Source organism: Caulobacter sp. 602-2 (assembly GCF_011043625.1).
GTDB lineage: Bacteria > Pseudomonadota > Alphaproteobacteria > Caulobacterales > Caulobacteraceae > Caulobacter.
On the sequence record NZ_JAAKGT010000010.1, the window covers coordinates 110781 to 165349 of the forward strand.

The 54569-nt window shown below is 70.4% G+C and carries 57 protein-coding genes, 1 tRNA gene and 1 pseudogene (2 of these 59 cut by a window edge); 28 read left to right on the plus strand and 31 right to left on the minus strand.

Annotation, left to right across the window (positions count from 1 at the left end; all coding sequences use genetic code 11):
* Positions 1 to 462, minus strand: partial view of a glycosyltransferase family 2 protein gene (locus tag G5B46_RS18465; protein WP_165261223.1) — the 5' portion only. It extends 279 nt beyond the left edge of the window; the window shows 462 of its 741 coding nt (coding positions 1–462); its start codon is at positions 460 to 462; its stop codon lies beyond the left edge, outside the window.
* A gap of 55 nt (positions 463 to 517) precedes the next feature.
* Here G5B46_RS18465 and G5B46_RS18470 point away from each other — a divergent pair, with 55 nt between their 5' ends.
* Positions 518 to 2290, plus strand: a complete 1773-nt coding sequence (locus G5B46_RS18470; protein WP_240903566.1) for a glycosyltransferase family 39 protein — start codon at positions 518 to 520, stop codon at positions 2288 to 2290.
* Entirely contained in the window at positions 2287 to 3192 is a 906-nt protein-coding gene (locus G5B46_RS18475) for a hydroxymethylglutaryl-CoA lyase (RefSeq protein ID WP_165261225.1), read from the plus strand. The genes G5B46_RS18470 and G5B46_RS18475 overlap by 4 nt, the downstream gene beginning before the upstream one ends.
* A gap of 175 nt (positions 3193 to 3367) precedes the next feature.
* On the opposite strand, the gene G5B46_RS18480 is transcribed toward G5B46_RS18475, so the two are convergent.
* Entirely contained in the window at positions 3368 to 4072 is a 705-nt protein-coding gene (locus G5B46_RS18480) for an NTP transferase domain-containing protein (protein WP_165261227.1), read from the minus strand.
* A 68-nt stretch (positions 4073 to 4140) separates the two neighbouring features.
* Positions 4141 to 5016, minus strand: a complete 876-nt coding sequence (locus G5B46_RS18485; RefSeq protein WP_165261229.1) for a bifunctional regulator KidO — start codon at positions 5014 to 5016, stop codon at positions 4141 to 4143.
* Positions 5017 to 5116: 100 nt separating this feature from the next.
* On the opposite strand from G5B46_RS18485, the gene G5B46_RS18490 reads away from it, so the two are divergent.
* Positions 5117 to 6112: an XdhC family protein gene (locus G5B46_RS18490; protein ID WP_165261231.1), complete on the plus strand. Its 996-nt coding sequence runs from the start codon at positions 5117 to 5119 to the stop codon at positions 6110 to 6112.
* 25 nt (positions 6113 to 6137) lie between these two features.
* Here the strand turns inward: G5B46_RS18490 and moaC are convergent, their stop codons facing one another.
* From moaC to moaA, 5 genes are all read right to left on the minus strand, one after another.
* The gene (gene moaC, locus G5B46_RS18495) at positions 6138 to 6605 is read right to left on the minus strand and encodes a cyclic pyranopterin monophosphate synthase MoaC (RefSeq protein WP_165261233.1); all 468 of its coding nucleotides are present in this window, start codon (positions 6603 to 6605) and stop codon (positions 6138 to 6140) included.
* Positions 6606 to 6618: 13 nt separating this feature from the next.
* Positions 6619 to 7170, minus strand: a complete 552-nt coding sequence (moaB, locus tag G5B46_RS18500) for a molybdenum cofactor biosynthesis protein B (protein ID WP_165261235.1) — start codon at positions 7168 to 7170, stop codon at positions 6619 to 6621.
* 74 nt (positions 7171 to 7244) lie between these two features.
* Entirely contained in the window at positions 7245 to 7685 is a 441-nt protein-coding gene (locus G5B46_RS18505) for a molybdenum cofactor biosynthesis protein MoaE (protein ID WP_165261237.1), read from the minus strand.
* Complete coding sequence (locus tag G5B46_RS18510; RefSeq protein WP_165261239.1) at positions 7682 to 7921, minus strand: MoaD/ThiS family protein; 240 nt, start codon at positions 7919 to 7921, stop codon at positions 7682 to 7684. The genes G5B46_RS18505 and G5B46_RS18510 overlap by 4 nt, the downstream gene beginning before the upstream one ends.
* 2 nt (positions 7922 to 7923) lie before the next feature.
* Complete coding sequence (gene moaA, locus G5B46_RS18515; RefSeq protein WP_165261241.1) at positions 7924 to 8982, minus strand: GTP 3',8-cyclase MoaA; 1059 nt, start codon at positions 8980 to 8982, stop codon at positions 7924 to 7926.
* On the opposite strand from moaA, the gene G5B46_RS18520 reads away from it, so the two are divergent.
* Entirely contained in the window at positions 8981 to 9553 is a 573-nt protein-coding gene (locus G5B46_RS18520) for a nucleotidyltransferase family protein (RefSeq protein WP_165261243.1), read from the plus strand. The genes moaA and G5B46_RS18520 overlap by 2 nt on opposite strands.
* Here G5B46_RS18520 and G5B46_RS18525 read toward each other — a convergent pair.
* The 7 genes from G5B46_RS18525 to G5B46_RS18550 all read right to left on the minus strand — a co-directional run bounded on the left by G5B46_RS18525 (position 9550) and on the right by G5B46_RS18550 (position 14294).
* Positions 9550 to 9954, minus strand: a complete 405-nt coding sequence (locus G5B46_RS18525; RefSeq protein ID WP_165261245.1) for a hypothetical protein — start codon at positions 9952 to 9954, stop codon at positions 9550 to 9552. The genes G5B46_RS18520 and G5B46_RS18525 overlap by 4 nt on opposite strands.
* 107 nt (positions 9955 to 10061) lie before the next feature.
* Positions 10062 to 10277 carry a hypothetical protein gene (locus tag G5B46_RS18530; protein ID WP_101711290.1) on the minus strand — a complete coding sequence of 72 codons (216 nt, stop codon included), beginning with the start codon at positions 10275 to 10277 and terminating at the stop codon, positions 10062 to 10064.
* A gap of 32 nt (positions 10278 to 10309) precedes the next feature.
* On the minus strand, positions 10310 to 10663 hold the full coding sequence (locus G5B46_RS18535; RefSeq protein WP_165261247.1) for a hypothetical protein: 354 nt from the start codon (positions 10661 to 10663) through the stop codon (positions 10310 to 10312).
* A gap of 75 nt (positions 10664 to 10738) precedes the next feature.
* Positions 10739 to 10867 carry a hypothetical protein gene (locus G5B46_RS24755; protein ID WP_276308897.1) on the minus strand — a complete coding sequence of 43 codons (129 nt, stop codon included), beginning with the start codon at positions 10865 to 10867 and terminating at the stop codon, positions 10739 to 10741.
* 14 nt (positions 10868 to 10881) lie between these two features.
* The gene (locus G5B46_RS18540) at positions 10882 to 11166 is read right to left on the minus strand and encodes a hypothetical protein (RefSeq protein ID WP_240903567.1); all 285 of its coding nucleotides are present in this window, start codon (positions 11164 to 11166) and stop codon (positions 10882 to 10884) included.
* Between the two features lie 393 nt (positions 11167 to 11559).
* A complete protein-coding gene (locus tag G5B46_RS18545; RefSeq protein ID WP_165261249.1) occupies positions 11560 to 13728 on the minus strand; it encodes a xanthine dehydrogenase family protein molybdopterin-binding subunit in 2169 nt (722 codons plus the stop codon).
* A complete protein-coding gene (locus tag G5B46_RS18550) occupies positions 13725 to 14294 on the minus strand; it encodes a (2Fe-2S)-binding protein (protein WP_165261251.1) in 570 nt (189 codons plus the stop codon). The genes G5B46_RS18545 and G5B46_RS18550 overlap by 4 nt, the downstream gene beginning before the upstream one ends.
* 198 nt (positions 14295 to 14492) lie before the next feature.
* Between G5B46_RS18550 and G5B46_RS18555 the strand changes: the two genes are divergently transcribed.
* On the plus strand, positions 14493 to 15389 hold the full coding sequence (locus tag G5B46_RS18555) for an NAD(P)-dependent oxidoreductase (RefSeq protein ID WP_165261253.1): 897 nt from the start codon (positions 14493 to 14495) through the stop codon (positions 15387 to 15389).
* 11 nt (positions 15390 to 15400) lie between these two features.
* Here G5B46_RS18555 and phoB read toward each other — a convergent pair whose 3' ends face one another.
* From phoB to G5B46_RS18585, 6 genes are all read right to left on the minus strand, one after another.
* Positions 15401 to 16093, minus strand: coding sequence for a phosphate regulon transcriptional regulator PhoB (gene phoB / locus G5B46_RS18560; protein ID WP_058349669.1), 693 nt, complete (start codon positions 16091 to 16093; stop codon positions 15401 to 15403).
* 21 nt (positions 16094 to 16114) lie between these two features.
* Positions 16115 to 16807, minus strand: a complete 693-nt coding sequence (gene phoU / locus G5B46_RS18565) for a phosphate signaling complex protein PhoU (protein ID WP_165261255.1) — start codon at positions 16805 to 16807, stop codon at positions 16115 to 16117.
* A gap of 19 nt (positions 16808 to 16826) precedes the next feature.
* On the minus strand, positions 16827 to 17717 hold the full coding sequence (gene pstB, locus G5B46_RS18570) for a phosphate ABC transporter ATP-binding protein PstB (protein WP_165261257.1): 891 nt from the start codon (positions 17715 to 17717) through the stop codon (positions 16827 to 16829).
* A gap of 7 nt (positions 17718 to 17724) precedes the next feature.
* Entirely contained in the window at positions 17725 to 19038 is a 1314-nt protein-coding gene (pstA, locus tag G5B46_RS18575; protein ID WP_165261259.1) for a phosphate ABC transporter permease PstA, read from the minus strand.
* Complete coding sequence (pstC, locus tag G5B46_RS18580) at positions 19031 to 20473, minus strand: phosphate ABC transporter permease subunit PstC (RefSeq protein ID WP_165261261.1); 1443 nt, start codon at positions 20471 to 20473, stop codon at positions 19031 to 19033. Before pstC ends, pstA begins: the two co-directional genes overlap by 8 nt.
* Positions 20474 to 20574: 101 nt before the next feature.
* Complete coding sequence (locus tag G5B46_RS18585) at positions 20575 to 22032, minus strand: ATP-binding protein (RefSeq protein ID WP_165261263.1); 1458 nt, start codon at positions 22030 to 22032, stop codon at positions 20575 to 20577.
* A 238-nt stretch (positions 22033 to 22270) separates the two neighbouring features.
* On the opposite strand from G5B46_RS18585, the gene G5B46_RS18590 reads away from it, so the two are divergent.
* The 12 genes from G5B46_RS18590 (at position 22271) to G5B46_RS18645 (ending at position 36440) form a co-directional block, all read left to right on the plus strand.
* On the plus strand, positions 22271 to 25525 hold the full coding sequence (locus G5B46_RS18590; RefSeq protein ID WP_165261265.1) for an autotransporter outer membrane beta-barrel domain-containing protein: 3255 nt from the start codon (positions 22271 to 22273) through the stop codon (positions 25523 to 25525).
* Between the two features lie 204 nt (positions 25526 to 25729).
* Positions 25730 to 27265 (plus strand): porin, encoded by a 1536-nt coding sequence (locus G5B46_RS18595; protein ID WP_346764950.1) that lies wholly within the window; start codon positions 25730 to 25732, stop codon positions 27263 to 27265.
* Between the two features lie 526 nt (positions 27266 to 27791).
* Positions 27792 to 28820 (plus strand): sulfate ABC transporter substrate-binding protein, encoded by a 1029-nt coding sequence (locus G5B46_RS18600; RefSeq protein ID WP_165261267.1) that lies wholly within the window; start codon positions 27792 to 27794, stop codon positions 28818 to 28820.
* Between the two features lie 104 nt (positions 28821 to 28924).
* Positions 28925 to 29971 carry a sulfate ABC transporter substrate-binding protein gene (locus G5B46_RS18605; protein ID WP_165261269.1) on the plus strand — a complete coding sequence of 349 codons (1047 nt, stop codon included), beginning with the start codon at positions 28925 to 28927 and terminating at the stop codon, positions 29969 to 29971.
* Between the two features lie 300 nt (positions 29972 to 30271).
* Positions 30272 to 31381, plus strand: coding sequence for a histidine kinase dimerization/phosphoacceptor domain -containing protein (locus G5B46_RS18610; protein WP_165261271.1), 1110 nt, complete (start codon positions 30272 to 30274; stop codon positions 31379 to 31381).
* A 14-nt stretch (positions 31382 to 31395) separates the two neighbouring features.
* Entirely contained in the window at positions 31396 to 31860 is a 465-nt protein-coding gene (locus G5B46_RS18615; RefSeq protein WP_165261273.1) for a response regulator, read from the plus strand.
* On the plus strand, positions 31860 to 32156 hold the full coding sequence (locus G5B46_RS18620; RefSeq protein ID WP_165261275.1) for a SemiSWEET family transporter: 297 nt from the start codon (positions 31860 to 31862) through the stop codon (positions 32154 to 32156). The genes G5B46_RS18615 and G5B46_RS18620 overlap by 1 nt, the downstream gene beginning before the upstream one ends.
* A gap of 94 nt (positions 32157 to 32250) precedes the next feature.
* Positions 32251 to 33165, plus strand: coding sequence for an acetylglutamate kinase (gene argB, locus G5B46_RS18625; protein ID WP_165261277.1), 915 nt, complete (start codon positions 32251 to 32253; stop codon positions 33163 to 33165).
* A 1-nt stretch (position 33166) separates the two neighbouring features.
* Positions 33167 to 33829, plus strand: a complete 663-nt coding sequence (locus G5B46_RS18630) for a pyrimidine 5'-nucleotidase (protein ID WP_165261377.1) — start codon at positions 33167 to 33169, stop codon at positions 33827 to 33829.
* Positions 33830 to 34675 carry a 2,3,4,5-tetrahydropyridine-2,6-dicarboxylate N-succinyltransferase gene (dapD, locus tag G5B46_RS18635; protein ID WP_165261279.1) on the plus strand — a complete coding sequence of 282 codons (846 nt, stop codon included), beginning with the start codon at positions 33830 to 33832 and terminating at the stop codon, positions 34673 to 34675.
* A 19-nt stretch (positions 34676 to 34694) separates the two neighbouring features.
* Positions 34695 to 35963, plus strand: a complete 1269-nt coding sequence (locus G5B46_RS18640) for a leucine-rich repeat-containing protein kinase family protein (RefSeq protein ID WP_346764951.1) — start codon at positions 34695 to 34697, stop codon at positions 35961 to 35963.
* Between the two features lie 27 nt (positions 35964 to 35990).
* A complete protein-coding gene (locus G5B46_RS18645) occupies positions 35991 to 36440 on the plus strand; it encodes a DUF805 domain-containing protein (RefSeq protein ID WP_165261283.1) in 450 nt (149 codons plus the stop codon).
* 100 nt (positions 36441 to 36540) lie between these two features.
* On the opposite strand, the gene G5B46_RS18650 is transcribed toward G5B46_RS18645, so the two are convergent.
* Positions 36541 to 36897: a cell surface protein gene (locus G5B46_RS18650; protein WP_165261285.1), complete on the minus strand. Its 357-nt coding sequence runs from the start codon at positions 36895 to 36897 to the stop codon at positions 36541 to 36543.
* A 138-nt stretch (positions 36898 to 37035) separates the two neighbouring features.
* Here G5B46_RS18650 and fmt point away from each other — a divergent pair, with 138 nt between their 5' ends.
* Together fmt and truA are read left to right on the plus strand one after the other, a co-directional pair.
* Positions 37036 to 37962 carry a methionyl-tRNA formyltransferase gene (fmt, locus tag G5B46_RS18655; RefSeq protein WP_165261287.1) on the plus strand — a complete coding sequence of 309 codons (927 nt, stop codon included), beginning with the start codon at positions 37036 to 37038 and terminating at the stop codon, positions 37960 to 37962.
* Positions 37962 to 38705: a tRNA pseudouridine(38-40) synthase TruA gene (gene truA, locus G5B46_RS18660; protein WP_165261289.1), complete on the plus strand. Its 744-nt coding sequence runs from the start codon at positions 37962 to 37964 to the stop codon at positions 38703 to 38705. The genes fmt and truA overlap by 1 nt, the downstream gene beginning before the upstream one ends.
* A 474-nt stretch (positions 38706 to 39179) precedes the next feature.
* On the opposite strand, the gene G5B46_RS18665 is transcribed toward truA, so the two are convergent.
* Entirely contained in the window at positions 39180 to 40100 is a 921-nt protein-coding gene (locus G5B46_RS18665) for a glutaminase (protein ID WP_165261291.1), read from the minus strand.
* An 11-nt stretch (positions 40101 to 40111) separates the two neighbouring features.
* Here G5B46_RS18665 and G5B46_RS24520 point away from each other — a divergent pair.
* A pseudogene (locus tag G5B46_RS24520) lies at positions 40112 to 40208 on the plus strand (hypothetical protein); the annotation flags it as partial.
* Positions 40209 to 40254: 46 nt separating this feature from the next.
* Here G5B46_RS24520 and dapE read toward each other — a convergent pair.
* A complete protein-coding gene (gene dapE, locus G5B46_RS18670; protein ID WP_165261293.1) occupies positions 40255 to 41418 on the minus strand; it encodes a succinyl-diaminopimelate desuccinylase in 1164 nt (387 codons plus the stop codon).
* A 64-nt stretch (positions 41419 to 41482) separates the two neighbouring features.
* Here dapE and G5B46_RS18675 point away from each other — a divergent pair, with 64 nt between their 5' ends.
* From G5B46_RS18675 to G5B46_RS18685, 3 genes are all read left to right on the plus strand, one after another.
* On the plus strand, positions 41483 to 41977 hold the full coding sequence (locus G5B46_RS18675) for a cupin domain-containing protein (protein ID WP_165261295.1): 495 nt from the start codon (positions 41483 to 41485) through the stop codon (positions 41975 to 41977).
* A 288-nt stretch (positions 41978 to 42265) separates the two neighbouring features.
* On the plus strand, positions 42266 to 42586 hold the full coding sequence (locus G5B46_RS18680) for a hypothetical protein (RefSeq protein ID WP_165261297.1): 321 nt from the start codon (positions 42266 to 42268) through the stop codon (positions 42584 to 42586).
* 119 nt (positions 42587 to 42705) lie between these two features.
* On the plus strand, positions 42706 to 42843 hold the full coding sequence (locus tag G5B46_RS18685; protein ID WP_165261299.1) for a hypothetical protein: 138 nt from the start codon (positions 42706 to 42708) through the stop codon (positions 42841 to 42843).
* Positions 42844 to 43038: 195 nt separating this feature from the next.
* On the opposite strand, the gene G5B46_RS18690 is transcribed toward G5B46_RS18685, so the two are convergent.
* Positions 43039 to 43506 (minus strand): hypothetical protein, encoded by a 468-nt coding sequence (locus G5B46_RS18690; RefSeq protein ID WP_165261301.1) that lies wholly within the window; start codon positions 43504 to 43506, stop codon positions 43039 to 43041.
* 48 nt (positions 43507 to 43554) lie between these two features.
* On the opposite strand from G5B46_RS18690, the gene G5B46_RS18695 reads away from it, so the two are divergent.
* From G5B46_RS18695 to vsr, 4 genes are all read left to right on the plus strand, one after another.
* Entirely contained in the window at positions 43555 to 44682 is a 1128-nt protein-coding gene (locus tag G5B46_RS18695) for a DNA cytosine methyltransferase (protein WP_165261303.1), read from the plus strand.
* Positions 44683 to 44760: 78 nt separating this feature from the next.
* A complete protein-coding gene (gene cysK, locus G5B46_RS18700) occupies positions 44761 to 45747 on the plus strand; it encodes a cysteine synthase A (RefSeq protein WP_109102378.1) in 987 nt (328 codons plus the stop codon).
* Positions 45748 to 45944: 197 nt separating this feature from the next.
* A complete protein-coding gene (locus G5B46_RS18705; protein WP_165261305.1) occupies positions 45945 to 47147 on the plus strand; it encodes an NAD(P)/FAD-dependent oxidoreductase in 1203 nt (400 codons plus the stop codon).
* A 7-nt stretch (positions 47148 to 47154) separates the two neighbouring features.
* Positions 47155 to 47574: a DNA mismatch endonuclease Vsr gene (vsr, locus tag G5B46_RS18710; RefSeq protein WP_165261307.1), complete on the plus strand. Its 420-nt coding sequence runs from the start codon at positions 47155 to 47157 to the stop codon at positions 47572 to 47574.
* A gap of 221 nt (positions 47575 to 47795) precedes the next feature.
* Here vsr and G5B46_RS18715 read toward each other — a convergent pair whose 3' ends face one another.
* The 3 genes from G5B46_RS18715 to G5B46_RS18725 all read right to left on the minus strand — a co-directional run bounded on the left by G5B46_RS18715 (position 47796) and on the right by G5B46_RS18725 (position 50337).
* Positions 47796 to 49514, minus strand: a complete 1719-nt coding sequence (locus G5B46_RS18715; RefSeq protein WP_240903568.1) for an ATP-binding protein — start codon at positions 49512 to 49514, stop codon at positions 47796 to 47798.
* A gap of 213 nt (positions 49515 to 49727) precedes the next feature.
* The gene (locus tag G5B46_RS18720; RefSeq protein WP_165261311.1) at positions 49728 to 50015 is read right to left on the minus strand and encodes a DUF167 family protein; all 288 of its coding nucleotides are present in this window, start codon (positions 50013 to 50015) and stop codon (positions 49728 to 49730) included.
* A gap of 7 nt (positions 50016 to 50022) precedes the next feature.
* Positions 50023 to 50337 carry a YggT family protein gene (locus G5B46_RS18725; RefSeq protein WP_165261313.1) on the minus strand — a complete coding sequence of 105 codons (315 nt, stop codon included), beginning with the start codon at positions 50335 to 50337 and terminating at the stop codon, positions 50023 to 50025.
* A 241-nt stretch (positions 50338 to 50578) separates the two neighbouring features.
* Between G5B46_RS18725 and G5B46_RS18730 the strand changes: the two genes are divergently transcribed.
* Positions 50579 to 50654 (plus strand) — tRNA-Ala (locus G5B46_RS18730).
* Between the two features lie 157 nt (positions 50655 to 50811).
* Here G5B46_RS18730 and aguB read toward each other — a convergent pair.
* From aguB to G5B46_RS18745, 3 genes are all read right to left on the minus strand, one after another.
* Complete coding sequence (aguB, locus tag G5B46_RS18735) at positions 50812 to 51693, minus strand: N-carbamoylputrescine amidase (protein WP_165261315.1); 882 nt, start codon at positions 51691 to 51693, stop codon at positions 50812 to 50814.
* Positions 51694 to 51780: 87 nt separating this feature from the next.
* Positions 51781 to 52782, minus strand: a complete 1002-nt coding sequence (locus G5B46_RS18740) for an agmatine deiminase family protein (RefSeq protein WP_165261317.1) — start codon at positions 52780 to 52782, stop codon at positions 51781 to 51783.
* Between the two features lie 144 nt (positions 52783 to 52926).
* A protein-coding gene (locus tag G5B46_RS18745; RefSeq protein ID WP_240903569.1) for a TonB-dependent receptor crosses the window boundary here: on the minus strand, positions 52927 to 54569 show its 3' portion. The gene runs 799 nt beyond the window's last position; only the last 1643 of its 2442 coding nucleotides appear in the window; its start codon lies off the right edge, out of view; it ends in the stop codon at positions 52927 to 52929.

The following is a 54569-nucleotide window of genomic DNA, read 5'->3' on the forward strand; positions in this document are numbered from 1 at the left end:
CAGCAGGCGCTTGCGCACGCCGTTGCCGAACTTGCTGGCGAAGCGCTTGGCGTTGCTGTCCTGGCGCTTGACCCGCTCGCCGCCGACCAGAGCGAGCTCGGCGGGCGCAGCCTGCAGCGCCTTGGCCAGGCGCGGAGCGTCGGCCGGATCGTTCTGGCCGTCGCCGTCCATGGTCACCACGATCGGGGCGCGGGCGGCCAGGATGCCGCTGCGGATCGAGCGGCTCTGGCCCGAGTTCTTGCGGTGGCCCAGCACGCGCAGCTGCGGAATCTCGGCCTTCAGCGCCGTCAGCAGGGCCTTGGTGTCGTCGCGGCTGGCGTCGTCCACGAAGATCATCTCGTAGGACTCGCCGGCGAAGGCGGCGGCGATCTCGCGCGCCAGGGCCGGCGCGGCCCCGCCTTCGTCGAACACGGGCACGACGACGGAGAAATCGGGGATCGCGGCGGAATTATCGGATGTCATGGCCGCTTTTACCGCAAAACTCGCGCCATGAAAGGATCGTGCTATTCCAGCACGCATGAGCGCGAACACCAGCCCCAATCCCGGTCAGAACCCTACGCTTGAATCCCGTCTCGACGCCTGGTCGCGCGGCTGGCGCGCGCCGGTCTTCGCCGCCTTGGTGGCGCTGATCGCGGGCCTGCCGGGCCTGTTCGCCATGCCGCCGCTCGACCGCGACGAGTCCCGCTTCGCCCAGGCCACGGCCCAGATGCTGGAGACGGGCGACTATGTGAACATCAAGCTGCAGGACCAGCCGCGCAACAAGAAGCCGGTGGGCATCCACTGGCTGCAGGCCGTGGCGGTCGAGGCCGTGTCGGCGCCGGAAGACCGGGGCATCTGGGCCTACCGCATTCCCTCGCTGCTGGGCGCCATGCTGGCGGCGGCGGCCTGCGCCTGGGGCGCGGCGGCCTTCTTCGGCCCGCGCGAGAGCCTGCTGTCGGGCGCGATTCTGGGCGCGACCTTCCTGCTGTCGACCGAGGCCTTCATCGCCAAGACCGACGCGGCGCTGTGCGGCTTTACGACCTTGGCCATGGCCGGCCTGGCGCGGATCTACGCGGCAGGCCTGGCCAGCGAGAAGGCCGGCAAGGGGCCCAAGCTGGCCTTCTGGATCGGCATGGCCATGGCCGCCCTGATCAAGGGGCCCGTCGGCCTGCTGGTGGCCATCCTGGCCGTCCTGGCCCTGTGGGCCTGGGACCGCAGGATCGGCTGGCTCAAGCAGCTGGGCTGGAGCTGGGGCCTGATCCTGTTCGCCGCCATCGTCCTGCCCTGGGCGACCATGATCACCATCGCCACCGACGGCGCCTTCTGGGGCGCGGCCGTGGGCGGGGATCTGGCCCCCAAGCTGGCCGGCGGCCACGAGAGCCACAGCGGCCCGTTCGGCTACTACGCCCTGCTCTCGCCGCTGCTGCTGTTCCCGGTGACCCTGCTGCTGCCCGCCGCGCTGGTGCTGGCCTGGACCGGCCGCAAGGAGCCGGGGGTGCGCTTTGCGCTGTGCTGGCTGATCCCGACCTGGCTGATGTTCGAGATCCTGCCGACGAAGCTCGCCCACTACACCCTGCCCTCGTTCGGGGCGCTGGCCATGCTGATGGCCGCCGCCCTGCGCGCGCCCCTGGGCCTGGTCTCGCGCATCATCGGCACGGCCCTGCTGGCCATCGCCGGCGTGGCCTTCGCCGCCGTCTGCATCGTGGCGTGGAAGACCTACGCCGCGCCCTCGGCCCTGCCGCTGGCCATCCTTTCGGCCCTGCTGTTCGTGGTCGCCGCGATCGCCGGCGGCTGGCTGATCCTGCGCCGGCAGGCCGCCAAGGCCCTGGTCACCGCCGGGGTGCTGGGCATCCTGGCGCACGGAACCATGGCCGGCCTGCTGGCCCCGCGCCTCGACTCGCTGTGGCTGTCCAAGCGCCTGGCCCGCGCGCTGGAAGGCGCCGACCTGGCGCCCCGCGCCGGCGCGCCGGGCCCGGTGGCGGTGACCGGCTATTCCGAACCCAGCATGGTCTTCCAGCTGGGCACCACCACCCAGCTGACCGACGCGGACGGCGCGGCCGACGCGGTGGATGAAGGCCGTCCCGCCGTGGTCGAAGGCCGCGAGGACGAGAAGTTCCGCGCCGCCCTGGCCGCCCTGGGCCACGCGCCCCGCCTGGCCGGCGAGATCAAGGGCCTGAACTATTCCGACGGCGACGACGAGGTGCTGCGCATCTATCGCGGCGAGCCCCGCCGCCACGAAGCCGTCGAGACCCCCGACGCCGTCACCGGCGCCGAGGCCCCGGCTACGGCGCAAGAGGAGGCCCCGCGATGAGCCGCTTCATCGAGATCGTCGAGGTCGGTCCGCGCGACGGCCTGCAGAACGAGAAGTCCATCCTGACGGTCGAGGAAAAGCTCGACCTGATCCGCCGCCTGGAAGCCGCCGGCGCCCGCCGCACCGAGGTGGTGTCGTTCGTGAACCCCAACCGCGTGCCGCAGATGGCCGGGGCCGAGGAGATCATGGACGCCCTGGGCGGCCCGGATCCGAAGCGCTCGCGCATCGGCCTGGTGCTCAACATGCGCGGCTGGGAACGCTGCGTGTCGACCGGCTGCGACGAGGCCAATGTCGTGGTCTGCGCCTCGGACGGCTTCGGCGTGAAGAACCAGGGCGCCACGGTCAACCAGCAGCTCGACACGCTGGCCGCCATCGTCGAGCGCCAGGCGATCGACGGCGGCCCGCCGATCACCGCCACCATCTCGGTGGCGTTCGGCTGTCCGTTCGACGGCGAGGTGTCGCAAGACCAGGTCGCAGCCATCGCCCGCGAGGCCGCCGCCATGAACGTGCCCGAGATCGCCATCGCCGACACCATCGGGGTCGCCGATCCCTGGACCGTCCGCAAACGCATCGAGGCCGTCCGCGCGGCAGCCCCCGACGCCCGCCTGCGGATGCACTTCCACGACACCCGCAACACCGGCCTCGCCAACGCCTTCGCCAGCGTCGAGGCTGGGGTCGACGTGCTCGACGCCTCGGTCGGCGGCCTGGGCGGCTGCCCCTTCGCCCCGGCGGCGACGGGCAATATCGGCACCGAGGATCTGGTCTACATGCTGCAGCGGGCCGGGTTCGAGACCAGCTACGACCTCGACGCCCTGATCGCCATCGGCCGCGACATCAGCCAGCGCCTGGGCAAGGCCCCGGCGTCGTCGCTGGCGCGCGCGGGCGGGTTTCCCCCGAAATAAGCCTCTCCCGTGGGGAGAGGGAGGGGCCCGCGCCGCAGGCGTGGGAGGGTGAGGGCGTACGCCGTCGGCGGTCCCGTCACCTGATCTGAAGTGTGAAGTCGGCAAGGGTGAAACCCCTCACCCTCCCAGGCTATCGCCTGGGCCCCTCCCTCTCCCTATGGGAGAGGTGGAATTATTACGCCGCGAACCGGCCCAGGTCCTGCTTGCTCTCCACCAGGTCCAGCACGTCGCCCATGCGGAAGCCGGGATCGGCCGGGTGCAGGGCGTCGTAGATCGAGCGGGCGAAGGCGAGATCCGCCGGGGTCTTCACGCGCCAGTCCAGGGCGCTCCAGTCGCGCACGGCCCGCAGGTGGGCGTGGCGGAAGCGGCCGGGCTGATTGCGGATGGCGGCGGTGGGCGAGATGCGGGCCAGCGGGTCGCGCTCCTCGGCGGCCGCGGTGCGCAGGGCCTGGGCCGAGATCACCTCGACCTCCAGGCCGGCCGGATAGGTGCGGTAGACGCGGTTGGAGGCGTAGTCGGCGCCCGTGCTCAGCGCCAGCTTGACGGTCTGGTCGATCAGGCCCGGGTCGACGAACGGCGCGTCGCCCTTCAGGCGCACGATGTGGCTGACGGGACCGGCGGCCTCGGCGCAGCGGGCGATGCGGTCGAGGATGTCGGCGCCGGCGCCGCGATGGACGGTGACGCCGCGCGAGACCAGGAACCCGGCCAGCGCGTCGTCGGCCGGCTGGTCGCTGGTGGCGACGATGATCTTGGAAAGGGTGGCGGCCTGCCGGATGCGCTCCAGCTGGCGCAGGATCATCGGCTGTCCCTGGAGGGTGGCCATCGCCTTGCCGGGCAGACGACTGGAGCCCATGCGGGCCTGCAGGACGGCGAGGATCATGGCGTTGCCTCCCTTCGAGGCGTTTATCGGTTCTTTCTAGAACCTTGAGCTTCGAGTCGGGTCCGCCGCTAGGCGACCCAACGTCGCGGGTCGAGCGCCACCGGATCGTCGATGGCCATCTCGTCCCAGTCCAGGTCCGGCGGCGGGCTCGAGGCGGCGGCGACAACGGCCGACAGTTCGGCGGCCGAGGTCACCCCGACGATCACGGCCGAGGCCTCCGGTCGCGACAAAGCAAAGCCCAGCGCGGCCTGCAGCGGATCCGATCGGCCCTCGGCGATCATGCGGCGCACCCGCGACAGGCGGCCCGAGGCCCCCTTCAGCTGGGCCGGCACGCGGTCGGGCGGCAGGAACAGAAGACCGTTGAGGAAGATCGAGCGCAGCTGCACCTCGACGCCCATGCCGGCGATGCGTTGCAGCGAGCCGTCGGCCAGCAGGCGCTGGTCGAGCAGGCTGGCGGGCGCCTGGATGATGTCGGGCTTGAAGCGGCGGGCCACGCCGACCGGATCGTCGGTGGCGTGGGCGGAAATGCCGATGTTGCGGAACAGGCCCTGCTCGCGCAGGCGGTGCAGGCGGTCCCACATGGCCGGGCCATGGGCGCCGAACAGTTCCGACGGCGATTGGACGACGATGGTGTCGGCGCGCTCCAGGCCCAGGCGGCGCAGCGAGGCGCGGGCCTCGGCCTCGACGAAGTCGGGGCCGCGGTCGGCGCGGGCCGCCGCCAGGGTCACCCGGCACGAGACCGGGCGCGGGATCAGGTCGCCGAGCACGGACTCCGAGCGACCGTAGACGCCCGAGACGTCCAGCACCGACAGACGGGCGCGGGCGGCGATGCTGAGGATGTCGCGGGCCTCGACCTCGGGAGAGCGCGAACGCGGCGACGCGTTCATACCGTCCAGTCCGAACTGGGCGGCGGCAAGACCGAGCTTGGAGACGGTGAGCGACATGAACTTCCGCGTCGGATGAAGCACCAATGTCGGAGAGCCTACGCGCCAAGGTTTGAAGAAGGCGTTTCTGGAACCTTGCCGAGGGGTTAAGATCGGGCCGATGGACCTTACCGATCCCGCCGCCGTTTCCGGCCCCGAATGGCCCATGCACGGTCTGGCCGACGACATGCGGCCCGCCCTCGAACAGGCCCTCGCGCAGGGCCCCGCGGCCCTGGCCACCATCGTCGCCCTGGAGGGCGGCGGCCCGCGCCCGGTCGGCACGCAGATGGTGTTCGCACAAGGCTTCGTGGCCGGTTTCCTGTCGGGCGGCTGCATCGAGGGCGACGTCGAACTGCATGCGCGGGAGGTGCTGGAGACGGGGGCTCCCAAGCGTCTCGTCTATGGCGAGGGCAGCCCCTGGCCGGACATCCGCCTGCTGTGCGGCGCCCGCATCGAGATCCTGGTCGAACGCCTTAACGCCAACGACGGCTCGGTACGCGACCTTTTGACTCACGCCCGCAAAAGACGGCCGGCCCTGTGGTTCACCGACGGGACCAGGCGGGTCTGCGCGCCGGTCGGCGCGACGCCGGTTCCCTGGCCGGGCGTGTTCGTCCGCAGTTTCGATCCCGTCCCGCGCCTGGTGGTGATGGGCGGCGATCCGACCGCCCTTGCCCTGGCCAGCCTGGGCGTCCAGGCCGGGTTCGAGACCACCCTGGTGCGCCCCAAGGGCCCGATGGTCGCCCCGCCGCTGCCGGGCGTGCGCTACAGCCGCGAGGCGCCCGGCCCGGCCCTGGTCGCCGCCGGCCTCGACGCCTGGACCGCCGTGGCGGTGTGCAGCCACGACATGGCGCTGGATCACGAGGCCCTGCTGGCCGCCCTGCCCTCGCCGGCGCCCTATGTCGGCCTGCTGGGCGCGCGGCGGCGGCTGTCGGAGCGGCTCCTGGCGCTGAAGGCCGACGGCCTGACGGAAAGGGATCTGGCCAAGCTGCGCGCGCCCATCGGCCTGGACCTGGGCGGCAAGGCGCCGTTCGAGGTGGCCGTGGCCGTGATCGGCGAGATCATCGCCACCCGCAACGGGCAGCCGGCGCTGGAGCGGCGGGCCGAAGTCGCGCTCTGATCCCTCTCCCGCAAGGGGAGAAGGATCAGGCGCTCCAGTCCCCCGACTTGCCGCCCGTCTTCTCCAGAAGCCGCACGGCCTCGATGACCATGCCCTTCTCGGCGGCCTTCAGCATGTCGTAGATCGTCAGGCACGCCACGGAGACGGCGGTCAGGGCTTCCATCTCCACACCGGTCGGGCCGGTGGTCTTGACCCGCGCGGTCACCGACAGTCCGCCGTCGGCCGGCTCGACCTCGACCACCACCTTGGACAGGGCCAGCGGATGGCACAGCGGGATCAGGTCCGAGGTCTTCTTGGCGGCCATCACCCCGGCCAGCTCGGCCACGGCGCGCACGTCGCCCTTGCGGCCGGTTCCGGAGACGGCCAGGGCCAGGGTCTCAGGCGCCATGCGCACGAAGCCGGTCGCCACCGCCTCGCGGGCCGTCGCGGGCTTGTCGGAGACGTCGACCATGCGGGCGCGGCCCTGGTCGTCAATGTGGGTCAGCTTGCTCACTTCTCCAGGAGCCCTATCGTTCCAGAAGTCGAGGCATCAGCTCGACCATGTTGCAGGGCTTGTGGCGGCTGTCGAGCTGGGCGGCGATCACCTTGTCCCAGCCGTCCTTCACCGCGCCGTTCGAGCCCGGCAGGCAGAACACGAACACCCCGTCGATGATCCCGGCCGTGGCCCGCGACTGCAGGGTCGACAGGCCCACCGTGGCGTAGGAGACGAGGTGGAAGACCACGGCGAAACCGTCGATCACCTTGTCGAACAGCGGCTGCAGCGCCTCGACAGTGACGTCGCGGCCGGTCAGGCCGGTGCCGCCGGTGCTGACAACCGCATCCACCTGGCCGCTGTCGATCCAGCCGCGCACGGTGGAGCGGATCTTGTCGATGTCGTCGCGCACCACCGCCCGGCCGGCGAAGACGTGGCCGGCGGCCTCGACGCGCTCGATCAGGATCTGGCCCGAAGTGTCGGTGGCCTCGTCACGGGTGTCGGACACCGTCAGGATCGCCACCCGCACCGGCTTGAACGGAAGCTCCGGCTTGATCCCGCCGCCCGGGGTGAGGCCTGCCGACATCCGCTTCTCCTTTTCTTTGCTTGTCGCGCGACGGGCGCCGAAACCGCTGACACTTTCGGCTGTCGCGCTTTGGCTCAATCCCAACGCTGAGCGTCGGTCCTATCCTGCGCCGTCGGCTCGATCCAGCGTGCGCCGTCCGGCCCGTGCTCCTTCTTCCAGAACGGCGCCCGGCTCTTGAGCCAGTCCATCAGGAAGTCGCACGCCTCCAGGGCGGCCCGGCGATGCCTCGACGCCGTCGCCACGAACACCACCGCCTCGCCCGGCGCGATCTTTCCGACGCGATGGACGATGCGCCAGTCCTGAAGCTCGAACCGCGCGGCGGCGTCCTTCGCAAAGGCCGCGATCGCGCTCTCGGTGAAGCCGGGATAGGCCTCCAGCTCGAGGATGGACGCCTGCCCGCCCTCGGCGCGGGCCAGGCCGACGAAGCTGGCCACCGCCCCGGTCTCGTCGCGGCCGGCGCAGAAGGCCGTCAGCAGCGCGCCGGGCTCGAACGGCGCCTCGGTCAGGGAGATCATCCGCCGCTCATCGGCGGCAGGAAGGCGACCTCGGCAGCGGCCGCCAGCGAGGCCTCGCCGCGCACAAGCGCCTTGTCGACGGCCACCTGCACGCCAGGACCGGCCAGCGCCTCGGCCAGTTCGGCGTCGTCATTGGCGATGCAGGCGCGCAGGGCCGCCAGGCTGTCCGCCGCGACCTCGCGCTCGCGCCAGCCGGCCTGGTCGGCCAGGCGTCCGAACAGCAGCACGCGGGCCATCCCTAGCCTCCGGTCGTCGACATGTGGCGGGCCACCGCCGGACGGGGCGCGTCGACCTGGAAGTCGTGACCCTTGGGCTTGGACCCGATGGCCGCGTGGATCGCCGCCACCAGCTCGCCGTCGGTCGCCCCGCCGCGCAGCACGGCCCGCAGGTCGCTGGCGTCGTCGCGGCCAAGGCAGGTGTGCAGGGTGCCGGTGCAGGTCAGCCGCACGCGGTTGCAGGCCTCGCAGAAATTGTGGCTGAGCGGCGTGATGAAGCCCAGGCGACCGCCGGTCTCCTCGACCTTGGCGTAGCGGGCCGGGCCGCCGGTGGCGTAGGCGAGATCCGTCAGGGTCCAGTACGAGGACAGCTCGCGCCGCACGTCGCGCAGCGACAGGAACTGGTCGGTGCGGTCCTCGTCGATCTCGCCCAGCGGCATGGTCTCGATCAGGGTCATGTCGCAGCCGCGCGCATGGGCCCACTGGATCAGGCCGGGCAGTTCGGCGGCGTTGTCGCGCTTCAGCGCCACGGCGTTGATCTTGACCTGGATCCCGGCCGCCAGGGCCGCGTCGACGCCGCCGATCACCTTGGCCACGTCGCCGCCGCGCGTCAGCCGCCGGAAGAGGTCGGGCTTGAGGGTGTCGAGCGAGACGTTGATCCGCTTCACCCCCGCCGCCGCCAGCCGCTGCGCGTGCTGGGCCAGCTGGGTGCCGTTGGTGGTCAGGGTCAGCTCGTCCAGGGCGCCGGTCTTCAGGTGCCGCGAGAGGTTCTCGACCAGCTCCATGATCCCCTTGCGCACCAGCGGTTCGCCGCCGGTCAGCCGCAACTTGCGCACGCCCAGGCCCACGAAGGTCGAGGCCAGGCGGTCCAGTTCCTCCAGCGTCAGCACCTCCGCCTTCGGCAGGAAGGTCATGTGCTCGGCCATGCAGTAGACGCAGCGCAGGTCGCAGCGGTCGGTCACCGACACCCGCAGATAGGTCACCGCGCGGCCAAAGCCGTCGATCAGTCGGGGGCTGTCGTCAGGGGACGTCATATCCGCCATAGAATAGGCCTCCGAAGGCGTCGCGGAAAGGGATCGCATGCGACTGGAGGCCATTGTCCTGGCGGCCGGCGCGGGAACGCGCTTCGGCGGCGGCAAGCTGCTCGCCGGCTATCGCGGCCGGCCGCTGCTGGACCACGCCCTGGACGCGGCCCTGGCGGCTCCGGCCTGGCGGGTGACGGCGGTGATCCGTCCTGGCGACGCGGCGGTGGCCGACCTGGTGGCGGCCCGCGCCGGCGAGCGTCTGCGCGCGCTGGTCGCGTCCGACGCCGTCGAGGGCCTGGGCGCCTCGCTGCGGCAGGGCGTGAAGGCCATCGATCCGGCCAGCGACGGCGTGTTCGTGTTCCTGGGCGACATGCCCGACATCCCGGCCGGACTGGCCGGCGACCTGGCCGCGGGGCTGGCCCAGGGCGCCGAGATCGTCGCGCCGGTCCATGCCGGCCGGCGCGGCCATCCGGTGCTGTTCTCGCGCGCCTGCTTCGCGGCCCTGGCGGCGCTGGGCGGCGACCGCGGCGCCCAGGGGCTGATGAGCGCGCGCCCCGTGGCCGTGGTCGAGACCGACGCGCCCGGCGTGCTGTTCGACGTCGACCGGCGCGAGGACCTGGCGCCCTAGACGCTCTCGCCCCGGCGCCGCTCGCGCCAGCTGCGCCAGACCGCCACGGCCAGCACCAGCAGGATGCCGTAGCTCCAGACGGCCAGGCTCAGCTTGTAGGTGTTGATGGTCACGCGATGGTCGATGACCGTCGCCAGGTGAGAGGCCACGCCCAGCATCTGGAACGCCGCGACGACCACGGTCCACAGCCGGCGCGACGACAGCGAGACCCAGACGAACAGCGCCGCCACCACGCCGTCGACCAGCATCAGGCCGATGTCGGCGAAGCGCGCGCTGTTGCGGAAGACGATCAGCGAGATGATCCAGCCGCTCAGCGTGATGACGCCCACGCGGCGCTCGGGCTTGTCGCCGAAACGTATGGCCAGGCCGCAGACGAGGATCGCCACGCCGAAGGAAATCAAGGCTTGTATCAAAGGAGGGGCCCCCGACTCGCGGGGGCAACATGACGCAAGTCGGGCCCGGATCAAGCGTGATCCGGGCCCGTGCTTACTTCAGGGGCGAGCGCGCTTCAGTGGTGCGTCAGCCGCCCTTCGCCGAGGATGCGTCGCACCTCGTCGATCACGACCAGCGCGCCTTCGGCGTCGTTGGCCTCCTCCATCGCGATCAACCGGTGCATCAGCGCGGTCAGCACCCGTTTCTGGACGGGGCAGAGGTCACGCAGGCAGCGGCCGAACTCGGCGGCTTCATCAATCGCCGGCTGAAGCGCGGCGAGAACGGCGGTCATGGATTGGCTCCAGGTAAGAGGGGCGCCGCGGACTAGGCGGCGCGGCCGCCGTCGACGGCGTGCAGACCGAAGGTGCGCGGCGTGTCGCCGTCCGCGGACTTGCCCATGTCGCCGATGGCCAGGGCGCCGCAGCCGATCTGGGTGCGAACCTCGGCGAGATCGCCGTGCGCCTTCACGATCGTCCGACGGGCGGAAAGGATATGGGTCAGGGTGTCGCCGAGGGTCTCGATCGCTTCCTGGCCGATCACGGCCGACAGCTGCGCATCGAGCCGCAGGGAGGGCAGCAGGCCCACCAGCTCGGCGGTTTCGCGCAGGGCCGCATCGATGGCGGCTTCGGCGCGCTTGAGTTTCTCGGCCCCAGCACGGGCCGCGTCGCTGCGTTTCATGCAAGACTCTCCCACTCGCGCGGGAGCCCCCCGCACGTTCAAGGCGATGAATTGTTCGGAACTTGGTTTTGCCGGTCAGTGCGCCGGCGGAGTGCTCCAGCCCTCGCGGAACCGCTGAAGGGCGAAGAGGAATTCATGGGCGCCCATGGTCACCACGCTGAGCAGCACGCCGGCCGCCAGGGCTGAAACCAGGATCAGGCCCATCCATTGGGCGGGAGTCAGGTCATGGCGCCAACCTCCCCGCGTTCGGACCGGATCGGACTGTCGTCCGACAGGAACGCCGTCGCCGCGAGAACCCGCAGCAGCAGCTTCGAAGGAGGATCGCCAGCCGCCTGCGCCTTGCGCAGCGCCGAAACCGTCTCCGGCACCAGGCGCTCCCGCTCCGGCGTGCCCGCCATCAGGGTGAGGCCCTCTTCCAACGACTTCCAGCTCGCGATGAAGAACGCCGAGCCGGGAGGCGTGCCCGAAGGCCTGGTCTTGGGTGAGTTGTCGTTCATGGCCATGGCCGCTCCCGCTGTTGAAGTCAGGAGAGACCGGCTCGGGCTGGACGGCTAGGTCTGGCGATTGCCTACGGTAGTCATTACCGGGGTCCCAATTACCGGGGGCCTGCTCCCAGGCCACGAAGGCCAGGGCGGCGTCGCGGCGCGGCATGCCGGCCAGGCGGCGCCGGGCGCTGAGGACGTGCATCTCGACGGTCTTGGGCGACAGGCTGAGCAGGCGCGCGATTTCCTTCGAGCGCTGATGCTGGGCGATCAGGCGCAGGATCTCGCGCTCACGCGGCGTGAGTTTCTCGAAACCAAGGCTGTCGGCAGGCTCGACCATGGCGCTAAGATGGTCCTAGCACAGCCTCTCGTCCAGCGGTCCGACGTCAATTCCGGTCGCGCCAAGGTTAACGTTCAGACAGATCGGACGAACGGCAGCCTCGTCGTCGACTGGCCCGACAGCGCCAGCAGCGCGTTGGCGACGGCCGGGGCGATCACCGGCGTGCCCGGCTCGCCCACCCCGCTGGGCGGCGCGGCCGATGGGACGATGTTGGTCTCCACGCTCGGCGCCTCGCCGATCCGCAGCACCCGATAGGTGTCGAAATTGCTCTGGTCGACCGCGCCGTCGGTCAGGGTGATCTCGCCGTACAGCGCCGCCGACAGGCCATAGCAGGTCCCGCCCTCCATCTGGGCGGCGATCTGGTCGGGCGACACGGCCACGCCGCAGTCGACGGCGGTGACCACCCGGCCGACCTGGGGCGCGCCGTCGGCCAGCCTGACCTCGGCGACCTGGGCCACCACCGAGCCGAAGCTCTCGTGCACCGCCACCCCGCGCGTCCAGCCGGCCGAGGCGGTCGGCCCGGCCTTCTCGACCGCCAGATCCAGCGCCGCCAGGTGCCGGTCGGCCCCGGCCTTGGCGTAGAGCGCGCGGCGGTACTCGACCGGATCCTTGCCGGCCTTGCGGGCCAGCTGGTCGATCGTGTGCTCCATGACGAAGGCGGTGTGGGTGGCCCCCACCGAGCGCCACCACAGCACCGGCACGCCGACCTCCGGGAAGGCGACCTGGGCGTCGACCACGGGCGTCGCCTTCAGGTAGGGCGAATCCATCGCCCCCTCGACGGCGGTCTGGTCGACGCCCTTCGAGGGCATCGGCGAGTCCTTCATGATCGACTGGCTGACGATGCGATGGCGCCAGGTCGCCGGCATGCCGTCCTTGTCCAGCGTCACGCGCACGGCGTGCGCCACCAGCGGCCGATAGTGGCCGGCGCGCATGTCGTCCTCGCGGGTCCAGACCAGCTTCACCGGCTTGCCGCCCCCCACCTTCTTGGCCACGTGCACGCACTCGGCCACGTAGTCGGAGGTGAAGGTCGCCCGCCGCCCGAACGAGCCGCCCGCGAACAGGGTCTCGACCTCGACCGAGCCCGGCAGGGCGCCGACGATCTTGGCCGCGTTCAGCTGGTCCAGCGTCTGGCCCTGCGAGCCGTGCACCAGCCTGACCGAACCGCCGTCGACGATCGCCACGCAGTTCATCGGCTCCATCGTGGCGTGGGCCAGGTAGGGAAACTCGTAGACCGCCTCGAAGGCGTCAGATCCTCCGGCCGCCTGGGCCGCGTCGCCCTTGGCGCCGAACGACTCCCACTTCTGGTCGGCCGGACCCTTGCCGGTCGCCAGGTCCCGGAACGCCGCGGCGATCTGCGCCGAACCGCGCTTCTCGGCCTTGGCCTCGTCCCAGCGCACCTGCAGCGCCTCGCGGCCCAGGCGCGCGGCCCAGGTGGACCTGGCCACCACCGCCACGCCGGTGGGGATCTCGAACACGTCGACCACGCCGGCGACCTTCCTGGCCGCGTCGGCGTCGAAGCTCTCGACCTTGCCCCCGAACCTGGGCGCATGGGCGACCATGGCCGTCAGCATGTCGGGCAGACGGACGTCCTGGGTGTAGCGGGCCGTCCCGTCGCTCTTGGCCTGCGCGTCCTTGCGGCGGACGCGGTCGGTGCCGATCAGGGTGAAGGACTTGGGGTCCTTCAGCGGCGGGTTCTCCGGCGGCGTCACCTTGGCGGCGTCGGCCATCAGGTCGGCGAAGGCGGCGGTCTTGCCCGAGGCGTGGGTCAGCACCCCGTCCTTGACCACCACCTCGCCGGCCGGGACGTTCCAGCGGTTGGCGGCGGCCTCGATGAACATCGCCCGCGCCCCGGCGCCGGCCTTGCGCAGCTGCTCCCAGCTGTTGGAGATCGCCGAGCTGCCGCCGGTCAGCTGCGCGCCCAGGGCGCCGTTGCCATAGAGCTTGGCGTTGGCCGGCGACTGCTCGACCCGCACCTTGGTCCAGTCGGCGTCCAGTTCCTCGGCCACGATCGCCGCCAGGCCCGCGTGGCTGCCCTGGCCGAACTCGATGTGCTTGGAGATCACCGTGACGAAGCCGTCGGGCTCGAAGCGGATGAACGGGCCGAACGCCCCGACCTCGACCTTGGAGCCGGCGCTCATCAGGTCGGCGGGCGAGCAGCCCACCGTCAGCGCCCCGCCGACCATCACGGCCCCGACCACCACCTCGCGGCGGCTGAGGCCCTGCCTGTTCAGGGGCGCGTTCATCGCACCTCTCCGCGCTGCACCCGCGAGGTCGCGCCCGAAGCCGCCGAGATCGCCTCGTCGACGGCCGCCTCGACCTCGGCCTCCTTGGCGACCGGCGGCGCGGCGACCACCGGGGCGGCCGCGCTGGTCGCGGCCTCCTTGATCGCCGCCCGGATCCGCTGATAGGCGCCGCAGCGACAGATGTTGCCGCCCATGGCCGCGTCGATGTCCTCGTCGCTGGGCGACTTGGTCGCCGCCAGCAGGGCGGCGGCCGACATGATCTGGCCCGACTGGCAGTAGCCGCACTGGGGCACGTCCAGCCTGACCCAGGCCTGCTGCAGCGGATGGGCGCCGCCAAGGCCCTCGATGGTGGTGATCTTCGCGCCCGACAGCGCCGCGATCGGGGTGACGCAAGAGCGCACCGGGTCGCCGTTCACATGCACCGTGCAGGCCCCGCACTGGGCCAGGCCGCAGCCGAACTTCGTGCCGGTCAGGCCCAGCTCGTCGCGCAGCACCCACAGGAGCGGCGTGTCCGGCTCGGCCTCCACCGACACCGTCTTGCCGTTGACGTCCAAGCTCGCCGCCATTGCGTCCCTCCTGCCCCGAAGCGGAGCTAACACCGTTATCCCGATGCGCCGCCAGCGAAAATTAACGCCGTCAGGATCGCGCCCGTCCCCACATCGTCGCCAGATCCTTGAACGCCTGTTGCGAGAAAGGGCTCACGCTCGCGGCCGACGCGCCCTAGCTTTGGGGCTCGACCCGCGCCCCGCCCAGAGGACCCCGCCTTGGACTCCTTTCCCGCCTACTTCCCCCTCGCCGGCCGCAAGGTGGTGATCGCCGGAACCGGCGAAGGCGCCGAGGCCAAGGCCCGGCTGTTCGACGGCTCGCCGGCCACGCTGGTGCGCCTCGACGGCCACGCCGCCTTCCTGCCCGGCTCGTACACCGGCGCGGTGCTGGCCTTCGTTTCGAGCGCCGACGAGGTGTTCGCCCAGGCCGCCGCGCGGGCCGCGCGGGCCGCCGGCGTGCTGGTCAACGTCGTCGACAAGCCCGACATGTGCGACTTCAACACCCCGGCGGTCATCGATCGGGGCGAGGTGGTGGCCGCCGTCGGCACCGGCGGCGCGGCGCCCGTGCTGGCCACGATGCTGCGTTCGGACATCGAGGCCCAGGTGCCCGAGGGCGCCGGCCGCGTGGCCGCGCTGATGCGCAATTTCCAGAGCGAGGTGCGCGGCGCCCTGCCCACCCTGCACGAACGCCGCGCCTTCCTGCGCGAGGCCCTCTCGGGCGAGGCGGCCCAGGCGGCCATGACCGGCGACATGGAAAAGGCCGGCCAGCTGTTCCGCGAGGCCCTGGCCAAGAGCGTGAAGAAGGAAGGCAAGGTCCGCTTCGTGGCCGGCAAGGGCCCCGCCGACCTGCTGACCCTGCGCGCTGTGCGGGCGCTCAGCGCCGCGGACGTGCTGGTCATCGACGAGGCCGCCGATCCCGAAGTGGTCACCATGGCCCGCCGCGACGCCCACCGGCTGTCGCCGGCCGAGGCCTCCGCCCAGCACCTGATCGAACTGGCCCAGAGCGGCCGCCAGGTCGTGCGCCTGGTCGCCGCCCCGGTCGAGGCCGGCGACATCCAGGCCCTGGCGGCGGCCGGCGTGGCCGTCGAGGTGCTGCCGGCAGCGCCGAACGCCTGACGAGACGGCCCTTAGGCCGCCTCGACGTCCAGGGAGTAGCCGGCCGAGCGGACGGTGCGGATGGGATCGGCTTCGGTCGAGCCGTTCAGCGCCTTGCGCAGGCGGCCGATGTGCACGTCGACCGTGCGGGCCTCGACATAGACGTCCGAGCCCCAGACGGCGTCCAGCAGCTGTTCGCGGCTGAACACCCGGCCCGGGTGCTGCATCAGGTAGTCGAGCAGGCGGAACTCGGTCGGGCCGAGATGGACTTCCTTGCCCTGGCGCTTCACGCGGTGGGCCACCCGGTCGATGACGATGTCGCCGACCGTGATGCGGTCGTCGGCCAGGGCCGGGCGGATGCGGCGCATCACGGCGCGGACGCGGGCGGTCAGCTCGACCATCGAGAACGGCTTGACCACGTAGTCGTCGGCGCCGGTGTCCAGGCCGCGGATGCGGTCGCTTTCCTCGCCGCGCGCCGTCAGCATGATGATCGGCACGTTGCGGGTGTCGGTGCGGCCGCGCAGGCGGCGGCAGACCTCGATGCCCGAGACCTTGGGCAGCATCCAGTCGAGGATGACGAGGTCGGGCGCGCGCTCGCTGGCCAGGGTCAGGGCTTCCTCGCCGTCGGCGGCCACCGCGACCTGGTAGCCCTCCTTGTCGAGGTTGTAGTGAAGCAGGGTGGCCAGGGCGTCCTCGTCCTCGACCACCAGAACGTACGGAGTCACTTCGACAGGCCTCCCGAAAGCTTACTGAGCGACGACGTCGAGCTTGGGACGCTGGGAGATGATCTCCTCGCCCGTCAGCTCAAAGTGGATGATCTCGGCGATGTTGGTGGCGTGGTCGCCGATCCGCTCGAGGTTCTTGGCGACGAACAGCAGGTGCGTGCACGCGTTGATCGTGCGCGGATCGCCCATCATGTAGGTCAGCAGTTCGCGGAAGATCGAGTTGTAGTGCTCGTCGACTTCCTCGTCGCTGCTCCAGACGTTGATGGCGCGCTGCAGGTCCGAGGCGGTGTAGGCGTCCAGCACGTCCTTGAGGCGGCTCTGAACCAGGCGGCCCATGCGCTCGATCGAGCGGGTCAGGGCGCTCATCGGCTCGGCCTCGGTCAGGATCAGGGCGCGCTTGCCGATGTTCTTGGCCATGTCGCCGCAGCGCTCGAGGCTCATCGAGATCTTCAGGGCGGCGACGGCGTGGCGCAGGTCCACGGCCATCGGCTGGCGCAGGGCGATCAGGCGGAAGGCCTTGCGCTCGATCTCGGTCTGCAGCGTGTCGAGGCGCTCGTCGCGGCCGACCACCAGCTGGGCCAGCGGGGCGTCGCGACGGGCGATGCAGTCGACGGCGTCGGCGACCTGGGCCTCGGCGAGGCCGCCCATGCGGGTCACCTCGGCGGTCAGGTGGTTCAGCTCTTCGCCGTAGGATTTGACGGTGTGTTCGGTCATGTCCTGGTCCCCCTTCCGCTTAACCGAAGCGGCCGGTGATGTAGTCCTGGGTGCGGCTGTCGCGAGGATTGGTGAACATCTCCTCGGTCGGGCCGCTCTCGACCAGCTTGCCCAGGTGGAAGAAGGCCGTCTTCTGCGAGACGCGGGCGGCCTGGGCCATCGAGTGGGTGACGATGACGATGCAGAACTGGCTGCGCAGTTCGTCGATCAATTCCTCGATCTTGGCCGTGGCGATCGGGTCCAGCGCCGAGCAGGGCTCGTCCATCAGGATCACTTCGGGCGAAACGGCGATGGCGCGGGCGATCACCAGGCGCTGCTGCTGGCCGCCGGACAGGCCGGTGCCGGGCTGGTGCAGGCGGTCGGCCACTTCGTTCCAGAGGCCGGCCTTCTTGAGGCTGCTCTCGACGATGGCTTCCAGCTCGTCCTTGCGGGTGGCCAGGCCGTGAATCTTCGGGCCGTAGGCGACGTTCTCGAAGATGGTCTTGGGGAACGGGTTCGGCTTCTGGAACACCATGCCGACGCGCGAGCGCAGCACCACCGGATCGACGCTCTTGGCGTTGACGTCGGCGCCGTCGATCTCGATCGAGCCCTGCACGCGGGCCGACGGGATGGTGTCGTTCATCCGGTTGATGCAGCGCAGGAAGGTCGACTTGCCGCAGCCCGACGGGCCGATGAAGGCGGTGACCGACTTGGCCGGGATGTCGAGGTTGACGTCGAACAGCGCCTGCTTCTCGCCGTAGAAGACTTTGACGTCGCGGGCGCGGATCTTGAAGTCGCGGCTCTCGACCACGCCGTGGCCCTGCGGGACGGCGGTGTGGATGACGGGCGCGGCGACGGAGGCGTCGCGGTTCTGGGTCGGCATGGCGTGTCCCTGGACGAGGGCCGGAGCTTTGGGATGGGTGAAGGTCATCGGGATCCTACCACCGGCGTTCGAAGCGGCGGCGCAGGATGACGGCCGCGGCGTTCATGACGATCATGAAGATCAGGAGGACGAGAATGGCCGCGGCGGTGCGCTCGTGGAAGGCCCGCTCGGAAGCGTTCTCCCAGATGAACACCTGCACCGGCAGCACGGTCGAGGCGCCGGTGAAGCCTTCCGGCACGCCCGGCACGAACGAGACCATGCCGATCATCAGGAGCGGGGCGGTCTCGCCCAGGGCGTGGGCCAGAGACAGGATGGCGCCGGTCATCACGCCGGGCATGGCCAGCGGCAGCACGTGGTGGAACACGGTCTGGGCCTTGGAGGCGCCGACGCCGAGGGCGGCTTCGCGGATCGAGGGCGGCACGGCCTTGAGGGCCGAGCGGGTGGCGATGATCACGGTCGGCAGGGCCATCAGGGCCAGCACCAGGCCGCCGACCAGCGGCGAGCTGCGCGGCACGTGCAGCCAGTTGATGAACAAGGCCAGGCCCAGCAGGCCGTAGACGATCGAGGGCACGGCCGCGAGGTTGTTGATGTTGACCTCGATGACGTCGGTCCAGCGGTTCTTCGGCGCGAACTCTTCCAGGTAGACGGCGGCCAGCACGCCGACCGGCACCGCGATCAGGGCGGTGATGATCAGCATCAGGGCCGAGCCGACCACCGCGCCCAGCACGCCGGCCTGTTCGGGCTCGGTCGAGTCGGACTTGGTGAAGAAGCCGAAGTTGAAGCCGCCCTTGACGGTGCCGTCCTTCTCCAGCTGGTCCAGCCAGGCCAGTTGCTGGTTGTCGAGCTTGCGGTCTTCCTCAGCGGTCGAGCGCTTGATCTCGCCCTTGTAGTAGAGGTCGGCGTCGGCCTTGACCGGACCGGTGACCTCGATGGTCTTGCCGATCACCGACGGGTCGGCCTTGATCTTGTCGAGCAACTGGAAGCCGAGATCGCGCGAGACCAGGTCCATGACCTTGCCCGAGGTCGTGCCCAGGTCGTCGTCCTGGATGTTCAGCTTCTTCATCACCGCCTCGGCGACGATGTAGTCGTAGTTGACCCCGTCCAGCGCCGTGCGGTCGATGCGGTCCGGGTTCAGATAGACCGGCACGCTGATCGAGTGGGTCTCGAAGGTGGTGTAGCCCTGGGCGACGATGCGGCCGACCAGCACGACCAGGAAGATCATCGCCACGACGATGGCGGCGATGCCCTGGGCCTTGAACCACATCTCCGAGCGGTAGCGCTTCTTCAGGCGCGCCTCGGCGGCCGAGAGCTGCGGGCGGGGACCCTGCTCGCGCGGGGCGGCGCCGGCGTTGATGGCGGCGTCAGTCATATTGTTCCCGATACTTCTGGACGATGCGCAGGGCGATGATGTTGAGCGCCAGGGTCACGACGAACAGCGTCAGGCCCAGGCCGAAGGCCGAGAGGGTCTTGGGGCTGTCGAACTCCTGGTCGCCGGTCAGCAGGGTGACGATCTGCACCGTGACGGTGGTGACCGTGTCCAGCGGGTTGGCGGTCAGCTTGGCCTGCAGGCCCGCGGCCATGGTCACGATCATGGTCTCGCCGACGGCGCGGGAGACGGCCAGCAGCATGGCGGCCATGATGCCCGGCAGGGCGGCGGGAAGGATGACCTTCTTGACCGTCTCGGACTTGGTGGCGCCCATGGCGTAGCTGCCGTCGCGCAGGCTCTGCGGCACGGCGTTGATGATGTCGTCCGACAGCGACGAGACGAACGGGATCAGCATGATGCCCATCACCACGCCGGCCACCAGGGCCATCTGGTTCTGCACCTGCATCAGGTACTGGGCGATCCCGTCCAGCGGGCCGCCGGCCATGCCCTCGCCGATGGCGTTGAAGCCGGCGCGGAACAGCGGACCCACGGTCAGGGCGGCGAAGAAGCCGTAGACGACGGTCGGCACGCCGGCCAGCACCTCGAGCAGCGGCTTGACGATCGAGCGCACGCGGCGGTCGGCGTATTCCGACAGGTAGATCGCCGAGTAGAGACCGACCGGCGCGGCCACCAGCATGGCGATCAGCATGATCAGGAAGGTGCCGGCGAACAGCGGCACGGCCCCGAAGGCGCCCGACGAGGCCACCTGGTCGGCGCGCATGGCGATCTGCGGGCTCCACTCGGTGCCGAACAGGAACGACAGCGGCGAGACGCTCTGGAAGAAGCGCCAGCTTTCCCAGACCAGCGACAGCACGATGCCCAGGGTGGTCAGCACGGCGGCGACCGAGCAGGCGATCAGCAGGCCGTTGATCCAGCCTTCGACGCGGTTGCGGGCCCGGAACTCCAGACCCACCCGCGGCAGCGCCAGCAGCGCGCCGATCAGGGCCACCAGGGCGGCCAGGGCGATGGTGCTGTAGCGGACCGTGGCGGTGACCTTGCGCGACTCCTCGACCTTGGCGTCGAGGGCGGTCTTCAGGTCGCCTTCGTAGACGACTTCCGACGGCGACTCCTTGGCCGCGATGGCGCGGGCGTCGCTGAAGAACACGTCCTGGCGGTCGGGGGTCAGCGAGGCGATGGCGGCCGGACGCTCGGCCTGCAGCACCGCTTCCTCGATGCGGCCGCCGAACACGGCGCCGAGCAGCAGGAGAAGCGCGGCCGGGGCGCCGGCCCACAGGGCGGCGTAGGCGCCGTAGTAGTTGGGCAGCGAATGCAGGCGCACCGAAGCGCCGCCGGCGGCCTTGAGCGCTCGGCCGCGGCCGAGCAGGAACGCCGCCAGCGCGAACAGCGCCAGGAACAGGAGCGAGAGCCAGGTCAGCATGCGTGAAGCGGTCTTGCGCTGGATGCGAAGACGGCGCCCGTTGCACCGCCCCGCCCGTCAACCGATCTATGCCGGCCGGGCGACGACCTTATGCGACGTTTCTACGACAGTTTTACGACACCGCCCGGCGCGGGCTCTTCCGGCGTCGCGGAATCCTTGCCCTGCAAGGCTTTGGCCATCGGCAGGTAGACCCCGAAGGTGGCCCCCTCGCCCCGTACCGACTCCACGTGCAGGCCGCCGCGGTGGCGGTTGACGATGTGCTTGACGATGGCCAGGCCCAGGCCCGTGCCCTGCCGCTCGCCGCTCTTCTGGCCCTCGACGCGATAGAAGCGCTCGGTCAGGCGCGGCAGGTGCTCGCGGGCGATGCCCGGCCCCCGGTCGCTGACCCGCAGGCCGGCATAGAACTCCTCGACGTCGGAATGGTCGGGGGTCAGCAGCGACAGGCGCGCGGCGGCCGGATCGCGCGCGGCGACGGCCGTGGCCGGGGTCAGGCCGGGGAAGATCTCGACCCGCACCGTCCCGTCCTGGGGGGTGTACTTGATGGCGTTGTCGACCAGGTTCTGGATCACCTGGACGATCTGGTCGCGGTCGCCCTCGACCACGGCCGCGCCGCGCGGCGGCAGCACCGCGTCGAAGCCGACCTGCTTGTCACGGGCCTGCGGGGCGAGGGCGTCGATGACGTCCTGGGCGGCCATGGCCAGGTCGACGCGGCCGGCCGGGGCGATGTGCTCGTTCAGCTCGATCCGCGACAGGCTCATCAGGTCGTCGATCAGCCGCGACATCCGCTCGGCCTGGGCCTGCATGATGCCCAGGAACTTGTCGCGGGCGCCCGGATCCTCCTTGGCGTGGCCGCGCAGGGTTTCGATGAAACCCGACAGCGAGGCCAGCGGCGTGCGCAGCTCGTGGCTGGCGTTGGCCAGAAAGTCGGCCCGGGTGCGCTCGGTGCGGCGCACGTCGGTTTCGTCGCGCAGCACCAGCAGGGCCAGGTGCGAGCCGGCCTCGTCGCGGCCCAGCGGCCGGGCCTGGGCGGTCCAGTCGCGCCCCTGCGAGCCGACGCCGGTCCATTCGACCGTGCGCTCGACGCCGCCGAACAGGGCCTCGTCCACCGCCTCCAGCACCTGCGGGCTGCGCACGGCGGTGACCAGCAGGGCGCCCTCGCGGATGCGGAAGCGGTCGCGGGCGGCGGCGTTGGCGAACACGAAGCGCCGGCCGGTCAGGTCGTCGGCCTCTTCGGCGGCGATGACCATCAAGGGGTCTGGCAGGTTCTCGGTGATCACGGCGAAGGGCGGCGCGCGGTCGGCCGAGGCCGCGGCGGGCGCCAGGCTGAGCACGGAATCGTCGAGCCGCCGGCGCAGTCGCCGCAGCAGCATCGCGCCGCCGACGCCCAGCAGGATCGCCGCCGGCAGGGCCACGCCCGGCCGGGCCGCGCCCAGGGCGGTCATGGCCACCAGCGCCGTGGGCCCGGCGGCCACCGCCGTCCATGCGCCGATCCAGCCTCCGGCCACGCCGCCCCCCCAGCGCTCCGGCGCGACGGGCGAGAGGGGAGAGATGGTCGGCATGGCGAGCGTTCGGGCTCCTGGAATGGGCGAAGGCCTCCCACGAAGGGGCGGGGCCAAGGCTCGTAGGCCAGTTTTGTGACGATGCGATGATTCGACGAACCAGATATGGCGCCGTCGCGGAGCATGGGATAGACGGGGAGCCCCCGGATGCGTGTCGGGTGCGGAAGTCACCGCAATTTCGCCGCAACCTGACGCAATCTGGGGATCGAGGGAATTCTCCTTAGGGTGGTCTGTTCGTATGCAGCGCAAGGTCCTGGTCGCGACGGTCGCGGCCGCTCCTCTGATGGCCATGGCCTTGGCCGCGCAGGCCGAGACGGTGGTGAACACCGCGCGGACCACGCCTATCGCCACCGGCTCGGCCGGGACGAACGGCGCGGCCGACGATGTCAAGATCGACACGGCCGGCTCGATCAAGCTGACCGCGTCCGGCGCGCTGGTGACGCTGAACAGCAACAATAAGGTCACCAACAGCGGCACGCTGAGCACCCAGGGCGTCAACGACTCGACGGCGATCCTGATCAACGGCGGCACGACCGGCACGGTGACCAACACCGGCACGATCACGCTCGACGAGGACTACACCCCGACCGACACCGACTCGGACGGCGACGTCGACGGCCTGTTCGCTCAGGGCTCCAACCGCTACGGCATCCGCCTGACCGGTCCGGGCGCCTTCACCGGCGACATCCTCAACCAGGGCTCGATCGTCATCGAGGGCAACAATTCGGCGGCCATCTCGCTGGAAAGCGCCCTCAACGGCAATCTGACGCTGGGCAACACCACCACCACGACCACCACGATCGCCGTCACCGGCAACAACAGCTACGGCGTGCGCGTGGCCGCCCCGGTCAGCGGCAAGGTCTCGATGACCGCCGGCAGCATCTCGGTGCTGGGCCAGAACGCCACCGGCTTCGCCGTCGACAGCGACGTCGGCGGCGCGGTGCTGCTGCAGGGCGCGATCACCGCGACCGGCTATCGCTACACCTCGCGCCCGACCGACAAGACCGTGCGCGACAAGCTCGACGCCGACGACCTGCTGCAGGGCGGCCCGGCCGTGCGCATCGCCGGCAATGTCGGCGGCGGCGTGTTCCTGGACATCCGTCCGGCCGACAACGACACCACCAAGACCGACGAAGACGGCGACGGCATCGAGGACGCCCAGGAAGGCAGCTCGACCCTGGCCGTCTACGGCGGCGCCCCGGCGCTGCTGATCGGTTCGGACACCGGCGCGATCAACATCGGCGTCATCGGCACGGGCGACAACGCCTACGGCCTGCGCGCCCGCGGCTCGATCACCGCCAACGGCGTCTATGACGGCATCGCCTCGACCGCCATCCAGCTGGGCGGCAACGCCGGCCAGACGACCACCATCGCCGGCGGCGCGCGCCTGGAGACCGTCATCACCTCGCAGGCCTACGAGGCCAACGCCAACGGCGTGCGGGTGACCGCCGGGGCCACGACGCCGGTGATCTACAACAGGGGCACGATCACCACCTACAGCGTCTCGGAAGGCGCGTTCGATTCGCGCGGCATCGTCGTCGAGGCCGGCGCCAACGTCCCGAGCATCCGCAACGCCGGCGTGATCAATTCGAACGTCGTCGGCGAGAAGGGCAGCGCCTACGGCGTCATCGACTATTCGGGCAACGTGACCTCGATCGAGAACACCGGCTCGATCATCGCGGCGATCTCGCCCACCGACGACGCCGACGACAAGGACGACGCCGACACCGATCCGACGAACGAGACGATCACCGGCAAGGCCGTGGCGATCGACGTCAGCCGCAACACCAGCGGCGTCACCCTGACCCAGAACGGCCTCAACGACGGTGACGACGGCGCCGACGGCGTGGCCGATCCCGACGCCGACGGCGACGGCGTGGACGACGCCGACGAGCCGGCGATCATCGGCGCGATCCGCTTCGGTTCGGGCGCCGACACCTTCAACGTGCTGAACGGCGCCGTGGTCGGCGACATCTCGTTCGGCGACGGGGCCGACACCTTCCGCATCGACGGCGGCGCGGCCGTCATCGGCGCGATCAGCGACAGCGACGGCCTGCTCGACATCAACATCGGCAAGGGCTCGCTGGGCCTGACCAACGCCCAGTCGATCAACATCTCGAACCTGAACCTGGGCGCCGAGAGCAAGCTGGTGTTCACCGCCGACCCGACCGCCGGCACGCACACCCGCCTGGTGGTTTCCGGCGCGGCCAACATCACCAGCGGCGCGCAGCTGGGCCTGCGCCTCAACAGCCTGCTGACCGAACCGACCTCGTACAACGTGATCTCGGCCGGCTCGCTGACCGCCGGCACCTTCGGCCAAGGCCTGCTGGACAACGCGCCGTACATGTACGTCGCCAGCGCCCGCGCCGACGGCAACGACGTCTATCTGGACGTGCGCCGCCGCACCGCCTCGGAAATCGGCCTGGCCCGCTCGGGCGCCGCCGCCTACGACACCCTGTTCGGCTCGCTGGCCGGCGACAAGGACGTGGCCAACCTCTTCCTGGGCATCAACGACAAGGCCACGTTCCTCCAGAACTACAACCAGCTGCTGCCCGACCAGGGCGAGGGCATGTTCTCCACGCTGCAGAACATCAACCAGCAGATCTCGGCGGCCACCGCCGTGCGTCCCGATCCGGGCGACCGCTATGGCCCCGACAGCATCTGGGTGCAGGAAATCAACGGCCTGGTGCGCCGCGAGGACGGCCCGACCCTGGGCACCGACACCCAGGCCTTCGGCTTCGTGGCCGGCTACGAGGCCATGGGCGACGCGGGCGGCGCCCTGGGCGTGACCCTGGCCTACACCGCGCTGGAAGAGCACGACAACGTCGCCCAGGTGGGCGAGCAGACCACCGCCTCGGTGGTGCAGGCCGGCGTCTACTGGCGCCGTTCGGCCGGCCCCTGGCGCTTCAACGTCGGCGGCGGCGCGGGCTACGGCTGGTTCGACAGCACCCGCGTGCTGTTCATCCGCAACGCCAGCACCGGCGCGCTGGACGCCACCCGCCGCACCGACTCCGACTGGGGCGCGGTGACCGCCAACGCCTTCGCCGGCGCGGCCTACGAGGCCAAGCTGGGCCGCTTCTTCACCCGCCCCGAAGCGCGGATGGACTACACCTACCTGAACGAGGACGGCCACGAGGAAGTCGGCGGCGGCGACGTGCTGGACGGCATCATCGGCGCCCGCAAGTGGAGCAACCTCTCGGGCGACCTGGGCCTGGTCATGGGCGCCGACTTCGGTCGCGACGTGTGGCTGCGCCCCGAAGTGCGCGTCGGCTACCGCAAGACCATCGCCGGCAGCCTGGCCGACACCGTCGTGACCAAGAAGAACGGCAAGTACGTGCTGGAGGCCTTCGACAACCGCGAAGGCGCCCTGACCCTGGGCTTCGCCCTGCGGGCCGGCACGGCCATGTCCTACGTGGCCCTGGAAGGCGGCGCTGAAAGCACCAAGCGCCAGAAGCGCTACAACGTGAAGCTCACCGGCCGGACGATGTTCTGATCGACCGACCAAGGTGGAGTGAAGGGCCCCGCACAACGTGCGGGGCCTTTTTCTTTGGATCGTCCGCCTTCGGAGCGACACTTGGCCGCAGCGGCCAGCAAAACCAGACACTTGGGCCGTCAAAGCTCCGTTAGAGCCTGCCCGTTAATCCTGTTTTCCTTAGCACTAGGACGGCGGCCTCAAAGCCGCCGCGAGGGGAAGACCGTGACCATCAACCGCCTTGCCTCGCGCATGGCCCTGATCGCCTGCGTCTCGACGCTGGCGATCGCGGGCGGCGCCCAGGCCCAGACGCCCGCGAGCGCCGACCAGCAGGCCCGCATCGAGGCGCTGGAAGCCCAGCTGAAGCTGCTGCAGCAACAGATCAACGAACTGAAGGCGGCCACCGTGGCCAGCCGTCCGGTCGCCACGGCCCCCGCCGCTGCGACCCCCTCCTCCCAGGCGGCGCCGGTCCAGACCCAGGTCGCCGCGGCCGCTCCCGCCTCCAAGCCCGCCTCGCCGCTGCCGGCCGCCACCGTCAGCATCGCCGCCGGCCGCCCGACCATCGCCTCCACCGACGGCGCGTTCACCGCCACCCTGCACGGGGTGATGCAGCTCGACACCGCCCACTACTTCCAGGACAAGGGCCTGCCGGCGGTGATCGGCAACGGCCGCGACCTCAACAGCGGCAGCAACTTCCGCCGCGCGCGCCTGGGCCTCGACGGCCGGTTCTTCAAGAACTTCGACTACTCGATCCTGCTCGACTTCGGCGGCAACGGGACCGACGGCCCCGGCATGCTCCAGGAGCTGTTCGTCCAGTACAACTACGCGCCGTTCAAGGTGCGCGTCGGGGCCTTCGCCCCGAACGTGGGCCTCAGCGACGCGGCGTCGCAGAACAGTGCGCTGTTCCCCGAGCGCGCGGCGATCGCCGAGATGGTGCGGGGCCTGGCCGCCGCCGACCGCCGCTATGGCCTGCAGGTGCAGACCTCGGGCGAGAACTGGCTGCTGTCGGCCGCCGCCACCGGCGGCAAGAGCGGCGACGCCCAGACCTTCGACGAGCAGCAGGCCTATGTCGGCCGCGCCGCCTTCGCCCCGGTCAAGAGCAAGGACTGGCTGCTGCACCTGGGCGTCAACGGCGGCTACATCGCCACCCCGGCCCAGACAGCGGTGGGCGGCGCCTACGCCCTGACCCTGACCGAGCGGCCCGAACTGCGCGTCGACGGAACGACCCTGGTCTCGACCGGCGCCCTGGACGCCAAGAACCTGCGCCACCTGGGCGCCGAGCTGGCGCTGCAGCACAAGAGCCTCCTGATCCAGAGCGAGGTGTTCGACCTCGCGCTGGAACGGCGCAACGCCGCCGCCGGGGTCAGCGACCCGAAGTTCGGCGGCTGGTACGTCGAGGGCGGCCTGGTGCTGACCGGCGAGAGCCGCCGCTACAACGCCGCCACCTTCGCCTTCGACGCCCCGTCCATCGCCCATCCCTTCGATCCGAAGGCCGGCCAATGGGGCGCCTGGGAGCTGGCGGCGCGCTATTCGGTGCTGGACCTGAACCACCACGAACTGGCCGCCCTGGCGGCCGACCGGGTGCGCGGCGGCGAGCAGACGATCTGGAGCGCGGGGGTCAACTGGTTCCCCAACTCGGTGACCAAGGTCTCGCTCGACTATCTGGACGTCGACATCGACCGGCTGGACCCGGCCGGCGGCGCGATCCCGCTCAGCCAGGGCTACCAGGCGGTCAACCTGCGCAGCCAGTTCGCGTTCTAGGCCTTCGCGACGACGGGCCGGCCGCCGGCCCGTCGTTTCGCCGCCGCATGCATGGCGACGGTCCGAAGCGCTGTCGCCGAGCCCTCTTTCGGATCGAGCGATAACGTGCGTTCTTCCTCCAATGGACGCTCCCCCTCGACTTAGACCGTCTACACGCTGGTTCCTCGGCGGCGTCACGATCTGCGCCTGGTTCCTGGGCGCGCCATTGGCCCCATTTGCGCCGGCATACTTCTCGATCGTCCCGCCGGGCCTGCATCTGGTTCTGTTTCTCGTCGCCATGGGGGCCCTGATGGCGGCCTGCCGATGCACGAGCTGCGGCCATCCCGTCTGGCTCAAGAAGCTGAAAGGCGGCGGCTATCTCATCGGAGGCTCCGGACGCGATTGCTCGCGTTGCGGAGGACCGATCTAGTCGGTGGCTCAGGGCGCCTCTGACGCCGCCCCTTTCTGATCCCCTCTTCAGAAACACTCGCGCGCGTTGCGGCGGCGCATCGGCCAAGGTCTGGGCGTCATTCCACGAGGACGCCCGATGACCCTGCTCCGCCTTCCTTCCCGCCGGGACCTCGCGCTCGGCGCCGGCGCCCTGGCGGCGGTTCCCGGCAGCGCGCTGGCCCAGAAGGCGCCCAAGGTCGTCACCCTGCTGAACGTCAGCTACGACCCCACGCGCGAGCTCTACCAGGACATCAACCCGGCCTTCGCCGCCTACTGGAAGCGCCGGGTCGGCCAGACGCTGGAGATCCGCCAGAGCCACGGCGGCTCGGGCAAGCAGGCCCGTTCGGTGATCGACGGGCTGCAGGCCGACGTCGTCACCCTGGCGCTGGCGGACGACATCGACCAGATCGCCGCTCGCGGGCTGACGGCGGCCAACTGGCAGTCGCGCCTGCCGCAGAACTCGGCCCCCTACACCTCGACGATCGTGTTCCTGGTCCGCAAGGGCAACCCCAAGCGGATCAAGGACTGGGGCGACATCACAAAGCCCGGGGTGGCGATCATCACCCCCAATCCCAAGACCGGCGGCGCGCCGCGCTGGGCGTATCTGGCCGCCTGGGCCTGGGCGCTGAAGCAGCCGGGCGGCAACGACGCCTCGGCCCAGGCCTTCGTGCGCCAGCTCTACCGCCAAGTGCCGGTGCTCGACAGCGGCGCGCGCGGCTCGATGACCACCTTCGCCCAGCGAGGCGTGGGCGACGTGCTGCTGACCTGGGAGAACGAGGCCCACCTGGCCCGCCAGGAGTTCGCCGCCGACGGGCTGGAGATCGTCTATCCGTCGCGCTCGATCCTGGCCGAGCCGTCGGTCGCCGTGGTCGACAGCGTGGTCAAGCGGCGCGGAACCCGGCTGATCGCCGAGGGCTATCTGAATTTCCTCTACAGCCCGCTGGCCCAGGACCTGATCGGCAAGCACCACTACCGGCCGCGCAATCCGCAGGCGGCGGCCAAGTACGCCAGCAAGTTCCCGAAGATCCCGCTGGCCACCATCGACGGCCAGTTCAGCGGCTGGAAGAAGGCCCAAGCCCGCCATTTCGCAGACGGCGGCGTCTTCGATCAAATCTACCGGCCGTGAGAGTCTTCTTGGGCGTGAAACCTACCTAGACAATAGGGTATGACGCCTCCGTCCGGTTCGTGCGTTAATCGCCCGGACCCATCGGAGCCAAGAGCGACATCGCCATGACCAACGCCTTCAAGTCTCCCACCCGGCGCGGCCTGCTCGGCGCGGCCGGGGCCGGCGCCGCCGCTCTCGGGGCCCCCGCCCTGCTGGCGAGCCAGGCCCAGGCCGCCGGGTCGCTGACCCTGCTGAACGTCAGCTACGATCCGACGCGCGAGCTCTACAAGGACATCAACGCCGCCTACGCCAAGTACTGGAAGGACAAGGTCGGCCAGACCCTGACCATCAACCAGAGCCACGGCGGCTCGGGCAAGCAGGCCCGCTCGGTGATCGACGGCCTGCAGGCCGACGTGGTCACGCTGGCGCTGGCCTACGACATCGACGAGATCGCCGACAGGGCCAAGCTGCTGCCGGCCAACTGGCAGTCGCGCCTGCCGCAGAACTCCACGCCCTACACCTCGACGATCGTGTTCCTGGTCCGCAAGGGCAACCCCAAGAAGATCAACGACTGGAGCGACCTGGTGAAGCCGGGCGTCGGCGTCATCACCCCCAACCCGAAGACCTCGGGCGGGGCGCGCTGGAACTACCTGGCCGCCTGGGCCTGGGCGCTGAAGCAGCCGGGCGGCAACCCCGCCAAGGCCGAGGCCTATCTGAAGGATCTCTTCAACCACGTGCCGGTGCTCGACACCGGCGCGCGCGGCGCCACCACCACCTTCACCCAGCGCGGCATCGGCGACGTGCTGCTGGCCTGGGAGAACGAAGCCTTCCTGGCGCTCGAGGAACTGCCGGGCCAGTTCGAGATCGTCGTGCCCTCGCGCTCGATCCTGGCCGAACCGCCGGTGGCGCTGGTCGACCGCAACGTCGACCGCCACAAGACGCGCCTGGCCGCCACGGGCTACCTCAACTTCCTCTACAGCCCCCTGGCCCAGGACCTGATCGCCAAGCACCACTACCGACCGCGCAACGCGGGCGTGGCCAAGAAGTACGCCGGCAAGTTCAAGCAGATCCCGCTGTCGACGATCGACGACACCTTCGGCGGCTGGAAGAAGGCGCAAGCCACGCACTTCGCCGACGGCGGCGTGTTCGACCGGATCTATCGCCCGAAGTAAGGGGGACAAAAGGGCGTGTCATCCCGGCCGGAGGATCGCGCCAGCGGTCCGCAGAGCCGGGATCTCGCACCCCGGCGGAACCTGGACCGTGGGAGATCCCGGCGCTCCGCTTCGCTGCGGCCGGGATGACAGACCACCTGTTCCCGTCTCCAAACTTGACCATTGCCGACGCGGCGGTCCCCATGGGGCCGCCGCGTTTGCTTTTCCAGACACCCAAGCTTGGTCGGGAACCCGACCCATGACCGGGCGTTCAGGCGTTGACGGGGCGTCCACAGAACAAAGCCGGGGTCGGGCTCAGGAATGACGGATTATCTGAAGTCTCAGCGGGCGGGCGATCAGCTCGCGGCCGAGCACGGCATCGACGACCCTTTCGCCGCCGCCATCCGCGCCACCCGCATGGCCATGATCGTCACCGACGCCACCCAGGCCGACAATCCGATCATCTTCGCCAACGACGCCTTCCTGCGGCTGACCGGCTACGCGCGCTCGGAGGTGATCGGCCGCAACTGCCGCTTCCTGCAGGGGCCCGACACCAGTCCCGCCGCGATCGGCGACCTGCGCCTGGCGATCGCCTCGGGCGAGGACATCGCCATCGACATCCTCAACTACCGCAAGGACGGCAGCACGTTCTGGAACGCGCTGTACCTGTCGCCGGTGCGCAACAAGCTGGGCGAGATCATCTACTTCTTCGGCTCGCAGCTGGACGTCAGCGACAAGAAGCAGACCGAGCTGCACCTGCGCGAGACCCGCAGCGACCTGGAGGACGCCGTCGAGGCGCGCACCCGCGAGCTGTCCCAGGCCCTGGAGCAGAAGACCGCGCTGCTGCACGAGGTCGACCACCGGGTGAAGAACAACCTGCAGCTCATCTCGTCCCTGCTGCTGCTGCAGAACCGGCGCGAGAAGGAGCCGGCGGTCAAGCACAGCCTGCGCGGCATGCTGGAGCGGGTGAACGCCATCGCCACCGTCCACCGCCGGCTGTTCCAGAGCGAGGACGTCGAGCGGTTCGACGTCTCGGCCTTCGTGCGCGACCTGGTCTCGGACATGGCCGGCTCGGCCGCCCGGGACGAAATCCGGGTCAGCCTGGACCTTGAGCGGGTGGACGTGCCGGCCTCGAAGGCCGCGCCGCTGGCGCTGGTGATCAGCGAACTGTTCTCCAACGCCCTGCGTCATGGCTTCCCGGAGGGGCGTTCGGGCCACATCTCGGTATCGATCACTCGCACAAATGGCGAGTTTCGGATCGAAATCGCCGATGACGGCGTTGGAATGCCAGAAGGGGCCCGCACCTCGGGTTTCGGACTGACCATCGTCCAGTTGCTGTGCCAGCAGCTGAAGGCGCGGTCCGAAACCACCGCGGCCGAACCCGGAACCCGCGTCGTCGTCAACCTGCCCGTCAACGGCGCGCATCATTAGGAACCGTTAGACCCATGCCAGGGCGCGCGTTGGATGTGTTGATCGTCGAGGACGAGGTGCTGCTGGCCGCGGAGCTGGAGTTCCTGGTCCAGGAGGTGGGCTACCACCCCGTGGGCTGCGCCATGAGCTCCGACGAGGCCGTCGACCTGGCCAAGTCGCTGCATCCCGATCTGGCCCTCGTCGACGTCCACCTGCGCGACGGCCCCACCGGCGTGGAGGTGGTGCGCAAGATCCACGACGACTGCGGCTGCGTGGCCCTGTTCATGACCGCCAACGTCAAGCGCCTGCCCGAAGACTTCGCCGGCGCCTGCGGGGTGATCGGCAAGCCCTACTCCGAGCACGGCGTGAAGACCGCCCTGGCCTACCTGGCCGTCTGCCTGGAAGAGGGCCATGCGCCCGGCCTGCCGCCGGTCGGCCTGGAGCTGGCCCCCGCCTTCGCGCAGCGCTGGGGCCTGACCGAAATGCCGCGCTCGGCCTGATGGCCGACGCCCACCCGGTCGCCGTCGTGGTCGGGACCGCCGCGGCCCTGCTCTCCATCGCCAGCTTCGCCCCGCAGATCGTCAAGATCCTGCACGACAAGGACGCCTCGTCGGTGTCGCTGCGGACCTACGTGGTGACCGTGGCCGGCTTTTCCTGCTGGCTGGCCTACGGCCTGATGATCAGGGCCTGGCCGGTGGCGCTGTCGAACCTGGCCTGCCTTGCGATGTCGGCCGCGGTGCTCGCGCTCAAATGGCGCTACGGGCGCGGACGATCCGGGGCCGACGCCAAAGGGTGAACCTCGTCAAAGGGTGAACATAGTCAAAGGGTGACAGGGGGGGCGGGGTCCGCTATCGAGGCGCGCCTATTTTCGCGCACCAGGACCACCGCCTTTGACCAACGTCGCCGAGGAAGCTGGCTGGGCCACCGCCAAGACCCTGGCCGAGGCCCTGCCCTACATCCAGATCTACGATCGCGAGACGGTCGTGATCAAGTACGGCGGCCACGCCATGGGCCAGGAAGAGGTGGCCAAGCTGTTCGCCGCCGACGCCGTGCTGCTGAAGCTCCTGGGCGTGCATCCCGTGGTGGTCCACGGCGGCGGTCCGCAGATCAGCCGCATGCTCGACAAGGCCGGCGTCAAGTCGACCTTCATCGACGGCCTGCGCGTCACCGACGAAGCCACCATGGAAGTGGCCGAGATGGTCCTGTCGGGGGCCATCAACAAGGAAATCGCCAACTGGATCACGCTGGCCGGGGCTGAAGCCGACGTGCGCGGCGTGGGCCTGTCGGGCAAGGACGCCCGCCTGATCACCGCCGAGAAGGTGACCCGGACCAAGAAGGATCCGGACAGCAACATCGAGCAGGTCGTCGACCTGGGCTTCGTGGGCGAGCCGACCAAGGTCGACCCGCACCTGATCCAGGCGCTGCTGACCTCGGAAACCGACTACATCCCGGTGATCGCCCCGATCGGCGTCTCCGAGCAGGGCGAGACCTTCAACATCAACGCCGACACGGTGGCCGGCGCGCTCGCGGGCGCGCTGAAGGCCAAGCGGATGCTGATGCTGACCGACATCAAGGGCGTGCTCGACGCCAACGGCGAGCTGATCCGCGAGATGACCATCGACGAGGCCCGGCAGCTGATCGCCGACGGCGTGGCCACCGGCGGCATGATCCCCAAGCTCGAGAACGCCATCCACGCCGTGGAAAGCGGCGTCGAAGCCGTGGTCATCCTCGACGGCCGCCGCCCGCACGCCATGCTGGTGGAACTGTTCAGCGAGCACGGCGCGGGCACGCTGATCTCGAAGTGATCTGATGGTGGACCTCACCCACGTCGACACCTGGCTGTTCGACCTCGACAACACCCTGTACCCGGCCGAGACCGAGTTCATGGGGCTGATCGAGGGCCGGATGACCGACTTCGTCGAACGCTTCACGGGCCTGCCCCGGGAAGAGGCCCGGGCGCTGCAGAAGAAGTACTATCTGGAGCACGGCACCACCCTGGCCGGGCTGATGACCTATCACGGCATGGACCCCGCCCAGTTCCTGGAGGAGGTGCACGACGTGTCGATGGAGAACCTGGTCCCCGACCAGGCGCTGCATGACGCGATCCAGGCCCTGCCCGGCCGGCGGCTGGTGTTCACCAACGGCTCGCTGGGCCATGCCGAGCGGGTGCTGGGGCACCTGGGGCTGCGCGACCTGTTCGGCGACGTCTTCGCCATCGAGACCGCCGACTACATTCCCAAGCCGTCGCTGGCGACCTTCGACAAGATCACCAAGCTTCACGCCATCGATCCGCCGACCACGGCCTTCTTCGAGGACAGCGAGAAGAACCTCGTGCCCGCCGCGCGGCTGGGCATGACCACCATCCTGGTCGGCGCCCACGCGGCCGCCTCGACCTCCGAACACGTCCACCATCGCACCAACGACCTCGCCGGGTTCCTGAGCTCGGCGCGCCTGAAGGGAACCTCGTAAATGACCGGCCTTACCCTCGCCGACCTGCAGACCGAGATCGAAGCCGCCTGGGAAGCCCGCGACGGCGTTTCGACCGCCACCACCGGCCCGGTGCGCACCGCCGTGGAAGAGGCCCTGCTGCTGCTCGACAGCGGCAAGGCCCGCGTCTCGGAAAAGATCGACGGCGAATGGACCACCCACCAGTGGCTGAAGAAGGCCGTGCTGCTGTCGTTCCGCCTCAACCCCAACACCGTCATGCGCTCGGGCGCCCTGGGCGGCGGCGTGGGTCCGTGGTGGGACAAGGTTCCGAACAAGTTCGACGGCTGGGAAGCCCCGCAGTTCGAGGCCGGCGGCTTCCGCGCCGTGCCGGGCGCCATCGTCCGTCGCGGCTCGCACATCTCCAAGAACGTCATCCTGATGCCGTCGTTCGTGAACATCGGCGCCTTCGTCGATGAAGGCACCATGGTCGACACCTGGGTGACGGTCGGCTCGTGCGCCCAGATCGGCAAGCACGTCCACCTGTCGGGCGGCGTCGGCATCGGCGGCGTGCTGGAGCCGCTGCAGGCCAACCCGACCATCATCGAGGACAACTGCTTCATCGGCGCCCGCTCGGAAGTCGTGGAAGGCGTGGTCGTCGGCGAGGGCAGCGTGCTCTCGATGGGCGTCTACCTGTCGGCCTCGACCAAGATCGTCGACCGCAAGACCGGCGAGATCCACATCGGCAAGGTGCCGCCCTACAGCGTCGTGGTGCCGGGCAGCCTGCCCGACAAGAACGGCGGCCCGAGCCTGTACTGCGCCGTGATCGTCAAGACGGTCGACGCCCAGACCCGCTCGAAGACCTCGATCAACGACCTGCTGCGCGACTGATCGCGCGATGGGGGCGGCCGTGAACGAAACACTGGCCGCCCTGCGCGCCGGCGACGTGGTCGGCGCGACGAGGCTGGACCTGTCCGGCGCGGACCTGAACGCGCTGCCGCCGGAGGTCTTCGGCCTGGCCGACACGCTGGAGGTGCTGGACATCGGCCGCACCGCCATCTCGGCCCTGCCCCATGACTTTTCGCGCCTGAGCCGGCTGAAGGTGCTGTTCGCCTCCGGCGCGCCCTTCGATCGCCTGCCCGAGGCCATCGGCGACTGCGCCGCCCTGAGCCAGGTCGGCTTCCGCGGTTGCGGGATCGCGGAGGTTCCCGCCGAGGCGCTGCCGCCGGCCCTGCGCTGGCTGACCCTGACCGACAACCGCATCACGGCCCTGCCGGCCGCCCTGGGCGAGCGCCCGCTGCTGCAGAAGCTGATGCTGGCCGGCAACGGGCTCTCGGCCCTGCCCGAGAGCCTGAGCCAGGCGTCGACCCTGGAACTGCTGCGCATCGCCGCCAACCGCTTCGCGGCGCCGCCGGCCTGGCTGGCGCGGCTGCCGGCGCTGGCCTGGCTGGCCTGGGCGGGAAATCCCTTCGACACGACGACCGGCGCGCTCGCCCCGCCGGTCGCCTGGAGCGACCTTTCCGTCGGCAAGGCCCTGGGGCGCGGCGCCTCGGGCGACGTCTTCGAGGCCGGATGGCGCGGCGGCCGCGCGGCGCTGAAGCTGTTCCGCGGCGCCATGACCAGCGACGGCCTGCCCGAGCGCGAGATGGCCGCCTGCCTGGCCGCGGGGCCGCATCCCAACCTGACCGGAGCGCTGGGCCGCATCGAGGGCCACCCCGACGGCGCCGAGGGCCTGCTGATGCCGCTGTTGCCCGAAGGCTGGCGGGTGCTGGCCGGCCCGCCCAGCCTGGAGAGCTGCAGCCGCGACGTCTATGCGGCCGACCTGTCGCTGTCCCTCGACGTCGCGCGCCGGATCGCCCGCGACGTGGCCGCCGGCGCGGCCCACCTGCACGCACGGGGCCTGCAGCATGGCGACCTCTACGCGCACAACGTGCTGTGGGACGGGCGCGACGGCGCCGCCGTGCTCAGCGACCTGGGCGCGGCGGCCTTCCTGCCGGCCGGCGAGGCGGCGCGCTGGACGCCGATCGACGTGCGGGCCTTCGGCCTGCTGCTGGGCGAGGTGCTGGATCGCGTCGACGGCGAGGCCCCGGCCGACCTGCGCGGCCTGGAGGCGGCCTGCATCCAGCCGGACGGCGCCGCCCGCCCGTCGATGGCCGAGGCCCTGACGGCGCTTTCCTGACGGCGCGAGGCAGGCTCTAGTAGCCGCATGCGCGCCTTCACCGACCGCCTGAAACCGATCTTCGCCTTTTCCGGCCGCACCTCGCGGCTGGGCTACTGGCGCACGCAGGTCGGGCTGGCGCTGGCCACCGCCGTGGTGCTGACCCTGACGGTGCTGGCCACCCAGGCGGGCGGCTGGCTGGGCGCAGTTCCCAGCCTGCTGTTCCTGCCGGTGCTGGTCGCGGGGCTCGCCGTCGCCGTGCGACGCCTGCACGACCGGGGCAAGCCGGCCTGGTGGATAGCCGTCTTCGCCGCCGGCCCCTACGCGCTGAGCGGCCTGGCCAGCGGGCTCTACGCCGGCGACTCCGTGCTGATCCTGGCCGCCCCGCTGCTGGCCCTGGCGGCGCTGGGCCTGTCGGTCTGGGCCTGGGTGGAGCTGGGCTTCCTGCGCGGCGCCCGCGGCGACAACCGCTACGGCGCCGAGCCCGCCCGGCGGTAGGAGAAGGGTCGGACCGACGCGCCAACTTTCACCGAGCTTCCCCGCCTTCGCGGGGAAAGACGGGGTTGAAGATGGCGGCCGGTTGACGCTCCGCTCGCCCCTAGCGGGTGGCCTCGTGCACTTCCTTCTTGGCGGCCTGGCCGGCTTCCTTGCTTTCGCGGGTGATGTCCTTGCCGGCTTCCTGGGCGGCGTCGCCGGCCTTGGCGCCGGCCACCTTGGCCGCGTCGACGGCGTCGCCCGCGGCGGCCTTGAGCTCGGCGGCGGTCTCCTTGCTGCTTTCCTTCAGCGCCGTGCCGGCTTCCTTGACGTCCGGGTCGTTCTTGATCTCGTTGGCGGCGTCCTTGATGTCCTGTCCGGCGGCGGCCGCGCCTTCCTTGATCTCCTGGGCGTGCTGGTCCGAACAGGCGGCGGCCGACAGGGCGAGAACCGAGGCGGCGATCAGGGCGAGGGTGCGCATCTAGTGTTCCTCCGGTGATCTGGGTTGCGAAGAGTCGGGCAGAGAACGGCGCGGCCAAGGTCGAGGTTCCGACTCTGAGGCTCGCTTGGGGCCGCCGCACGGCTTTCCCCCGGGGCTTTCGGCGGCTAAACCCCCGCCATGCGCATCGCCTTTCTCGGAACGCCCGATTTCGCCGTCGCCTGCCTGGCCGAACTGGTCGCCAGCGGCCACGAGATCGCCTGCGTCTATTCCCAGCCCCCCGCCCCGCGCGGTCGCGGCCAGGAACTGAAGCCCTCGCCGGTCCACGCCTTCGCCGAGGGCCTGGGGCTGCCCGTGCGCACCCCGGTCTCGATGAAGACCGCCGAGGAGATCGAGGCCTTCAAGGCGCTGGACCTCGACGCCGCGGTCGTCGTCGCCTTCGGCCAGATCCTGGTCAGGGACGTGCTGGAGGCCCCGAAGCTGGGCTGCTTCAACCTGCACGCCAGCCTGCTGCCCCGCTGGCGCGGCGCGGCCCCGATCCAGCGGGCGATCATGGCCGGGGATCCCGTGACGGGCGTCCAGGTGATGCGGATGAGCGAGGGCCTCGACGAGGGCCCCGTCCTGCTGTCGGAGACCGTGCGCATCGACGCGCTGGACACCGTGGCCAGCCTGCACGACCGCCTGGCGGCCGTCGGCGCGCGCCTGCTGCCGGTGGCCCTGGCCGCCATCGAACGCGGCGGCGCGGTCGAGACCCCGCAGGCCGAAGAGGGCGTCACCTACGCCAAGAAGATCAAGCCGGCCGAGGCCCGCATCGACTGGACGCGGACCGCCGCCGAGGTCGACCGCCACATCCGCGGCCTGTCGCCCTTCCCCGGCGCCTGGTTCGAGGCCCCGTCGGAAAAGGGCCCGGTGCGGGTGAAGGCCCTGCTGTCGAAGGTGGAGGACGCCGAGGGCGCGGCCGGAACCGTGCTGGACGACGCCTTGCTGATCGCCTGCGGCGAGGGCGCGGTGCGCCTGCTCAAGGCCCAGCGCGAGGGCAAGGGCGTGCAGGAGGCCGAGGTCTTCGTGCGCGGCTTCCCGCTGGCGGCCGGGACGGTCCTGGCCTGATGCCCCGCTACCGCCTCCTCGTCGAGTACGACGGCCGTCCCTATTCGGGCTTCCAGGCCCAGGCGACCCTGCCCAGCGTGCAGGGGACGATCGAGGCGGCGGTGAAGGCCTTCAGCGGCCAGGAGCTGCGCATCGCCGCGGCCGGGCGCACCGACACCGGCGTGCATGCGACGGGCCAGGTGGTGCATGTGGATCTGGAGCGCGACTGGCCGGCCCAGACGGTGATGAACGCCCTGAACGCCCACCTGACCCGCGAGGCGGTGTCGATCCTCGACGCGACCATCGCGCCGGAAGGCTGGCACGCGCGGTTCTCGGCCAACGAGCGGCGCTACCTCTACCGCATCCTCAACCGCCGCGCCCCGCCGGCCCTCGACAAGGGCAAGGTCTGGCACATGAAGAAGGACCTCGACCACGAGGCCATGCACGCGGCGGCCCAGGCCCTCATCGGCCTGCACGACTTCACGACCTTCCGCGACATGCACTGCCAGGCCCAGAGCCCGCTCAAGACCCTCGACGTCGCCCGCGTGCGGCGGGTGGGCGAGGAGATCCATCTCGACTTCGAAGCCCGCTCGTTCCTGCACCGCCAGGTGCGGTCGATGACCGGCACGCTGGTCGAGGTGGGCGCGGGCCGCTGGGCCGTGGACGACGTCAGGAAGGCCCTGGAGGCCAGGGACCGCCGCGCCTGCGGGCCCGTGGCGCCGGCCGACGGGCTCTACCTGGTGGGCGTGGGCTACGAGGCGTAAGGGCCCGCGGCCTCCGCCGGCTCGACATCCGGCGAAGGCCGCGAGGAACCGAAAGCCGACCGACATCGGCCCTCGGGTGAAAGTCCCGTAGGTGGAGGGAACCGGGACTTTCGAAACCGTCAGTCCTTGGAGACCCGCTCGGCGATCCAGATCGATCCCAACGCCAGCATGAACACGCCGAAGGCGGCGAGGACAAAACCGAGATAGGCGAGCTGGGCGATCGGCATGGCGGGCTCCATCGGGGAACGGATGGAGGTTGCGCCTGCCGGTGACGGGTCGCCTTGATCTGGGTCAAAGGCCTGGAAAGACCCCCAAACACGCCCGTCATTCCCGCCCTTGTGGCGGGAACCCCTCTATCAGCCGCAAGGACGGCTGGGGCGGCGTGCTCAGCACGCCGCCTGTATCTCACGTATCAGCGGCGCCAGGGCTTCCCGCCACAAGGGCGGGAATGACGGGAGAGAAAAGAAGAAGCCCCTACAGCACCGAACAGTTGGTCAGCTGGGCGAAGGCCTCCAGCGCGCTGGCGCCGACCACCGAGGTGCCGAAGCGGTCGAGTTCGGGCGACCAGACGGCCACCGTCGCCTTGCCGGGCACGACGGCGACGATCCCGCCGCCGACGCCGCTCTTGGCCGGCAGGCCGACGCGATAGGCGAAGCTGCCGACGCTGTCATAGATGCCGCAGGTCAGCAGCAGGGCGTTGAGGCGCCGGGTCAGCCGCTCGGGAAAGATCGTCTCCTGCACCACCGGCGAGAAGCCGCCGGCCGCCAGCGGCAGGAAGGCGCGGGCCAGCTGGCGGCAGCTCATGGTCAGGGCGCACTGGCGGCAATAGGCGGCGACCACGGCTTCCGGGTCGTGGCGCACCGTGCCTTTGCCGCGCATCAGGTTGGCGATGGCCCGGTTCTGCCAGGCGTTGTCGAGCTCGGAGGCGGCCACCGCCTCGTCGATCTCCACGGGACCATCGGCCAGGAAGCAGGCGAAGCCGCGCACCAGGGCGGCGGGGTCCTTGACCTTGTCCAGCAGGATGTCGGTCACCGCCAGGGCGCCGGCGTTGATGAACGGATTGCGCGGAAAGCCGCCTTCGGCCTCCAGCAGCGAGAGGTGGTTGAACGGCGTGCCCGAGGGCTCCTTGCCCACCCGCGTCCAGACCTCGTCGCCGATGCGGTTGAGCGCCAGGCCCAGAGACAGCACCTTGGTGATGCTCTGGACCGAGAAGCCCTCGTCGGCGTCGCCGATCACGTGCTCGCCGCCGTCGACCGTGCGCACGGCCATGCCGAACTTGGTCGCCGGCACATTGGCCAGCTGGGGGATGTAGTCGGGCACGCGGCCCTTGCCGAAGTGCGGCTTCACCAGCACGGCGACCTCGGCCAGGACTTCGTCGATGGAGAGCTCGTTCATGGCGTCGCCGTCCTCCCCGCTTTCCCTTTTATCGTCATCCCGGCCGCAGCGTAGCGGAGAGCCGGGACCCAGGGGCCGCCGCGTTGCGCTTGGCCCCTGGGTCCCGGATAAGCCCTGCGGGCTTTCCGGGATGACGGCTGTTTGGGCGTGAGCCCTACCCCGAAAACGCCTCGAAATAGCGCCGGATCAGCGCGGTGTAGGCGCCGGCCAGCTGGCGGACCTCTTCCACCGGCACGCGCTCGTCGACCTGGTGCATGGTCGAGCCGACGAGGCCGAACTCGACCACCGGGCAGAGGCTGCGGATGAAGCGGGCGTCGCTGGTGCCGCCGGTGGTCGACAGTTCCGGCACGCGGCCGGTGGCGTCGCCCACGGCGCCGACGATCACGTCGGTGAAGGCGCCCGGCTCGGTCAGGAAGGCCTCGCCGCTGATCTTGCACAGCGCCTCGACCCGGCCCGAGAAGCCCTCGGCGGCCTCGCGGCACTCGTGCTCGATCCAGGCGGCCAGGTCCTTGCCCTTGTGGGCCGGGTTGAAGCGGATGTTGACGCGGGCCTTGGCGCTGGCGGGGATGACGTTGGTGGCCGGGTTGCCGACGTCGACCGTGGTGACCTCCAGGTTCGACGGCTGGAAGCCGGTATAGCCCTCGTCCAGCACCCGGGCCTGCAGGCGCGAGAGGATGTCGACCATCACCGGGATCGGGTTGGCGGCGCGGTGGGGATAGGCCACGTGGCCCTGCTTGCCGTCCACCGCGATCCAGGCGTTGATGCTGCCGCGGCGGCCGATCTTGACCATGTCGCCCAGCAGGTTGGCGCTCGTGGGCTCGCCGACGATGCAGTGGTCGATGATCTCGCCCTCGGCGGCCAGGGCCTCGACGACCTTGACCGTGCCGTCCTCGGCCACGCCTTCCTCGTCGCCGGTGATCAGGAAGCTGATCGAACCGGGGACTTCCTCGGTGTGGGCCACGGCCGAGACGAAGGCGGCGATGGCCGACTTCATGTCGACCGCGCCGCGGCCGTACAGCACGCCGTCCTTGATCTGCGCCTCGAACGGGCCGGCGGTCCAGGCCGCGTCGTCGCCCACCGGCACCACGTCGGTGTGGCCGGCGAAGCAGAGGTTGGGCCGCGCCGTCCCGCGCTTGGCGTAGAGGTTCTCGATCTCGCCGAACTTCATGCGACGGCACGCAAAGCCCAGGCCTTCCAGCTGGCGCTGCAGCACGTCCATCGCGCCCTCGTCGGCGGGCGTGACGGAGGGGCGGCGGATCAGGGCCTGGGCGAGCTCGACGGGGTCGATGCTGACGGAAACGGGCGCGGGGCTGGTCATGCTGCAGGCTTTAGGCTTCCCATCGGCGGGACGCAAACCCAGCACGATCCTTTAAAGGCCGACCATGCCCAAGATCGACATCGACCAGGCGCCCACCCGTCACGGCACGGCCTATCCGGCGCCCTTCGACCAGCCCTGCCGGGCCCGCAAGCGCTGGAAGCTGGGCGACGCGGCGGGCCTCACGCAGTTCGGGGTCAACCTGATGCGGCTGGAGCCGGGAACCTGGTCCAGCCAGCGCCACTGGCACACGGCGGAGGACGAGTTCGTCTGGGTGGTCGAGGGCGAGGTGGTGCTGGTCGAGGACCCCCAAGGAGAGAATGGGGGCGAGACGATCCTGCGGGCCGGCGACTGCGCGGGCTTCAAGGCCGGCGTTCCCAACGGCCACCAGATCCAGAACCGCTCGACCGCGCCCGCCGTGCTGCTGGAGATGGGTTCGCGGCGGCCGGAGGAAGACGGCTGCGACTATCCGGACCTGGACCTCGTCATCCATCCCGGCGAGGAGACCTATCGCCATCGCGACGGGACGCCGTACGTGACGGAGAGCGGGCGCAAGCGGTAGGGGTGAAGAGGGCGAAAGTTATCCACAGCCCTGCCCCTTTCGCCCGTCATTCCCGCCCTTGTGGCGGGAACCCCTCTCGCAGCCGCAAGGGCGGATGGGGCGGATCGCCAGCGATCCGCCGGCGTCTCACGTGCGAGCGAAACCAGAGGTTCCCGCCACAAGGGCGGGAATGACGGGAGGCGGGGGACAGGCGGCGTCTATCCCCGCGGCTTCGCACCCCGACGCCAACGAATTCAACGCCCTAAACGAAAACGCACGTTTCCTATCCGACGCCCTCGAACCGGCCTCATGCTTGTCGGCATGACCAGCGAAACCTCCCGCGCCTGGTGCGCGAAGATCCAGCAGCGGCTGATGGCGGCGATGGATGAGCTTTGGGCCGCGATGGAGGAGGGCCTCGACCGCGAGGCGTTGCGCAAGGCGTCCGAGAAGGTGCGGCTATTGGGGCAGATGGCCGGCACGGTGCGCAAGATCGTCCAGGCCCTGCCGCCCGAACGCACGGCAAGGCCGGCGGGCGATTGGCGGCTCCCGACCCTGGAGGCGGAAACCGCGTCGCCCCGGCCCGAGCGCAAGATCGACGCCCTGAAGGGCGGCGCGCGGGGGCGGCTGTGAGCACGGACGCCTCGTCGCGATACCGCCGTTCACCCGCGCCCTTGCAAGCTCCGCAGACGGAACCATATGTCGGGCACGGGCGCTGAATTTACAGACCCGAAACGGACCAGAAACACGCCATGGCGGCCAAGGCCCTCATCGCTCTCGCCATCGTCGCGGCCATCGCGGTCGGCCTGCTGCTGCCCATCCCGGGCCGCTCCCACAAGGCCGAGGCGACCCAGTCGCAGATCGAGACCATCGACATCAACGGCGGCTGACGCCGCCGGCAGGCGCTCCCCATCTTCGTCATCCCGGCCCGAGCGTAGCGAAGAGCCGGGACCCAGAGGCGGACGCATTGCGCCGGCCACAGCCTGTTCGGAACCGACGTCAGAGCCCAGCCCCCCTGGGTCCCGGGTCTGCGGACCGCTTTGCGGTCCTTCGCCCGGGATGACGGGCGTGGGCGGACTGGGAGTCTAAGGCCGCCCCTGCCGGGCCAGGTCCTCGGTCCGCGCCGCGCAGCCCTTGAAGGTCGTCCCGTCCAGCCAGACCTCGGCCGCGTGGCTGAACACGCGGTCGGACATGCCGTCCGAGCACGGCTGCGGCGTCAGGCGGAAGACCAGGCGATGGCCCTCGACGCCCGCCTCGCCCGGCTGTTCGGCGTCCCAGACACCCTGCTGACCGTCGATGCGTACGCCGGGATTGGACAGACTGACGGCCCCGCCCTCCATGCGGTCGAGCGTCAGCGCGCCCTCGCGCACCTTGCCGGCCCAGAAGGGCTCGGTTCCCACCAGATCGAAGTCGCCGGCGTAGTCGGGCCCGGGCGCGACCCCGGCCGGGGCGTCGGCCGGCGCCGAGGTCGCCCCCTCGGCCGCGCCCAGGGGTCCGTCGCCGCATCCGGCCAGCAACAGGCAGGCGACGACGACGGCGGTGGATCGGATCATGCGGGCGCTATCCTCGAAGCGGCGGCTCAAGCTAATCTGCCCGATACGATGAATCACAACGCCCGCCCCGTCTTCTATGAATTCTTCGCCGGCGGCGGCATGGCCCGCATCGGCCTCGGCGAAGGCTGGAATTGCGCCTTCGCCAACGATTTCGACCCGGTGAAGGCGCAGACCTATCGCGCCAACTTCGCCGACGCCGACGATCACTTCCACACCGGCGACGTCTTCAAGCTGGAGGCGGCCGACCTGCCCGGCCAGGCGGACCTGGCCTGGGCGTCCAGCCCCTGCCAGGACTTCAGCCTGGCCGGCGCGCGGGCGGGCCTGCACGGCGGACGCTCGTCGGCCTTCTTCGGCTTCTGGCGACTGATCGAGGCGCTGGAGGACGAGGGCCGCGCCCCGACCACCATCGTCATCGAGAACGTCGTCGGCCTTCTGACCTCGCACCGGGGCGAGGACTTCACCGCCCTGTGCCAGGCCCTGGCCGACCAGGGCTATCGCTTCGGCGCGCTGGAGATCGACGCGGCCTGCTTCACCCCGCAGTCGCGGCCGCGCGTGTTCGTGGTCGCCACCCGGGCCGACACGGATGGCCTGACCGGCCAGGGTCCGTTCCACAGCCGCGCCGTGCGCGAGGCCGCCGCGCGCCTGCCGCAAGCGCTGAAGGACCGCTGGCTGTGGTGGGCCCTGCCCGCCCCGCCGGCCCGCAACACCGATCTTTCGACCGTGCTCGAGCCCGACGACGCCGTCGAATGGCGCAGCGACGAGGCCACGGCCGCCCTGCTGGAGCTGATGGCCCCGGCCCACCGCGCCTCGGTGGACGCCCGCATCGCCTCGGGCGAGCGCGCCGTCGGCGGCGTGTTCCGCCGCATGCGCGGCGGCGAGCAACGGGCCGAGGTGCGCTTCGACGGCGTGGCCGGCTGCCTGCGCACCCCGCGCGGCGGCTCCTCGCGCCAGACGCTGCTGGTGATCGACAAGGGGACCGTGCGCTCGCGCCTGGTCAGCCCGCGCGAGGGCGCCCGCCTGATGGGCCTGCCCGACAGCTACGCCCTGCCCAGGAGCGCCACGGCCGGCCTGCACGTGATCGGCGACGGCGTGGCCGCCCCGGCCGTGCGCTGGCTGGCCGAGCATCTTTTGACTCCGTTGGCTGCCAGGAAAACTGCGGCCCTGGCGGCCGAATAGGTCGCTGACAGGCCAATCCCCACGGCCTAAGGTGGAGATCACCCAAGGGTCGAAATTCAAACGCTCCGAGAGATCACCATGGACGACGCTTCCAGCCTGTACGACGCCGCTCGCTTCAAGCGCGCCGGCCGGGGCAAGATCTACGACTCCATCATCGACACCGTCGGCGACACGCCGCTGATCCGCCTGCCGCGCCTGTCGGCCGAACTGAAGCCCAAGGGCGAGGTCGTGGCCAAGCTCGAGTTCTTCAATCCGCTGTCGTCGGTCAAGGACCGCATCGGCGTGGCGATGATCGAATACCTCGAAGCCAAGGGCCTGCTGAAGCCGGGCGGTTCGATCGTCGAGCCGACCAGCGGCAACACCGGCATCGCGCTGGCCTTCGTGGCCGCCGCCAAGGGCTACAAGCTGACCCTGGTCATGCCGGAAAGCATGTCGATCGAGCGCCGCAAGATGCTGCTGCTGCTCGGCGCCAAGCTGGAGCTGACCCCGGCCGAGAAGGGCATGCGCGGCGCCGTGGCCCGCGCCCAGGAGATCGTCGACGCCACCCCCGGCGCGGTGATGCCCCAGCAGTTCGAGAACACCGCCAACCCGCTGATCCACCGCGTCTCGACCGCCGAGGAGATCTGGAACGACACCGCCGGCGCCGTCGACGCCGTGGTCTCGGGCGTGGGCACCGGCGGCACGATCACCGGCGTCGGCCAGGTGCTGAAGGCCCGCAAGCCGGGCCTGAAGATGGTGGCCGTCGAGCCGGAAGCCAGCGCCGTGCTGTCGGGCGGCCAGCCCGGTCCGCACAAGATCCAGGGCATCGGCGCCGGTTTCGTGCCGGGCATCCTGGACCGCGGCGTCATCGACGACATCGTCCAGGTCAGCAACGACGACGCCTTCGCCATGGCCCGCAAGGCCGCCTCGACCGAAGGCCTGACCGTCGGCATCAGCTCGGGCGCGGCCCTGACCGCCGCCTTCGACCTGGCCCTGCGCGACGAATATGCCGGCAAGCTGATCGTGGCGATCATCCCCAGCTTCGCCGAGCGCTACCTGTCGACGGCGCTGTTCGAGGGCCTGTAGGCGTTCGACGCCAATCCGCCCCTCCGGCCGTCATCCCGGCCGGAGCGAAGCGGAGAGCCGGGACCCCGGGGGCCGCCGCTTCATCGCTCGCCCCTGGGTCCCGGATAGCCGCTGCGCGGCTTCCGGGATGACGAAGGATGGGAACCTGACATGGCGACCGGATCGTCGATCGCGCGATTGAACGCGCCTCCCCTTCCATGACCAAACTCAAGATCGGCATCGTCGGCTGCGGCGTCGGCGGCATGGCCGCGGCCCTGGCGCTGGCCCGCAAGGGCTGCGCCGTGACGCTGCTGGAGGCCTTCGAGCAGCCGCGCCCCGTGGGCTCGGGCCTGCTGCTGCAACCGACGGGCCTAGCGGCCTTGCGCGCGCTGCGGTTGGAGGACGCCGTGCGCGCCGCCGGCGCGCCGGTGCAGGAACTGATCGGCCACGACAGCCACGGCCGCCGGGTGATGGCCCTGGACTATGCCGACTGGCGGCCCGGCGCGCACGGCGTGGGCATCCACCGCGCGGCGCTGTTCGACGCCCTGCACGCGCCCCTGGCCCCGGCCGGGGTCGAGGTCGTCACCGGCGCTCGGATCACCCGGCTGGAAGACGCCGCAAGGCCGGTGCTGCACGACGAGGCGGGGCGATCCTTCGGTCCCTTCGACATCGTGCTGGTGGCCGACGGCTCGGCCTCGACCCTGCGCGGGGCGCTGAAGCCCCGGGCCCGCGCCCCGGTCTATCCGTGGGGCGCGGTGTGGACCAACATCGCCGATCCCGACGACCGCTTCGCCGGCGCCCTGCGACAGGTCTATCACCGGGCCGAGGTGATGTGCGGCGCCCTGCCGGTGGGCCTGGGGCCGGACGGAGAGGAGAACTGCACGGCGGTGTTCTGGTCGGTGCCCGTGGCCGACATGGACGCCTTCCTGGCCGGCGACTTCGCCCGCTGGCGCGACCAGCGCCTGGCGCCGCTGTGGCCGGGTCTGGCGCAGGCCCTGGCCGGCAGGAACGACTGGGCCGGCTTCTCCCGGGCGATCTATCGCGACGTGTCGGTAGGCCGCTGGGACGTCGGGGCCTGCGCTCTGATCGGCGACGCCGCCCACGGCACCAGCCCGCAGCTGGGGCAGGGCGCGAACCTGGCCCTGATGGACGCCGCCGAGCTGGCCGAGCGGCTGGCGGCGACGCCCTCGCCCGCCGCCCTCAAGGGCTGGCAGGCCGACCGGCGCCGGCATGTGGGCCTCTACCAGCTGGCTTCCAAGGCGCTGACGCCGCTGTTCCAGTCGCGCGGCTGGTTCTGGCCGGCTGTCCGCACCTTCGGGTTCACGCCGATGTCGCGCCTGCCGGGGATCAAGCAGCTGGGCGTGCTGCTGCTGACCGGCACGCTGCGACTGGGCCGTTTTCCGCGCATCACGCGGCCCTGAGCGCGCCATGACCGACGTCTTCGACCCCGCCAAGCGCTCGGCCGTCATGGCCAGGGTCAAGAGCAAGGACACCACGCCGGAAAAGACCCTGCGACGCCTGCTGACGGGCCTGGGCGCGCGCTACCGCCTGCACCGCAAGGACCTGCCCGGTTCGCCCGACGTGGTGATGCCGGGCCGCAGGCTGGCGTTCTTCGTCCACGGCTGCTTCTGGCACGGCCACGACTGCAAGCGGGGCGCGCGCGTGCCCCAGGCCAATCGCGACTACTGGCTGGCCAAGGTGGCCCGGAACAAGGCCCGGGACGAGCGCAACGAGGCCGCCCTCGCGGCGGCCGGCTGGCGGGTCGAGACGATCTGGGAATGCCAGATGAAGGACGAGGCGGCGCTGGTGGAGCGCTTGAAGGAAAACCTCTCTCTTGGGGAGGGGTGAATTTTTGGGCCCCTAGGGTCTGGACTCAATTGGCGTGCAAAGAAACGTGTCTTCCCGGCCGGAGGAGCGCGTCAGCGATCCGTAGAGCCGGGATCTCCCACGTTGGCAGGTTCGGAAACTGTGGGAGATCCCGGCGCTCCGCTGCGCTGCGGCCGGGATGACAACTGCTATAGGCTATTGAAACAGATAACCCATTGCCCTCGGCCAATTGAGTACCGACCCTAAGCCGCCGCGGTGCGGGCCGGCGGGTTGGACAGCACGTCGACCAGGGCCGCGTGCAGCTGGGCCGGGTCGATCGGCTTGGCGACGTGGGCGTCCATGCCGGCGGCGCGGCAGGCGTCCCAGTCCTTGGGGGTCGAGGAGGCGGTGACGGCGATGACCGGCGCGTCGCGGTTGGGACCAGGCTCGCCGCGCAGGATGCGGGTGGTCTCGCGACCGCCCAGGCCCGGCATGTAGACGTCCATCAGCACCACGTCGAAGGCGCCGGCCCCAAGCAGCTCCAGCGCCCGCTCGCCGGACTCGGCCAGCACCGGCGTGACGCCGAAGGTCTGCAGAACCAGCTCGACGGCCCGGCGGTTGACCACGTGGTCGTCGACCACCAGCACCCGGGTTCCGGCGATCGAGGCGGCGCTGGCCGCAACCGGCGGCGCCTGGGTCTCGTCGACGCGGACCGTCAGGCGCAGGCGCGCGCCCCTGCCCAGGCCCTCGCTGGCCACGGTGATGTCGCCGCCCATCAGCCGGGCCAGCTCGCGGCTGATCACCAGGCCCAGGCCCGAACCGCCATGGCGGCGCACGACCTCGGCGGTCAGCTGGTCGAAGGGGGTGAACAGGCGCGGCAGGGCCTCGGGCTCGATGCCCCGGCCGGTGTCGACGACGCCGATCTCCAGCGTCCAGCCCTCGCCCTGGCGGTGGGCGGCCAGGGTCACGACGATCTCGCCGCGCTCGGTGAACTTGATGGCGTTGGACAGCAGGTTGTTGAGCACCTGGCGCAGCCGCAGGCTGTCGCCGGCCACCCAGCGCGGCAGGCCCGCCGCGCCCTCGATACGCAGGCGCAGGCCCTTCTTCTGCACCTCGGGCCGCCACAGGCGCAGGGTGTCGGCCAGGGCCTGGCGCAGGTCGTAGGGCGCGCGCTCGACGGCCATGCGGCCGGCCTCCAGGCGCGAGAAGTCCAGAAGGTCGTTGAGCAGGGTGCGCATCATGCCGCCGGCGTCGGCGATCAGCTGGGCGTGGACCTTGGCGCTGGCCTCGGGGACCTCGCTGTGCAGGCGCGCCGCGCCGGCCAGGATGGCGCTGATCGGGGTGCGCAGTTCGTGGCTGATCATGGCCACGAAGGCGCTCTTGGCGGCCACGGCCTCCTCGGCCTCGTGACGGCGGCGCTCGGCCTCGGCCTTGGCGGCCTCCTCGGCCTTCAGCGCGGCCTCCAGGGTGCGGGCGGCCACCGTCACCGAGACGATCAGCAGCAGCACCCCGAACCACAGGGCGTTGGCCAGCGGCGCGTCGGGATTGGCCGCCCGGCCGATGAACGGCGCGATCAGCAGGTAGACGACGTGCGGGATCGCCGCCGCCAGGGTGGCCGACCGGAGGCTGACATTGACGACGATGACGTTGAGCAGCGCCCCGGCCAGCAGCATGCCGCCCAGGGTGGGCGCGAAGCGCTGATGCGAGGCGAACAGCGGCAGGGCCAGGGCCCCGAAGATGATCGAGGTGATCGCCGGCATGATCGCCAGCGACCAGGCCCGCCAGCCGGTCAGGAACCGCTCGGGCGCGGCCTTCAGCTTCCGGAACAGCCACAGCTCGAAGAGCTGGGCCACGGTATAGACCGCCGCCCAGGCCCAGACCCACTTCATGCCGATGAAGACGTGCAGGATGACGGCGATCGAGATCGTGGCGGTCAGGCGCAGATAGACATTGCCGCGCCGCGCCGCGGCGGCGTGGATCATCGCCGCCTGGCGATCCTTCGCGTTGATGGCCCTTCCGCGCATAGCGCAGCCCCCGCTGGCCTCGAAACCCTGGAATTTCTCGCCCCGACTATGGGCGACAGACGCTAAGAGGGCGTGAAAGAACGCCATTCTCTCAATGGCACGCCGTCGGGGGGCTTGGCGAGGGCGGTAAGGGGCTGCCGGGCAATTGGCCGCACCCCGCCCGGGAAACGGTCAGCCGGGACGGCCCAGCAGGCGCTCGAGGTCCTCGGGCGACAGGCCGTCGATCTCCAGCCGCTTGAGGCGCGCGGTCGCGCCGGCGGCCACGCGGACGGCCGAGCGCGACAGTCCCAGGCGCTTGGCCAGGAAGGCGACGAGGGCGGCGTTGGCCTCGCCCTCGACCGGCGGGGCGCTGACCCGCACCTTCAGATAGGGCCGGCCGTCGGCGTCGGCCGCCCAGCCGTCGACGGCGTCACGCCCGCCCCGCGGGGTCAGGCGCACGGCCAGGACGGCGCTGGTCACGGCTGGATCAGCCGAGGATGCCAAGCAGGGTGTTGCGCAGCGGGAACAGCAGGAAGTTCTGCACGCCGATGATCACCAGGATCAGGATGATCGGGGTGATGTCGACGCCGCCCAGCGGCGGGATGACCTTGCGCAGCGGGGCCAGCAGCGGTCGCGTCACCGCGTCGAGGAAGCGGCTGATCTGATAGACCGCGTTGTTGCGCAGGTTGATGACGTCGAAGGCCACCAGCCAGCTGATGATCGCGCTGATGATCACCGCCCACTTCAGCAGGCCGAGCAGGGCGTTGAGAATGAAGAAGACGAAGTAGATCAGCGGGGCCATGTGCGTTCCGTGCTGGAGCGTGGCCACCGAAGATATGTACGGTTTCGGGGCCTGCCACGCTCGGGATGTGCGATCGGGAACCCGCCTGCCAAGCCTCGACGTCGCCGTCGAAAGCCGGCGAGCCCCAGCGACCGACTTCTTGCCCGCCCCCGCCCGCCCTGGCAAGGCCGCGCTGTTTTCACCGACCCCTGCAACTGCCGCTTGACGGACGCTCCAGGCCACCGTATCTCCGCGCTTCCTTGGGGCCGTAGCTCAGATGGTAGAGCGCCTCGTTCGCAATGAGGAGGTCAGGGGTTCGATTCCCCTCGGCTCCACCAAGGACCTTTCCGGACATCGGTGAAGCTTTCAGGCCGGCGCGGTTCAGCCGCGCTCCTGGGGTTGCGCGTGCGTGCGGCGGCGTTCGAGGCGCGCACGAAAAAGGGCGGGGTCTCCCCCGCCCTTCGTCGTTGGTCCGCGTGGCCCGCGTCGTCGGCGTCAGGCCGTCGGGCGGGGGCCGGCGAGGCTGGTGTAGAATTCCGGACGACGGTCGCGGAAGAAGCCCCAGGCGGCGCGGTGGGTGGTCAGGAAGTCGAGGTCGAAGGTGGCGTTGACCAGGCCTTCGTCGGCGCGGCCCAGCTCGCTGACCAGGTCGCCGCGATGGTCGGCGATGAACGACGAGCCGTAGAAGGTCTGGCCGCCGTTGGGATAGCCGTCCCAGGGCTCGAAGCCGATGCGGTTGGCGCCGATCACCGGGATCACGTTGCTGACCGCGTGACCCTGCATGGCCCGGCGCCACGGCAGGGCCGTGTCGAGGCTGGCGTCATGCGGCTCGCTGCCGATGGCGGTGGGGTAGAACAGGGCCTCGGCGCCCATCAGGGCCATGGCGCGGGCGGCCTCGGGGTACCACTGGTCCCAGCAGATGCCGACGCCCAGGCGGCCGAAACGCGTGTCCCAGACCTTGAAGCCCGTGTCGCCCGGCCGGAAGTAGTACTTCTCCATGTAGCCGGGGCCGTCGGGGATGTGGCTCTTGCGATAGACGCCCAGCAGGCTGCCGTCGGCGTCGGCCATCACCAGGCTGTTGAAGTAGTGCGGGCCCTCGCGCTCGAAGATCGAGATCGGGATCACCACGCCCAGCTCGCCGGCCAGCGGCGCGATGGCCTTGACCACCGGGTGCTCGCGCCACGGATGGGCCTGCGCGAACCAGCGCTCCTCCTGCGCCACGCAGAAGTACGGGCCCTGGAACAGCTCGGACGGCAGGATGACCTGCGCGCCCTTGGCGGCGGCCTCGCGGATGAAGCCTTCGGTCTTCTTGATGTTGGCCGCCAGGTCCATGCCGTAGGAGGTCTGGATGGCGGCGACGCTGAGCGTGCGGGTCATGTCGGAGGTCCGGATCACCAAAAAGTTGAAACTGCGAGCGCGCGGCTTTCGCGGAGGCCTCCAAGGCCTCCGACTTGTGTCAACGTACTAAGCGGGTTCTTGCTGGCTGATGCAGTGGAACGAACCGCCGCCGGTGAGGATCGCGGTCGAGGCCAGGCCGATGACCTGGCGCTCGGGGAACAGGCCCTTGATCACCTCGACGGCGAAGGCGCCCGACTCCTCGGCGTAGATCGGCACGATCACCGCCTCGTTGGCGATCAGGAAGTTCATGTGCGAGGCCGGGATCGGCTCGCCGTCCTCGTCCAGGATCTTGCCCGGCGAGGGGATGCGCACGACCTGCAGCGGCGAGCCGCGGCTGTCGGTCATGGCGCCCAGCAGGCGGGCGGTCTCGGCATAGACCTCGGCGTTGGGATCGTCGGCGCCGAAGGCCATCGGGCAGGCGACGACGCCGGGCGCGACGAAGCGGGCCAGGTTGTCGACGTGGCCGTCGGTGTGGTCGTTGAGCAAACCATCGCCCAGCCACAGCACCTTCTTGGCGCCCAGGGCGGCGCCCAGGGCGGAGGTGGCCGAGGCTTCGTCCCAGCCGGCGTTGCGGTTGGCGTTCAGCAGGCACTGGCGGGTGGTCAGGATGGTGCCCAGGCCGTCGTGGTCGAGGGCGCCGCCTTCCAGGATGAAGTCGTTGCGGACCAGCGGCGCGCCCGAGGCCGCGGCGATCTGCTCGGCGACGATGTCGTCGCCCTCCAGGTCGTACTTGCCGCCCCAGCCGTTGAACTTGAAGCCGGCCGCCGAGGCGCCCTTGGCGGTCTCGGTGAAGATCGGACCGGTGTCGCGCAGCCAGATGTCGCCGAACTGGCCGCGGACGATCTCGACGCTGGTGTCGGAGAGCAGGGCGCGGGCGGCGGCCTCGGCCTCGTCGCCGACCACCATCAGGCGCACGCGCTCGCCGCCTGGGCCGGCCAGGGCGCGGGCGAGGTCGGCGACCTCCTGTTGCGCCTGCTCGAGGTCTTCCTGCCAGAGCTCGCCATGGCTGGGGAAGCCCAGCCACATGGCGCGGTGCGGAGCCCACTCGGCGGGAACGGTGAGGGTCATTTTCGAAAGCCTGGTCAAACGGAGCGGCGCAGATGGCCCCTGGGGGACCGGGGGTCAAGCGCGGGTTCTAGCAAATTGGTGCGACAAAAGAAAAAGGGCGGCTCCGAAGAGCCGCCCTTCCGTCTTTCTGCGTCCAGGTTCGGATTAGAACTTGGCGTGCAGGGTGACCATGACGGTGCGCGGGTAGCCCGGCTGACCAAGGCCGGTGCCCGACGGGTTCACCGACAGGTCGCCGAGGTACTTCTCGTCGGTCAGGTTCTTGACGTTCAGCTGGACGTACGAGCCCTTGGCGCCGATGGCTTCCAGGGTGTAGCGCGCGTCCAGGTCCAGCAGAGCGTAGCTCGGCACCTTTTCGGTGTTGGTCAGGTTGGTCCAGCGCTCGCCGACGTACTTGGCTTGAACGCCGACGCTGAAGGCGTCGGTGACGTCCCAGTCGACGCGCAGGCCGCCCTGGTACTTCGGGGTCTCGTACAGTTCCTTGCCCTTGGTCGGCAGGGTGCTGCCGAGCGAGGTGCCCGGGATGTTCGACTGGATCTCGGAGTCGACGTACGAGAACGAAGCGTAGAAGCCGATGTAGCTGGCCGGACGAACGCCGAACTGGGCGTCGAAGCCCTTCAGCACCACGTCACCCACGTTGACCGAGAAGGCGATGTTGTCCTGCTCGTTGAACGCCCGCTCGATGCGGTTGGTGAAGTCGTTGTAGTACACCGAGGCCGCGAACAGGACGGTCGAGTTCTGGAAGCGGTAGCCGATGTCGTAGACGTTGGCGGTTTCCGGATCCGGGTCCGTCATCTTGCGGTCGTAGAGGTCGTCCGTACGCGGCGCCGACAGGGTCTGGGCGTAGCTGACGTAGATCGACTGGCTGTCGGTGAACTTATAGCTGGCGCCCACGTTCGGCAGGATGTCGTCGTACTTGCGCGTGAACTTGCGCGGACGGCCGTACTGGGTGGTGCCTTGACCCGGCAGGGTGACCAGGGTCTGGCCGTTGCCGTCGTCGGAGCCGGCGACCGCGGTCGGGGCCTGGTTGGTGCAGTAGGCGTTGAAGGTGTCGACCTGGTAGCAGAAGTTGTTCAGGTCGCGCTTGAAGAACGGCGCGCGGATGCCGACGTTCACCAGCAGCTTGTCTTCGATGAACTTGCCGCGGTACTCGGCCGAGAACTGGTTCAGCGTGGCGACCGAGACGCGGTCACGACGGCGCAGGATCGAGCCGTCCGACAGACGGATCGCTTGGCCGTAGCCGTCCTTGCCGCCGAACACGTCGTTCGGGTTCATCTGCAGGTCGAAGGTCGTGTACTGACCGGTCTGACGGTGGTTGGCCGTGTCGTAGGTGTAGGCGGCGCGGATGCTCTGGCTGTCCGAGAACTTCCAGATGGCCGACGACGTGATGCCGTAACGACGGGTGTTGGTGATGTTCGGGCCGTACAGCAGGACGGTGTCGAGCGTGTCGCCGTCGCCGTTCAGGTCCAGGGCGCCGGTCAGCGACGAACCACGGATGAAGCCGTTGCCGGTGCCGGTGCCGTCTTCACGGAACAGGGCGCGACCGCCGCCGTTGGCCAGGGTGTACTGGAAGTACGGGTCGGCCGTGACGATCAGGTTCTCGCCGATGTGGAACAGCGACTGACCGCGGATGTTGCCCGTGTTCGACGGGTTGATGTTGTACTTGTAGCAGGTGCCGGTGTTCAGATCGACCTGGGCGGTGCCGGCGACCGGGGTGGCGCGGTTACAGGCGCCAGCCGCGCTCGTGCCCGAAACCGAGTCCGTGTAGCCGACGCCCGTGCCGGCCTGGA

What these genes read in the sequence shown, in the direction of transcription:
- truA (WP_165261289.1), top strand. Translation starts at nt 37,962, where the DNA reads ATGCCCCGCTACCGCCTCCTCGTCGAGTACGACGGCCGTCCCTATTCG.
- G5B46_RS18485 (WP_165261229.1), bottom strand. Translation starts at nt 5,016, where the DNA reads ATGTCGCTCACCGTCTCCAAGCTCGGTCTTGCCGCCGCCCAGTTCGGA.
- fmt (WP_165261287.1), top strand. Translation starts at nt 37,036, where the DNA reads ATGCGCATCGCCTTTCTCGGAACGCCCGATTTCGCCGTCGCCTGCCTG.
- G5B46_RS18480 (WP_165261227.1), bottom strand. Translation starts at nt 4,072, where the DNA reads ATGATCCTCGCCGTCCTGCAGGCCCGCATGGGCTCCAGTCGTCTGCCC.
- G5B46_RS18530 (WP_101711290.1), bottom strand. Translation starts at nt 10,277, where the DNA reads ATGACCGCCGTTCTCGCCGCGCTTCAGCCGGCGATTGATGAAGCCGCC.
- cysK (WP_109102378.1), top strand. Translation starts at nt 44,761, where the DNA reads ATGGACGACGCTTCCAGCCTGTACGACGCCGCTCGCTTCAAGCGCGCC.
- aguB (WP_165261315.1), bottom strand. Translation starts at nt 51,693, where the DNA reads ATGACCCGCACGCTCAGCGTCGCCGCCATCCAGACCTCCTACGGCATG.
- G5B46_RS18705 (WP_165261305.1), top strand. Translation starts at nt 45,945, where the DNA reads ATGACCAAACTCAAGATCGGCATCGTCGGCTGCGGCGTCGGCGGCATG.
- G5B46_RS18545 (WP_165261249.1), bottom strand. Translation starts at nt 13,728, where the DNA reads ATGAACGCGCCCCTGAACAGGCAGGGCCTCAGCCGCCGCGAGGTGGTG.
- pstB (WP_165261257.1), bottom strand. Translation starts at nt 17,717, where the DNA reads ATGACCTTCACCCATCCCAAAGCTCCGGCCCTCGTCCAGGGACACGCC.
- G5B46_RS18535 (WP_165261247.1), bottom strand. Translation starts at nt 10,663, where the DNA reads ATGAAACGCAGCGACGCGGCCCGTGCTGGGGCCGAGAAACTCAAGCGC.
- G5B46_RS18505 (WP_165261237.1), bottom strand. Translation starts at nt 7,685, where the DNA reads ATGATCTCCCTGACCGAGGCGCCGTTCGAGCCCGGCGCGCTGCTGACG.
- G5B46_RS18540 (WP_240903567.1), bottom strand. Translation starts at nt 11,166, where the DNA reads ATGGCCATGAACGACAACTCACCCAAGACCAGGCCTTCGGGCACGCCT.
- vsr (WP_165261307.1), top strand. Translation starts at nt 47,155, where the DNA reads ATGACCGACGTCTTCGACCCCGCCAAGCGCTCGGCCGTCATGGCCAGG.
- G5B46_RS18550 (WP_165261251.1), bottom strand. Translation starts at nt 14,294, where the DNA reads ATGGCGGCGAGCTTGGACGTCAACGGCAAGACGGTGTCGGTGGAGGCC.
- G5B46_RS18650 (WP_165261285.1), bottom strand. Translation starts at nt 36,897, where the DNA reads ATGCGCACCCTCGCCCTGATCGCCGCCTCGGTTCTCGCCCTGTCGGCC.
- dapE (WP_165261293.1), bottom strand. Translation starts at nt 41,418, where the DNA reads ATGACCAGCCCCGCGCCCGTTTCCGTCAGCATCGACCCCGTCGAGCTC.
- G5B46_RS18510 (WP_165261239.1), bottom strand. Translation starts at nt 7,921, where the DNA reads ATGGCCCGCGTGCTGCTGTTCGGACGCCTGGCCGACCAGGCCGGCTGG.
- pstC (WP_165261261.1), bottom strand. Translation starts at nt 20,473, where the DNA reads ATGCTGACCTGGCTCTCGCTCCTGTTCCTGGCGCTGTTCGCGCTGGCG.
- G5B46_RS18520 (WP_165261243.1), top strand. Translation starts at nt 8,981, where the DNA reads ATGCGACTGGAGGCCATTGTCCTGGCGGCCGGCGCGGGAACGCGCTTC.
- G5B46_RS18685 (WP_165261299.1), top strand. Translation starts at nt 42,706, where the DNA reads ATGGCGGCCAAGGCCCTCATCGCTCTCGCCATCGTCGCGGCCATCGCG.
- G5B46_RS18645 (WP_165261283.1), top strand. Translation starts at nt 35,991, where the DNA reads ATGCGCGCCTTCACCGACCGCCTGAAACCGATCTTCGCCTTTTCCGGC.
- G5B46_RS18470 (WP_240903566.1), top strand. Translation starts at nt 518, where the DNA reads ATGAGCGCGAACACCAGCCCCAATCCCGGTCAGAACCCTACGCTTGAA.
- G5B46_RS18590 (WP_165261265.1), top strand. Translation starts at nt 22,271, where the DNA reads ATGCAGCGCAAGGTCCTGGTCGCGACGGTCGCGGCCGCTCCTCTGATG.
- G5B46_RS18600 (WP_165261267.1), top strand. Translation starts at nt 27,792, where the DNA reads ATGACCCTGCTCCGCCTTCCTTCCCGCCGGGACCTCGCGCTCGGCGCC.
- G5B46_RS18610 (WP_165261271.1), top strand. Translation starts at nt 30,272, where the DNA reads ATGACGGATTATCTGAAGTCTCAGCGGGCGGGCGATCAGCTCGCGGCC.
- G5B46_RS18490 (WP_165261231.1), top strand. Translation starts at nt 5,117, where the DNA reads ATGGACCTTACCGATCCCGCCGCCGTTTCCGGCCCCGAATGGCCCATG.
- G5B46_RS18715 (WP_240903568.1), bottom strand. Translation starts at nt 49,514, where the DNA reads ATGATCCACGCCGCCGCGGCGCGGCGCGGCAATGTCTATCTGCGCCTG.
- G5B46_RS18475 (WP_165261225.1), top strand. Translation starts at nt 2,287, where the DNA reads ATGAGCCGCTTCATCGAGATCGTCGAGGTCGGTCCGCGCGACGGCCTG.
- moaB (WP_165261235.1), bottom strand. Translation starts at nt 7,170, where the DNA reads ATGTCGGCAGGCCTCACCCCGGGCGGCGGGATCAAGCCGGAGCTTCCG.
- G5B46_RS18740 (WP_165261317.1), bottom strand. Translation starts at nt 52,782, where the DNA reads ATGACCCTCACCGTTCCCGCCGAGTGGGCTCCGCACCGCGCCATGTGG.
- phoU (WP_165261255.1), bottom strand. Translation starts at nt 16,807, where the DNA reads ATGACCGAACACACCGTCAAATCCTACGGCGAAGAGCTGAACCACCTG.
- dapD (WP_165261279.1), top strand. Translation starts at nt 33,830, where the DNA reads ATGACCGGCCTTACCCTCGCCGACCTGCAGACCGAGATCGAAGCCGCC.
- G5B46_RS18680 (WP_165261297.1), top strand. Translation starts at nt 42,266, where the DNA reads ATGCTTGTCGGCATGACCAGCGAAACCTCCCGCGCCTGGTGCGCGAAG.
- G5B46_RS18605 (WP_165261269.1), top strand. Translation starts at nt 28,925, where the DNA reads ATGACCAACGCCTTCAAGTCTCCCACCCGGCGCGGCCTGCTCGGCGCG.
- G5B46_RS18725 (WP_165261313.1), bottom strand. Translation starts at nt 50,337, where the DNA reads ATGGCCCCGCTGATCTACTTCGTCTTCTTCATTCTCAACGCCCTGCTC.
- G5B46_RS18675 (WP_165261295.1), top strand. Translation starts at nt 41,483, where the DNA reads ATGCCCAAGATCGACATCGACCAGGCGCCCACCCGTCACGGCACGGCC.
- G5B46_RS18620 (WP_165261275.1), top strand. Translation starts at nt 31,860, where the DNA reads ATGGCCGACGCCCACCCGGTCGCCGTCGTGGTCGGGACCGCCGCGGCC.
- pstA (WP_165261259.1), bottom strand. Translation starts at nt 19,038, where the DNA reads ATGACTGACGCCGCCATCAACGCCGGCGCCGCCCCGCGCGAGCAGGGT.
- moaA (WP_165261241.1), bottom strand. Translation starts at nt 8,982, where the DNA reads ATGCGATCCCTTTCCGCGACGCCTTCGGAGGCCTATTCTATGGCGGAT.
- G5B46_RS18695 (WP_165261303.1), top strand. Translation starts at nt 43,555, where the DNA reads ATGAATCACAACGCCCGCCCCGTCTTCTATGAATTCTTCGCCGGCGGC.
- G5B46_RS18665 (WP_165261291.1), bottom strand. Translation starts at nt 40,100, where the DNA reads ATGAACGAGCTCTCCATCGACGAAGTCCTGGCCGAGGTCGCCGTGCTG.
- G5B46_RS18615 (WP_165261273.1), top strand. Translation starts at nt 31,396, where the DNA reads ATGCCAGGGCGCGCGTTGGATGTGTTGATCGTCGAGGACGAGGTGCTG.
- G5B46_RS18690 (WP_165261301.1), bottom strand. Translation starts at nt 43,506, where the DNA reads ATGATCCGATCCACCGCCGTCGTCGTCGCCTGCCTGTTGCTGGCCGGA.
- G5B46_RS24755 (WP_276308897.1), bottom strand. Translation starts at nt 10,867, where the DNA reads ATGGGCCTGATCCTGGTTTCAGCCCTGGCGGCCGGCGTGCTGCTCAGC.
- G5B46_RS18585 (WP_165261263.1), bottom strand. Translation starts at nt 22,032, where the DNA reads ATGCCGACCATCTCTCCCCTCTCGCCCGTCGCGCCGGAGCGCTGGGGG.